We start from the raw sequence: 57671 nt of genomic DNA, 5'->3' as shown, positions 1-57671 counted from the left end.
TTGCAGCGTCGGTTTGTTCGGAATGAAGTTCATTTTCCCCGCCAGCGCTTCGAAATCGTTTTTGAAGGAAGTGGACAGCATCCAAACGAGCGGGAGAAGAAATGCGGCGGCGATGATGATCGCTGCCAGTACCCATAGAAACGTGTTGGCTTTTCTCATTATGCATCCTCCTTCCGGGCATAGGTGAGACGGTATTGAACGACCGAGACGATCATAATTAATATCGCCATTAGAATGGCCATGGCGGAAGCGGAGCCCATTTCCTTCCGAATGAACGCTTGATCGAGCACGTTGATCAGCAGCACTTTGGTCGAATCGCCGGGTCCGCCCCGCGTCAATAGAAACGGCTGCGCATAAATGTTGAACGAAGCGATCGTGGAAGTGACCATGACGAACAGCATGACGGGCCGGATGGAAGGCAGCGTAATCCGCGCGAATTTATGCCAGGCGTTCGCGCCGTCGATCGAAGCCGCTTCGTAATAATCGTCGGGAACCTGGTTCAAAGCGTTAATGAAAATGATCATATTGAATCCGATCGTCCACCACAGCGTTGTGGAGACGAGCGAAACCCAAGCCCAAGGCTGGTCGGTCAGCCACGGAACCGGGGGAATGTTCATTTTTCCGAGCAAGCTGTTGAGAAAGCCTGCGTTCGTATCGAATATCATGAGCCATATGACAGCCATGACCGAAGCGGAGATGGCATACGGCATAAAGTAGAACGTGCGGAACAAGCCGCGGATTTTGCCGGGAAGGCGGTTGACGAGCAGCGCCAGCCCCAGCCCGACGATAATGAGCAGCGGAACGGAATAGAGGACGAACTGCGCCGTCGCCCATAGGCCGTCGAAGAAAATGCTGTTCAAATACGTGCCTGGGGTGAAAATTTTCAGGTAATGCTCGAACCCGACAAACTGATGCGTTACGGATAACAATTCGAAATGATGCAAACTAATATAGAAGCCGTACAAGATCGGGAAGAGCAGGAAAGCCGCGAAACAAAGCAAATACGGCAGAACGAATAAAGTAGAAGTCAAGCGAGATTGCAGCGTGCTTTTCAATGAGAATCCCTCCTTATGAAGGTAGAGAGAAAGACGGGAGCGTCTCATCGGATTCCCGTCTTCCACCGTGCCCTGCATTTGCGCTGCTTTAATTTTTCATCGCTTGTCTCGATTTCGCCGCGGCGTCGTCCATCGCTTGCTGCGCGTCTTTCTTGCCGAGCAGCGCATTGTTCAGCTCGCCCCAGATCGGCTCGGAAATCGTCCCCCAATTCAGCACGTTCGGCGCGAATTGGACGTAGGAGAAGCTGGATGCGATATTGTTTTGCACTTCAAGCTGCTTGAACTCTTCGCTTTCGAGCATCGGTTTGGCGGCGAGCGCCTGGCCGGATGCCGCCCAATCCATCGAATTGGTTGCGACATATTTCAGAAAATCGCCGATGCCGGCAATTTTGTTCTCATCGGCAAGATCTTTCGGAATGACGAAACCGTGCGAACCGGCGAATACGGCCTGCTTCGCTTTGCCGATTTGCGGCACCGGCGCAACCCCGTAGTTCAGGCCGGCTTCGTCGAATTGCGATTTCATCCAAGGGCCGTTGAACTGAATCGCGTTTTTGCCTTGCAGGAACAACGTATTCTCTCCGTCCTGCTGTACATTGCCCGGCGAGTATCCTTTATCGACCAGGCTGCGCATCCATTGCACCATTTCAACCGCTTCCGGGGAATTGTAAGCGACGTCGCTGCCGTTCCACAGCTCGCCGCCGTTCTGCCAGACGAGGGTCGGGAAGATAAACTGCTGCGGCCATAAGGTCGGCAGCACATATCCGTATACGCCCTTGTCTTTATCGGTCAGTTTCTCCACGGCGGATTCGAATTCCTCCCGGTTTGTCGGCGGGTTTTGGATTCCCGCTTGCTCGAACAGATCCTTATTGTAATACATGACGAGCGGATGAATATCGAGCGGGATTTCGTACCATTTGCCGTCGATGGTGGCGTATTCGACCGGCGCCTCGACATAATCTTCCTTATTGATGCCCGCCGACGCCGCAATGTCGTCCAGAGGCTGCAATTGCCCCTTGTTGACGTAAGTCGGCACCGTATCGACATGCATAATCATCAAATCCGGGCGCTCTTTGGACGAACTGAGAGCGACATCCAACTGCTTGTAATATTCGCCGTTCGGCTGAATGACGAAATTGACCTTATACTGATCCTGCGAAGCGTTGTATTGATCTACGATTTTTTTCATGAACGGGCCGTCGGAGCCGGAGAACGGGCTCCAGAACAAAATTTGCGTCGTTCCGCCTCCGCCTCCGCTACCGGCGTTTGTATCCGGCGCCGAGCCGTTCCCGCTGCCCGCATCTTTGCCGCCGCATCCCGCGGCGACAAGCGCGACGACTGCGAGCATGAGCAGCATGCTCGACAAACTCTTGTACACTTTCTTCATCATCTCGTTACCCCCTATTTCGATGTTGAAAGATTCAACTTCGATCTTTCATGACTTCATCATATAAGGATCCGCCGCTCTCCAAAATGTCGCTTTTTTGGAATCGATGGACATATTTTTGGGTTGAAGCGCAAGGGATATAACTCGAACATTTCGCTAATGATAACAATAACCAATGATGGAATAGGAGTGAAACGGTGAGAAAACGGAAACTGGCATGGATTGCGTTCGCCGCCATATGCGGGTTGCTCATATCGCTGCAAGGGACGGCTGCCGCCCGGGCGGACGGAGCTTACCACTTCGGTTTTAAAAGAGGCGGCAACGGCAGCCCGGCTTCGATCAACGAGGAAGGATTCAAGGATATATTGCAAAAGCATCAAGCGATTTTTCTCGGGGATACGTCGCAGAAAGAATTGTATCTCACGTTCGATAACGGTTATGAAAACGGGTATACGGCCAACATTTTGGATGTGCTGAAAGCGAAGAAGGCACCGGCGATTTTTTTCGTAACCGGGCATTACGTGAAGGATCAGCCCGATCTATTGAAGCGGATGACCGCGGAAGGCCATTTGATCGGCAATCATTCCTGGAGCCATCCGGACATGACGCAGGTGTCGGACGAGCGAATCGCCGAGGAACTGGCCCGCGTCAAACAAGCGGTTGCGAGCGTCACCGGCCAGCAAGAGATGCCTTTCCTGCGCCCGCCCAGAGGAATTTTTAGCGAAAGGACGCTCAAGGTGAGCCGGGAACAAGGTTATACTAACGTGTTCTGGTCGATCGCCTACAAAGATTGGGATACCCAGGATCAAAGAGGCTGGCGTTATGCGTATGACCGTGTCATGGCGCAGCTTCATCCGGGCGCGGTCATTCTGCTCCATTCCGTCTCCAAGGATAATGCCGAGGCTTTGGGCCAAATGATTGACGACGCGCGGAAACAGGGATATGAATTTAAAAGTTTGAGCCAGCTTCAAACGAAGCATTATTGAATGCTGTGCCGTATAACAACGCTCTTGGCCATGAAGCCGGGGGCGTTGTTCTTATTTTCAGCAAATTTCCTGCTTGCATTAAGTGTATTAAGTGATATAATACACTTAAATCACCGATGTCGACGATGCGGTGAGACAGGAGGAACGGCCATGGAAGAACAACGGGTTGGCTCGCTTCGATTCCGAATCGACTTCAGTCAACCGTTATACGAACAAATATTGGATCAAGTGAGAAGCTCGATCGCAAAAGGGGAGATCGAATTGGGAGAGAAGATGCCTTCGGTACGGGAATTGGCGCAGCAACTGCGGATGAATCCGAACACCGTTATGCGTGCCTATCAGGAATTGGAGCGGGACGGCTTAACGGAGAAGCGGCGGGGACAGGGGACGTATGTTACCTCATCGCTCGAGCGCGTCCAATCGTTCCGGCAAGATCTTGCCGCAAGGTATATCGATACGTTTCTGGATCAGATGAAGAGTCTGGGGCTGTCCTGGGCCGACATTCAAAAATATATTGAGCAAAACTATGATTCGGATAAGGGAGGAACACCATCATGACGCAGCCCATCATTGTTTCCGAACAGGTGACAAAGCGTTACGGCAACAAAAAGGCGCTCGACGGATTGGATATCGTCATTCCGACCGGGAGAATCGCCGGCATCCTCGGCCCGAACGGCTGCGGGAAATCGACATTTTTCCGTACGCTTACCGGGCTCGTCAAGCCGGACCAAGGGAAACTCGCAGTGCTGGGGCAACCCGCAGGCTGGCAAACGAACCGCGGCATCGCTTATTTGCCGGACCGGGCCCGGTGGTACCCCAACCATACCGTTCTGCAGGCATTCGAATGGGGGCAATCGTTCCTGCCCGGCTTCCGCATGGATCAGGCGCAGAAATTAGCGGGATTCATGGATATCGAAATCGAGATGAGAGTCGGAGGGATGAGCCGCGGACAGGAAGCCAGGGTGATGCTTATTCTTTGTTTGGCGCGCGAAGTGCCGCTCGTCATTCTGGACGAACCGTTTGCGGGAATCGACGTTATTTCCCGGGAAGCCATCGTTTCCGGTTTGATCGATTATTTGGAAGAACGCGATCAGACGGTATTGATCAGCACGCATGATATTCGGGAAGTCGAAGGGCTGTTTGACTATACGGTCATGATGAATCAAGGTCGAGCCATTTGGTCGGGGGAGACGGAAGATTTGCGGGCGGAATACGGATCGTTGCATGACGTCTTTCGGACTTTGTATAAGAAGGAGTGGAAACATTGAATTCGACCGGAACGTTTTGGGCGCTTGTACGCCATGAATTCAAATGGAAGGGAAGCCGGAGGAAGCAGCAGCGGCCGTCGGTCGCGAAGTGGTGGTGGATCGTTTATTTATTGCTGTTGGTCGCTATCGGCATCGGGGCAACCGTTTATTATGCCCTCCAGGACGAACTGCGGCTGGGAGGGCTTTGGTTTGTTACGACAGGTTTCCCGTATATGATGTTTTTTTTCGGTTTCGGAACGGCGAAGAGGGAATGGGAGAACGAGACGCACGGATGGTGGCTGACTTTGCCGTACTCGCGCCTTAGCCTCGCGGGAGCCAAATGGTTCGGCGCATGGCTGCGGACGATCGCGATCCTTGTTGCCGCCTATGCGATCCTATCGGTATATGCCTTGTTTATCGCGGTGACGCTCGGACATCATACGCTTGCCGAAGTAGGCGGTTTCATGGTGGCGGGAATCAATTGGCTCATTCTTCCTGCCGGATTTAGCCCGCTTATTATCGCGCTTGGAATGGTAACATGCCTTTCGCAGTATAGCTCCCTTCGTCCGCTGACTCCGCTTCTTTGGGTCGTCATTATGAGCGGAATGAGCTTTATCTACTGGGCACCCGGCTTCGGATGGTCCGATGCGGACAACTTATTATTGTCGGAGGGGAAGGCGATTTGGTTCCCGTTCTCATGGATCGTACCGGCTTGCATGGCGCTCAGTTGGTTGGCCGCATACTTGCTCGTTCGGTTGTGCGCCTATATTCTGGACCGTAAATTATCTTAAGGGTCCGGTTTTGCGGGCGGGAAGGATCACCGATTTGATCATCCGGAAGGAGGCGGGTACCTTGAGAAACAGGTCGATCTATTATTATGGTCTCGTATTTTCCATTCTCTGCATCGTGTTTCTCGCGACAACGGTCAAAGCTTTGGCCGACCGCCAGCCTTTATTTTATTTCTTTATGCTGATTTTCGTCATCGGATTGCTTGTCGGTTATTTTCGCTATTATGTCAGGGTCAAAAGAAAGGAAATGGCGGATCGGAACAAATGGCAAAAATACGGGCTTTTACTGCTCTTTATTGCGATCTATGCGGTGATTCGATACGGCGTAAGAGAGCTGATTAGCAACGAGGTATCCGGTCAAGATTACGGAATTGTGCTAGCTTTCTTTATACTTGGCCTATTTATATCTTATTTCGGTTGTTATTCGTTTTATTTGTGGAAAAGAAATGGAGTATGAAGGGGGAAAGATCATGACACAGGCAACGATTCAATCGGCCGCGGAAACGATTTTGGAAGTTTCGAACTTGCGCAAATCGTATGCCAAGAAACAAGCGCTTCAAGACGTAACCTTCTCGCTCAAGGCGGGAACTTCCTTCGGTTTTCTCGGACCGAACGGGGCCGGGAAATCGACTACAATGAAAATATTGACGGGAATCGTGAAAGCGGACGGCGGGTCTGCCCGATTGTTCGGACGCGAAATGACGGAGAACCCCGATGCGGTCTCCCGTTACATCGGTTATGTGCCGCAAGAGATTACGCTGTACGAGAAGCTGAGTGCTTACGACAATCTCGAATTTTTTGGGCAAACATACGGCATTCGCGGCAATGAATTGAAACGGCGCATTTACGATGTGCTGGAGAGAACAGGGTTGTCGGAACGGGCCAAGCAGGAGGTGCAGACTTTCTCCGGCGGGATGAAAAGGCGCATCAACATCGCCGCGGCATTGCTGCACCGGCCGAAGCTGCTCATTCTCGACGAGCCGACCGTGGGCATCGATCCGCAGTCGCGCAATCATATTTTCGATTTGATCCGGGAGTTGAACCGGGAAGGCGTGACGATCATTTACTCGACGCACTATATGGAAGAAGTGGAAGCGCTGTGCGACGAAGTGGCGATTATGGACCAAGGTTCGGTGAAAGCGATCGGTCCGCTGGGCGAATTGCTCGAACGCTACGGCCGCAAGGCGATTTATTTGGAAGCGGCCGGCTTGAGCGAGCCGCCGCACGATCCGGATGTGTTCCATGCGCACAAGGAAGGCTCGGGATGGGTTCTGGAAACCGAGCGGGTCGGTACGGTTATGCAGCGGCTATTGGGGCAAGCGTCGCAGCAACGATGGGATGTCAAGCAATTGGAAGTGGTTAGGCCGTCGCTGGAAAGCGTCTTTCTGCGCGTCACTGGAACCGCATTGAGAGACTAGGGGAAGGAGAATAGAGATGAAGGCGATTATTGTCAAAGAATTAAAGCTCATACGGAAAGATAAGCGCAGCTTCTTCTTCCTGCTGCTGATGCCGATCTTGTTTATTGTTATGTTCGGAACGGTGTTCGGCGTCGGCTCCAATGATTCTTTTTCGATTGAGATTCAAGCCGTTGACCAAGACGGAACGGAGGCGTCGCGGGCGTTCCTCGGCCAAGTGGGACAGGCGATGACAGTGAGCCTGGAGGAAGCAGCCAGCTTGAACGACCAGATCGACCGTATCAAGCAAGGGCAGTTCTCGGCCGTTCTGGTCATTCCAAGCGGCTTTGAAACAGCCATGAAGAAGGGGGAAGTGGCGGGCATTCAACTGTACGAGGATCCTGCGGCCCAATCTTCTCTTGCGCCAATCCAAGCGATATTGAACGGCATCTCCAATGAATACCGTGAACAGAAACTGTCCCATGCGCTGATCGCCAAAGGAGAGACGAAAGCCCAAGCGGAGCAAACGCTGGCTTCTCCCATCCGTATCGATCATGTGCCAACATCGTCCGAGCGCGTGGATGTGATCGCTCAACTCGTCCCGGGCATGACGGTGATGTTCGTATTTTTCATTATGATTACGATGTCGCGGCGGTTTTTCGAAGAGAAGAAGAACGGGCTGCTGGCAAGAGTCCGCAGCACGGCCGTCAAGCCGCTTCAGTACTTGATCGGCATGTGGGTTCCGTTCGTGCTGACCGTGATCGCGCAATGCGTCGTCCTGTTCGCTTTCGGGCATTTCGTCTACCATTTGAATTTGGGAGACGTGGCGGCGCTCGCGATCATCGTCGCGGCGTTAAGCATTGCAGGAACCGGCATTGGGCTAGGCTTGTCGTTCATCGTCCCCGGCGAGGGTGCGGCCATGGTGACCACCCAGCTCATTGCGACGGGCGGCGCGATGATTGGCGGATTGTGGATGCCCTCTTACCTGATGCCGCCATTCGTTCAAACGATCGGCCATTTCACGCCGCAATATTGGGCGCAGCATTCCTTGCAGAATGTCATGGCGCACGGCGCCCATATCGGCGACGTCATGGGGCCGGTACTCGTGCTGCTGACATTCGGGCTGGCAGGGCTGGCCGTAGCCGTCGTCAGACTGCCCGGATATATGCGTTCCGCATCGAACTAGCGGAATAACGCTTAATGGATCAGCCCGCTCTCCTTCGCCTTGCGAACGAAGCGGGCGCTTGCTTTGTTGATCGGCGTTTTAAGCGCCAGGCCGATCACGAGCGCGATTCCCGCGTAGACCGCCATCATGATCAAGTCGCGCCACACAATATCCCACAGGATGCCGCCGACGGCTTCCCGCATCATGCTAATGGCGTAGGTAAACGGCAAATAGGGATAAATGGCTTGGAAAAAAGGCGGCGTCACCTGGATCGGGAACGTGCCGCCGGAGCCGGCCAACTGCAGCACGAGCAGCACGATCGCCATCGCTTTGCCGACATTGCCGAACACCGATACCAGCGTATATACGATCAACATGAATACGAGGCTAAGCAGCAATCCGAAGCCGATAAACCATATCTTGTTCAGCACGTATGCGCCCAACAAGTAAATATCGCCGAGCGTGACGAACAGCGCCTGCAATAAGGCGATCGTTGCGAAGGTGAAGTATCTTCCGAAATAGATTTGCACGTTGGTAAACGGCTTGCTTCCGTTATGGACGTCCACCGTCAGCAAGGAGACGAGGAGCAAAGCGCCTACCCATAACGAAAGCGTCGTAAAAAACGGCGACATCGCCGAACCGTAGTTCGGAATCGGGTATAGTTTCGTTTCTTTCAAAACGACGGGCTCGGCGAAAAACTCGCTCTCTTTTTCAAAATTATGCTTTAACAACGAAATGATCTCTTCAATTTCTCCTCGCGCTTGTAACGCCCTCATTTTGTCCGCGATATCTTTTATTTTCGCTTGGACGAAGGGCAGTTCTTTTTGAATGGCCGCAATCTCATCTTGTCCTATCGCTAGAATCCGGGAAGCGTCCTTCAAGATTTGGTCTGCGTCCGGCACCCGGGCAAGCGCCCCCGCAAGCAGGGATTGCGCCGAATCGACCGCATTCTTGGCGTTTCCCAGCCCCTCAAGCACTTTCGGCTTGATTTCGCGATCGTACCGGTCCAGCAAGTCGCCGGTCAGCGCCGCCGTTTCCTCGGCGAGCCGCTCGAACCGGTCGACGAGCTCGGCGGAGGCGGCTTCTCCGCGGCCGATGGCGTCCTTCAGTTCCGCTGCGATCGTTTGCTGCTGCTCCAGTCTCGTTCGGATCTGCTGCAGCTTATTCGTCACGGAGGTGAACGGAGCGCCCGGCGTGTAGCGGTTCAGCCTGTCGAACCAGCCGCTCAGCCCGTCTGCTAACGTTATAGCCGTGCCCAGCCGCCTTGCGGCTTGATCCAACACCTGAACGGCAAGCGACGGGTCCGTATTGGCGTCGCGGAGGATCGAGGCGACTTGCGCCATCGCGAGCGCGGTTTGCTGCAGCGACCCGAGATCCTGTTTGATATAAGGGGATATGGCCTCGACTCCTTCCCGGCTGTACCCGAGAAGCTGGCTTAGGCCGCGCGAGAAGTTCTCCGCCTTTTTGCCGATCTCGACGATCGCGGGGAGATTGGCCTGCGCTTCGCCGACGATTTGATTCGCTTTAGTGACGTCGTTCAACGCCGTACTCACCGTGCGATTGATTTCGGGAAAGGAAGCCTCCAGGCGAAAGACCAAATTTTTTACCTTTTCGATCGTCGGCAATTCGTTCTTCAATTCAACGCCCAGTTCGTTAAAAGCTCTGAAAATGGCCCCGTTGGCCGTTTTCACAAAATTGGAGCTAACTTGATCGATAATGTTCGAGGCACCTTTGGATGTGATTTTCGGAGCGACGGCGTTAATTTTTTCGTTGACATAATAGAAAATTTCCGCCTTGACCGGTTCGTTGGACAGCACCGTGGCGATTCGTCCGGAGAATTCCTCGGGAATGACGATGCTGGCGTAGTACGTCCCATGCTTGACGCCGGATAACGCTTCTTCCTCGTCCACGAACGTCCAGCCGATTTGCCGGTTCTCCCGCAACGAAGCGACGATTTCTTTCCCGATATTGATGGGCCTATCCAGTATGGTTGCTCCCCGGTCGTTGTTGGCCACCGCGATTGCGATGCCTCGGGTGTTGCCGTAAGGGTCCCATGACGCTTCGATATTAAACCAGGCGTAAAGAGAAGGCAGGATGGCGAGCCCGGACAGGATGACTGCCGCTGCCCAATTTCGTACGATATGTTTTAAGTCCGTTATGTAAAGAAACCAAATGTTTTTCATCGCGTCCCGGCGCCCCCAACGATTTCCTTTTCGTTATATTGTTGCATAAAGGACGGAGAACTATCCTTCCCAAGCGTATTGAAACGGCGTCGGTTTCATATCGTATTCAGTGTTATAGATTCCGGAAGGAAAGGAAGACGAACATGTACAATGAATCGCAAACCGAGCTCATGCGGGAGCTTGCCGTCGTCGAGAAGTGGGAGATAGAGCAGCGGGATTTGTGGTTCTGGGAGAAGCTTGGCCGATTGCCGTTCGTTCTGTTGGACCGGTTGACGCCGAAATTTTTGCAGGACAAAATCGGGCAAATCATCGACGAGATCGGCGCTTACGTACAGACCGGCGGCCGATACTTGGTCAATGAGAACGGCATATTGCGGCAGTTGGAGCGTCAGGCGAGGCAAACCTATGGGCAAGCGGATGCGGTAACGTTGGATAATGCGCATTCTTTACCGCTCGGCGCGATGGATAGGACGGCGGCGGAATTGCAGCATTCGCGCAAAAATATGGCCTTTTTCCAAGGGGCTACGACAGGCTTCGGCGGTTTGTTTACGCTCGCCATCGATATTCCCGCCTTGCTCGGGCTCTCGCTCAAAGTATTGCAGGAAACCGCCATCTGCTACGGCTTCGACCCGAACGATCAAGCCGAACGTGTCTTTATCGTCAAATGCTTGCAGTTCTCTTCTTCGGATATTGTCGGCAAGCAGGCGATTTTGGACGAGCTGGCGTCTTTCGACGGCGAGCTGCGCCATCAGCAGGTCGTCTCGCAGCTTCAAGGCTGGAGGGAAACGATTACGGCGTATGTCGACAACTTCGGTTGGAAAAAGCTGTTCCAGATGATTCCGGTCGCCGGCATGGTATTCGGCGCGTTTCTGAATAAATCGACGGTGGAGGATGTAGCCGAAACAGGGAAAATGCTGTACCGCAAGCGGAGAATTCTGATCAAGCTGGGGGCAGCCGACCAAGTGTAGCGGACGCCGGAGGAAAAGCGTCATTCATCACTAGCGATGCATGGAATGTTTTGTTGCGTTTCAGGCCGATGGCGCGGCGCCAAGGGATGAGCTCCGCAAACCGGATACATTCTCAGGCCGATCGCGCCGTGGCATCGGGTCAAAATACGGTCTTGTGCACCGTTCATTTCCCTAAACCGACGAATGGGGCCGCACATGTTGTACGGAATACAACATAATGAGGGATATAAAGGCATATAAAGAGCATTTATGCTGCACTTTGTACAACATTATCGCCGATAAAAGGGCACGATAGCCCGTTTTGCCACCAGCATGCTGTAAAAACTACAACATAGGCATCATGAATATATGGGGAGGATGTGAAATGTTGTATTTTATGCAGGATAGATCCCCGCTTTCGCAGGCAGGACGACATTATTCCTATCAAAGTGAGGAACCGACCATCGCAAAACCGCCCCTCGTCATGTCATGCAAGACATGGAGGGGCGGTTCAAGTTTCGATATAGACTACACAACGCCTTGTGCCAGCATAGCGTCGGCCACTTTCAAGAAGCCCGCGATGTTGGCGCCGACGACCAAGTTGCCGGCATAGCCGTACTCTTCGGACGCTTTCACGCTGTTATCGTAAATATTTTTCATGATTTGATGCAATTTCGCATCGACTTCCTCGAACGTCCAGGAATATCGCATGCTGTTCTGCGCCATTTCCAATGCGGATACGGCAACCCCGCCGGCATTCGCCGCTTTCGCAGGCCCGAACAGAACGTTATTGTTCAGGAACACTTCGATCGCTTCCAGCGTAGAAGGCATGTTCGCGCCCTCCGCAACCGCTTTGACTCCGTTATCGACCAGAATTTGCGCCGATCGCTCGTCAATTTCGTTTTGCGTTGCGCAAGGAAGCGCGATATCGCAAGGAATCGTCCAGATTCCTTCGCAGCCTTCCGTGTAAACGGCATGCGGATGCTCGTTCACATATTCTTTAATCCGCTTGCGCTCGACTTCTTTCAGTCTTTTGACCGTAGCCAGGTCGATGCCGTTCTCGTCGTAAATATATCCGTTCGAATCGCTGCATGCAACGACCTTCGCGCCCAGTTGCTGAGCCTTCTCGATCGCATAGATGGAGACGTTGCCCGATCCGGACACGACGACGGTGCTGCCGTCCAGGCTCAAGTCCTTCGATTTCAGCATCTCTTCGACGAAGTATACGCAACCGTAACCTGTCGCTTCCGTTCTCGTCAAGCTTCCGCCGTAGACGATGCCTTTCCCTGTCAGCACGCCCGCTTCGTTGCCGCCGCGAATGCGTTTATATTGTCCGAACATATATCCGATTTCTCTTGCGCCTACCCCGATGTCGCCGGCAGGAACGTCCGTATCCGGTCCGATATATTTATACAGTTCTGTCATAAAGCTTTGCGTAAACCGCATAATTTCATTATCCGATTTGCCCTTCGGATCGAAGTCCGAACCGCCTTTGCCGCCGCCGATCGGTTGTCCGGTCAAGGAATTTTTAAAAATTTGTTCGAATCCGAGGAACTTGATGATGCTGGCATTGACGGAAGGGTGGAAACGGATGCCGCCTTTGTAAGGTCCGATCGCACTGTTGAATTGAACGCGGAATCCGCGGTTGACCTGGACTTTGCCTTGATCGTCCAGCCAAGGAACCCGAAACGAAATGACTCTCTCCGGTTCTACGATCCGTTCCAAAATAGCATGGTTCATATATTTAGGTTGTTTCGCGAATACAGGGACGAGGGAATCCAATATTTCTTTGACGGCTTGGTGGAATTCGTTCTCGTTCGGATTGCGTTTCTTTACCGTCTCGAAAACTTCATTCACATATTGTTTGGCTGCCGTAAAATTTTCCGTTTGAGCTTGTTGAGTGATGGTCATGCGTGCTCCTCCTTAATAATACAAAGATTTCGCCCGGTCGGGTTCACGTTGTGAGAATTCCTTCTCACGTTGTAAGATTATCTTACATTATGCATAATGATAAATCCAATAGAACGTTAAGATAAAAGTAATAAAAAAAATTAATCAATGTGTCTTTGTATCGGGTACGGGTGAATAGCGAATAGGCCGAAGTCGGATAATATGGGAATTAGCGGTATTCATTGGAAGGCTTTGCTAATGACAAAGTGCATAATTATGCATATAATTTTTTAATATTTACTAATAGAAGGGGAAGAGACATGGAAAAACAGACTAAGCACGGAAAACATCCAAAAGCGATCGAACCGTTCACGCTATTGCTGACGGTCGCCACTGCGGTTCTGGGCGCGCTCATCGGGATGCAATTGATTGTCACGTTGGGGATTACGGCCAGCACCTCGATTATAGGGGCGCTCTTGGCTATGTTGATCGCACGGATTCCCGTTGCGATTTTTCGCAAGTACCGGTCCATTCACCGCCAAAATCTGATTCAGACAGCCATCTCTTCGGCTACGTACGGTGCGGCTAACAGCTTGCTTATCCCGATCGGGATTCCGTTCATTCTCGGCAAGACGGAATTGATTATGCCGATGTTGATCGGTGCGGCTCTGGCGATGTTCGTCGATTCGTTTATGTTGTACAGGCTGTTTAATACGGATATTTTTCCCGCAAGCGGCACTTGGCCTGACGGAAGAGCGACCGCGGAATCGATTTTCGCCGGCGATAAGGGCGGGAAGAGAGCCGGATTGCTGGGTCTCGGCATTGCCGGCGGCGTGGCCGGCTCCATATTCGGGATCCCGATGTCCGCTTTCGGCGTCGCGTTTATCGGGAATGTATGGGCGCTCGCCATGTTCGGCATCGGCCTGTTGATTAAAGGATATTCCATGCCGGTGTTGGGCGTGGATCTGACCGATTCGTACATTCCGCACGGATTTATGATCGGTGCCGGCCTGGTGGCTCTGATCCAGGTTACGATGATCATTATGAAGAAGAAAAAGAAAGACGATGGGGACGCAAGTGCAACCGCAGAGGGAAGCGCACAAGAGCACAGCATGGAAAGAAAGTCCAAAACGGAAACATCCTGTTCCCTGATCGTCGGATTCGTACTATATCTTATCGTTTCGCTGATCGTTGCGGTGATTGGCGGCCTCATTACCGAAATGTCCGTAGGCATGTTTATCGGATTTATTATTTTCGCCGCATTTATGGCGTATGTCCATGAATTGATCGTCGGAATCTCGGCGATGCATTCCGGTTGGTTCCCGGCTTTCGCCGTGGCGCTTATCACATTGATCATCGGTTTGCTCATCGGCTTCCCGCCGACGGCTTTGGCTCTGCTTGTCGGCTTTAGTGCGGCGACCGGACCGGCCTTTGCGGATATGGGCTTCGATTTGAAGGCAGGTTACATTCTCCGCGGCAACGGCAGCGATCCCGAATTCGAGAAGGACGGGCGGAGACAGCAGTTTACGAGTGCCATGATCGCGTTCGGCATTGCGCTGATTGTTGTGTTGTTCACGTATAATCACTATTTTGCGCAAGATTTGGTGCCGCCGGTGGACAAGGTATATGCGGCGACGATCGAAGCGGGAGTTTCGGGCGATATCGCGAAAGAATTGCTGATTTGGGCCATCCCGGGCGCTTTGCTGCAATGGCTTGGCGGGCAAAGACGCCAATTGGGAATTCTCTTCTCGACCGGTTTGCTGCTCACGTATCCGGAAGCGGGCTGGGCGGTGCTTGCCGGATTGCTGATCCGCACGATCATTACGAAGTGGAAGGGAGAAGCGGCGGAAGCGCCGATCAGCATTCTGGCCGCAGGCTTTATCGCCGGGGATGCGTTATACAACTTCTTCAGTTCCGTATTCTCCATGAAGAAAGGGTAAGGTGAGCCAAGTTGGCGATCATTGAAATCGATGAAAAAATGATGGAAGCGGCTGTGCTGGGCGGAGCCGTGCTCGGAGGCGGCGGAGGAGGCCCGATCGAGGAAGGGCTACAGCTTGGCAGGCTCGCATTGGAAGTAGGACATCCGCAGCTTTTCACCATCGACGAAATGAACGATGACGATTGGGTGGTAACGGTCTCTGCGGTAGGGGCGCCGGCCGCTGCCGATCAATATGTGAAGCCGGTCCATTATATAAGGGCTTTGGAGTTATTGACGGACAAGTTGGGCCATAACATATCGGCGATGATTACAAACGAAAACGGTGCGAGCACGACGGTGAACGGCTGGTTTCAATCCGCCGTAACGGGAATGCCGGTGCTGGACGCGCCGTGCAACGGCCGCGCGCATCCGACGGGAAGCATGGGTTCCATGAATCTGTCGGAACTGGAGTCCTACGTTTCCGTGCAAGGCGCAGCCGGCGGCAAGGGCAAACGTTATACCGAACTATGCGCTTCCGGTTCGGTAGAACATGTATCAACGCTTGTAAGACAAGCTTCCGTCGAAGCGGGCGGCATGATCGCGGTGGCGCGGAATCCGGTGCAAGTGTCGTATGTGAAGGAGAACGGATGTCCCGGCGCGATCAGCCAAGCGATTCGCATCGGACAAGCGATGCAATCGCATCAAGGGTTGCAGGCCGTGGAAGCGGTCGCCTCTCTGCTGGGCGGACGTTTGGTGGACGTCGGGCAAGTGACCGAATTCGAGCTGCGGACGACCGGAGGGTTCGATGTAGGATTCGTCAAGATCGGTTCGCTCGAGATGACGTTCTGGAACGAATACATGACGCTCGAGGCTCGCGGCGAACGGATCGCCACGTTTCCGGACTTGATCATGACCTTCGATGCCGAGAGCGGGTTGCCGCTGGAATCGGCCCGGATCGGTAGGGGCCGGAATGTTGCCGTTATCGCCGTACCGAGGCATAACTTGATTTTGGGGGCGACGATGCGCAATCGGAAGCTGCTGCAACCGATCGAGGAGATTGTCGGCAAGCCGATTTTATCGTATATATTGTAGAGGGAAGGTTTATGCCCCGATTCGCATTTTTCCGTATTTACTTATAAAAGGAGTTTGTAAGCCATGACATTGAAACAGACATTGACAGTATACGAAACCATCGATAGCGCATATGTGTCAGGGGACCGGGTCAAAGCGTTATTCGCGCCTTACCCGGAAGCGAACGTCACGGTAGAGACGGTGCAGGGCGATAAAGGGAAGACCGATTTCGTGAAGATCGAGATCCCCGGCACGGAAGGCAAATCGGGCGGAGGCTCGGCGCCTACGCTCGGCATCCTGGGGCAGCTTGGAGGGATCGGCGCCCGTCCGAGCCGTATCGGGATGGTCTCCGATGCCGACGGAGCCGTCGCCGCCTTGGCCGCCGCTTTAAAGCTTGCCGAAATGGCCGTGAACGGCGACCGGTTGAAGGGAGACGTTATCATCACGACTCATATATGCCCGGATGCGCCGACACAGCCGCATGTACCCGTCGACTTTATGGATTCGCCGGTGGACGACGAAACGATGAACCGCTTCCAGGTCACGGAAGAAATGGACGCGCTGTTGTCCATTGACACGTCCAAAGGCAACCGCTTGATTAACCATAAAGGAATTGCCATTTCCCCCACGGCGAAGGAAGGCTATATTTTGCGCGTAAGCGAAGATTTGCTGCGAATTATGGAAATGACCACCGCGAGTTTGCCGGTCACCTTCCCGATTACGATGCAGGATATTACGCCGTACGGAAACGGGTTGTTTCATTTCAACAGCATTATGCAGCCTGCCGTTGCCACGTCAGCGCCGGTGGTCGGCGTGGCGATCACCGCGCAATCGGCGGTGCCGGGCTGCGGAACGGGAGCGAGCCATGAGGTGGATATCGCCGCTGCGGCCCGCTTTGCGATTGAAGTCGCGAAAGAGTTTACGAACGGCATTTGCAAATTTTACGATGAAGAAGAATTTGCGCTGTTGGAGCGGCTGTACGGCTCGATGAAAATTTTGCAAACGAAAGGGAACGCGGAATCACGATGAAAAAATTAGGTGCGGTCACGATCGGCCAAGCCCCCCGTTCCGATGTCGGTCCGATTTTGGAGAAATATATCGGGGAGAAGGCCGAAATTGTTCAGGCCGGCGCATTGGACGGAATGACCGCTCAGGACATCGCTCGCCATTTCGCGCCCGAAGGCAATGACGAGTTTCTGACAACCAAATTGTTATCGGGCGAATCGGTCGTTTTGTCCGGCGCGAAAATCGAGCCTTTGCTGCAGGACAAGATCGATTTATTGGAGGAGACGGGCTGCGGCATCATCTTGGTGCTATGCACGGGCACCTTTGAAGAGTTGCATACGCGCAAGGCCGTTCTCGTCGAACCGGATCGCGTCATTCGGGCGGCGGTCTCCTCCATTGCCGCGAACCGAACGCTAGGCATTATTGTCCCGTTGCTGGAGCAGGAGGATTCGCTCGCGGACCATTGGCGCGCAAGCGGCATCGCTCCCGTTTACGCGGCGGCGTCTCCCTACGGTTCGGAGGAGAGCGGCTTCGAGGCTGCGGCGGACGAATTGGTGCGCCAGGGGGCTGAGATGATTCTCCTTGACTGTATGGGATATATCGAGGATTATAAGAAGATCGTCGAGCGCCGGTCGGGACTGCCGGTGATTCTGTCCAATTCGCTCGTCGCGAAAGTCGTATCCGAATTCGTATGACGGATGAAAACAAATGTAAGGAGATGACGGTCATGGATGCGCAATACGTGGAAGTCGGCATCAATTTATTGCGGCAATGTTTAGCTTTGCAGGAGAACGAGACGCTTTTGGTCGTCTGCGACCGGTTGAAAAAAGAAATCGCGGAAGCGTTATGCGAAGCGGGACGGAGAATAGGATCCGAGTCCATTCTTATGGTCATGGCGGAACGCCAACGAGACGGCGAGGAGCCGCCTGCCCCGATTGCGGAAGCGATGAAGCAGGCGAACGTCGTCGTGTGCGCGACGGAGTTCTCGCTTACGCATACGAAGGCCCGGAAGAACGCCGCCGCGGCCGGCGTCCGGGTAGCGACGATGCCGGGCATTACGGAAGATATGCTGGTGGAAGGCGCGATTTCGGCCGATTATGAGCAAGTGAAGGAAAGAACCGAGAAAGTGACGGAAATATTGACGAGAGGGCGCCAGGTTCGTATCGAGAAGGACGGGAAAATATTGCGTTTCTCGATCGACGGCGCAAGCGGCATTCCGAGTACGGGGATGTACTTGAACCCGGGCGAATCGGGCAATTTGCCTTCCGGCGAAGCTTACATCGCGCCGCTCCTTGGAACGGCTTCCGGCGAAATCGTCGTCGACGGTTCGGTTGCCGGCATCGGGAAAATCGATTCCCCGTTAACGATAACGGTAGAGGGCGGACGCTTGGTAGACGCGAAGGGATCGGTCGCGGATCGGCTCCTCGCCACATTGGGCGATGGTGACGGACGGATGCTGGGCGAGTTCGGCATCGGTACGAACGATAAGGCGCGAGTGACCGGCAACGTGCTGGAGGACGAGAAAGTGTACGGGACGATCCATGTGGCCTTCGGCAGCAATATTACATTCGGCGGCACAATCGACGCCGGCGTTCACATCGATTTGGTCGTTCACGAACCGGACGTCTATATCGACGATGTGCAAATCCTCTCCCGCGGGAAATTAACGATATAACTGTAAGGCCGAAGAAGCCATGACGCTCTTCGGCTTTTTCTTTTGGCGTTGCGGCTGCTGCATTGGACATCAAGCTCATAACGCTAGTGCTCTGTCTGTCCTGATCATCTGCTTCTGCCCAATGGCGTTGCATTGAGGAATTGCTATCCGGACCGAGCGGCCGTTATTTTGCGTCAAACTCGCTTTTTCGCTGTTTAGGCGGACAGTGGTTCCGTTATCTGTTCGTCGGAGGGCTTGTTTTTGCGCTTTTGCCGCGAATAAAGGATCGTATGTCCGCAAAAGGTCCGAAATCGGGCCGTTTGTCACAATTAGCGTCTCCTGTGTCCGCGACTTGGGGAGCAGGGCGGCAGAAGAAATGTGAAGGAATAGCACCGTAACCCACACAGCTGTCTCAATATTTGCTGAAAAAAGTTAATGCAACGCCAGTGGGCTTCTGCCGCCTTCTGTCGATATCCCTCTCGTTCAGTGGGGCGGAGGGACGAATCTTGCATTTGGCGTTAACCCAATCGAACAAAACACCGATATCACTGCAAAATATTAACTACCGGACGGTCGCCGACGCCAAGACCGACGGGTGCCAAGGACCGGTAATCGTGAAGGGCTTCAAGCAAACTGACGAGCATGGTCTGACCGAAAAATCCGCTTTCTGAATGAGGGGGATTCCGACAAAGGACTGAATGTACCCGCGACCATCTTCTCCTGAACGAAGGGGATTTCGACAGAAGGCGGACTAAATGTTGGCCCTATGAGTCAATTTCATAATAGCTTCGTGGCTGACGGCCCGTCGAGCGAGCTAACGAAACGTTAACACGCTAATGCCTGCTAAATCACCTGGTTGCTGGCGTAACGAAACGGAAACACGCTAATGAGGGGGAAAAGGCGGTAAGACAGCCGATTTCCGAGGAATAACGATACCTGCTTTCGTTAGGATTGGAACGTCGTCATTTTGAGCCCAATAAGGATTGTTAGTTTCGTTAGCGCCAAACAAGAAGCGTAGGTCCGCGCGAATTATGAAATTGACTCCTATGACACTATGACACGCCCTATTCGCATTTCCCGTTCATATTCAGTTCATATACATGTCGTATAGTATAAACATACAAGAACAAATACCTTGGAACATGCTTTAACAAAAGGGTCAGGAGATGGTGAAATGTGATTAGGTTGTTCCGGTTTTTGAAACCGTATTGGGTTCCAGTGGTTTTCGTACTGGTCCTTATTTTCTTGCAGACCTTATCGGATCTTTATTTGCCGACGTTGATGGCGGATATTGTAGACAAGGGGATTGTGGAGGGAGACGTGCCCCTCATTCTAAAAGTAGGCGGCTTTATGCTGCTCGTCGCGGCCGGAGGCGTAATTTGCTCCATTGCGGCGAGTTATTTATCGTCCAAAATTTCGGTCGGCTACGGTAAAATCCTTCGGGGCAAAGTGTTCTCGCATGTGGAAAATTTCTCATTGAACGAGTTCGACAAGATCGGGACCGCTTCGCTCATTACGAGGACGACAAACGATATTACCCAAGTGCAGCAAGTATTCATTATGATTCTGCGCATGATGGTTATGGCGCCGATGATGTGTATCGGCGGCATTATAATGGCCGTATCGAAGGATGCGAAGCTGTCGCTCATTCTTGTGGCGGTCATTCCGATTCTCGTCGGGGCCATTCTCCTCGTCGTCAGCAAAGGAATGCCGCTCTTCAAAGCGATGCAGGTGAAACTCGACAAGCTTAATCTCGTGCTGCGGGAGGGGCTGACCGGAATTCGCGTCATTCGCTCGTTCAATCGCGACGGTTACGAGCAGCGGCGCTTCGATCAAGCGAACCGCGATTTGACGGAAACGGCGATTAAAGTCAATAAAATTATGGCGTCGCTTATGCCGGTCATGATGCTTGTCATGAATTTCTCGAGCATTGCGATCATTTGGTTCGGCGGAATCCGGATCGACAGCGGGGATATGCAGGTCGGTTCGTTAATGGCTTTCCTTCAATATGCGATGCAAATTATGTTCTCGCTGCTGATGATGTCGATGATGTTCGTCATGATTCCTCGCGCTTCGGTCTCTGCGGTGCGGATTAACGAAGTGCTGGATATGGTTCCTGATATCAAGGATGCGCCGCAGGTGCAGCAAGCCGGCGGCAATGAAGGGTATGTCGAGTTTCAAGACGTTACCTTCAGCTATCCGGGCGCGGAAGAGCCGGCGCTTACGAATATTTCGTTCCGCACCGGTCCGGGGGAAATTACAGCCGTTATCGGCGGGACCGGATCGGGCAAGTCGACGTTGATCAGTCTCATCCCAAGATTTTACGATGTCGATGAAGGCGCCGTGTTCGTGGACGGGGTCGATGTGCGGAGCATGTCCCAGGAAGCGCTGCGCGCCAAAATCGGGTTCGTTCCGCAGAAGGCGGTCCTGTTCTCGGGAACGATCGCGGACAATATCCGTTACGGCAACGAGAAGGCGACGGAGGAAGAAGTGAAGCATGCGGCGGATATTGCGCAGGCGTCCGAATTTATTGCAGGCATGAAGGACGGCTTCGACTCGGTCATCGCGCAAGGCGGAACGAACGTCTCAGGCGGGCAGAAGCAGCGCTTGTCGATCGCGCGGGCGCTTGTTAGAAAGCCGGCGGTTTATATATTCGACGACAGCTTCTCGGCGCTCGACTTTAAAACCGACGCCAAGCTGCGCGCCGCGTTGAAGCAAGAAACGGCGGAGGCGGCTGTCATCATCGTCGCGCAACGCGTCAGCACGGTTATGGATGCGGATCGCATCATCGTCCTTGACGAAGGGCGTATTGCAGGGATCGGCAAGCATCAAGAGCTGATGGATACTTGCGGCGTATACCGCGAAATCGTATCCTCGCAGCTCTCGGAGGAGGAGATAGCATGAGTGCGCAAAGCAGACAAGGGCCGTCCCTCGGCGGACCGGGCAGGGGCCCCGGCGGCGGCCCGCCGGGGATGGGCATGCCTGTACAGAAGGCCAAAGATTTCAAAGGCACGCTCAAACGGCTGATACAATATTTAAAACCGCATCGGGTCAAGCTGATTGCCGTATTCGTCGCGGCCATTATCAGCACCGTATTCACGATTGTCAGCCCGAAAATATTGGGGAATGCGACGACGAAGCTGTTCGAAGGCATTATGATGAAAATAAACGGCGTGCCGGGTGCGGCGGTCGATTTCCAATACATTTGGCAGTTGATTATGATATTGGCCGGACTATATGTCATCAGCGCGCTGTTCGCCTATATCCAACAATATATTATGGCGGGCGTGTCGCAGAGAACTGTCTACGATTTGCGCAAACAAGTCAACGCCAAACTGGCGAAGCTGCCGCTGAAATTTTTCGACTCGCGCACGAACGGGGAAATTTTGAGCCGGGCCGTCAACGACGTCGACAATATTAGCAATACGTTGCAGCAAAGCTTGATGCAACTCATCACCTCGATCGTGACGCTTGTCGGCGTCATCGTGATGATGCTGACCATCAGCCCGATCATGACTTTGATCGTTATCTTGACGCTGCCGCTCAGCTTCTTTGTGACCAAATCGGTCGCGACCCGGTCGCAGAAACATTTCGCTAGCCAACAAAAGGCGCTGGGCGAATTAAACGGCCACGTGGAAGAAATGTTCACAGGCCACAAAGTGGTCAAAGCGTTCGGCAACGAGCAAAAATCGATTGCCAAGTTCGACGAAATAAACGAGGAGTTATACCAATCCGGCTGGAAGGCGCAGTTTATTTCCGGCATTATTATGCCGCTCATGATGTTTGTCGGCAATATCGGCTATGTGCTCGTCAGCGTCGTAGGGGGCCTGCTGGTGACGAAAAGAGCGATTGAAATCGGGGATATTCAAGCGTTTATTCAATACGCCAGACAGTTCACGCAGCCGATCTCGCAACTGGCCAATATCGCCAATGTCATTCAATCGACTATCGCTTCGGCCGAGCGGGTATTCGAACTGCTCGACGAGGAGGAGGAAGTGCCGGAGGCGGAGAATGCGAAGCGTATCGCGTCGCCGCGGGGCGATGTCCGTTTCGAGAACGTGAAGTTCGGTTATAAAGACGACTCTCCGCTAATGAAACAATTGAACATTGACGTGAAACAAGGACAGACGGTGGCGATCGTGGGGCCGACCGGGGCCGGCAAGACGACGCTGATCAATTTGCTGATGCGCTTCTATGAAGTGAACGACGGCAAAATTACGATCGACGGCGTCGGCATTACGGAGATGGAGCGCGGCAAATTGCGCGGCTTGTTCGGCATGGTGCTCCAGGACACATGGCTCTTCAACGGAACGATCCGCGACAATATCGGATACGGGCGCGAAGGAGCGGCCGAGCGGGAGATTATCCATGCGTCGAAAGCGGCGCATGCCGACCATTTCATCCGGACGCTGCCGGACGGGTATGATACGATTTTGAACGAGGAAGCGTCGAACATCTCCCAAGGGCAGAAGCAATTGCTGACGATTGCCCGTGCGATCCTGGCCGATCCGGCGATTCTGATCTTGGACGAAGCGACAAGCAGCGTGGATACGCGCACCGAAGTGTATATCCAGAAAGCGATGAACGAATTGATGAAAGGCCGCACCAGCTTCGTGATCGCGCATCGGCTTTCCACGATCCGCGACGCCGATATTATTCTCGTCATGAAGGACGGCGACGTGATCGAGAAGGGAACGCATGAAGAACTGCTTGCGCAAAACGGCTTTTACGCCGATCTATACAACAGCCAGTTTACGGGCGGCAGCTTGCAGCAGGAAGTGGGCTAAAACCCAATTGTCCGCCAGGGAAAAACACTCGCTATCGCAGCCGTGCGCAAGCTTTATGACCGGCTCGAGTGTCGACGAGAACGGCGGATTGACGCTGTAAGTTAATTCAACAACAAATAACCCCGGCATCGCATCTTATCGAGCCGGGGTTATTCTCTCTATTTTTAATCGCGATCGCGGTCAATCTTAAATCGATGTACCGTTTCCTGCAATTGCTCCGCCATTTCGGCCAGATTGTTCGAGGCGGCCGAGATTTCTTCCATAGAAGCGTTTTGTTCTTCCGCCGCTGCTGCCACTGTCTCCGCATTGGCCGCCGACTCTTCGGAGATCGCGGCAACATCGCGTATGTAACGAACCAACGATTGCGACGCTTCGTTCATTTGCCGGATCGCTTCGTTCATCTCACCCGCTTGCACGGTTACTTGCTCGATCGCTTGATAAATATCGTTGAACGAACCGCCCGCTTGACGCACCATATCGATTCCGCTCTGCACCGTTGACCTACCGTCTGTCATCGCATCGATCGCTTGGACGGCGCCCGATTGAATTTCCCCAATGAGTTCGCTAATTTGCTCGGCCGCCGCGCTCGATTGTTCGGCTAATTTACGCACTTCGCCTGCCACGACGGCAAATCCGCGCCCTTGTTCTCCCGCTCTGGCCGCTTCGATCGCCGCATTGAGCGCCAACAAATTCGTCTGCGCCGCAATTTCAGAGATCAACTCGATGATGCTGCCGATTTGCTGCGACTTGTCGCCGAAAGTATGAACAACTCCCGCCGCTGCCGAGACTTTCTCATGAATGGCGTTCATCGTGTCGACCGCTTGGCGGACGACTTGATTCCCTTCGCCGGCAATCGCCGAAGCTTGCCTTGATGACGCATGGACCGTCTGGAACGTTGCCGTCATCGTCTCGAGACCTTCCGACATCTCCGTTACGTTGCGTGTCGTTTCATTGATCCCCGCGACTTGCCGTTCGGCCCCGCTCGCCATCTCTTGGATCGAGCCGGCGATTTGCTCGGCCGCTTTGCTCGTCTGCTCCGAACCGGCCATCAATTGCTGCGAAGTGGCGGCTACCTGCATCGAATGGAGCGACACTTGCCCGATCAATTCCTTCAGATCGTGAACCATTTGGTTGAAGTTGCGGTTGAGATCGCCGACCTCGTCCCGGTTGCGAATGTTTTGCAGGTCGATCGTCAAGTCGCCTTCGGCGATCCGTTTGGCTTTGACCGCCAAGGTCGAGATCGGCTTGCTGAGGCTGCTCGCAAACCACACGATGATCGCCGTTCCGAGGAGGATCGAGACGATCAACGTAAGAATCAGCTTCGTTAAAATATCGTTGGCGCTGCTGTTAAAATCCATTAAATAGGTTCCGCCTACGACGACCCAGCCCCAATAGGGATCCAGCTTGGCGTAAGCCAACTTGGCGGCGATCACGTCCGGCTCGTTCGGCAAGGCGAATTCGTAAGTGGTGAAACCGCCGCCGTTCGTCGCTTTTTCAATCAGTTCCCTGGTGAAATAGCGCCCGTCTTTCGTTTGCGAATCCCATGAATTTTGCCCTTCCGTAATCGGCGAAGCAAGAGTCATCCCTTGCTTGTCAAGGACGAGCAAATAACCGTTCTCCCCTAAATCGATGCTCTTGTCGATCGGCCTTTTGCCGTTCGCGTCTTTCTCCCCGAGAATTTCGATCTTTACCGCTTCTTGCGCTTCTTCTAACGTCATGCTGCCGTTCTTCACTTGCCAATCCATCACTTCGATTAATTTTAGCGTAAAATTGACGGAATTTTGCAGCCCGGTTCCGCCAAGGTCCTCCAGATTGGTCTTGGCCGATTGATATCCGATCATTCCTACCGTAAGGCTAGGTACAGCCAACAAAAGGATTGAAACAATCATTAATTTCATACGTATGGTTAGTCTCATATTTTTGATCCGATGCATATACTCACCCTCCTAAGAAGTATAAGTATATATCGACAATTTTCGATATTATATTATAGTATTCGACAAAAATTTCTAATTCGTATCGCCCTCACCGCAAACGAAAAGCCCCCGGCGCATCTTGTACCGATGCGCCGGGGGCCGGCTCATGTGTCGTTATCAACTTTTTTGGGTAAAAACAGAAACGCAACATGATTTTCTTTCGACTTCCATATTTGCAAATTGCGATTTATTTGCTTATCTTACTTATCTTTTTTGTTCTTGTGGTCTTTCTTGTCGTGCTTCTCGTCGTGTTTTTGATTTTTGTCCGTTTCGATCTCGATTTCTTTGCCGTTCGCGAATTTGATTTCGATATCCAGCTTTTTCAGGTTCTTTTCATTCAAGTCCAAGAGGGCAGCGGCTTTGTCGATTACTTGCTGCTTGGTCATATCCGGCGTGAAATTCGCTTGTTTCAGGAAATTTTCCACAAATTTGACTGCCTCTTGACCTTCTATCTTTTCTTTTTTCTTGTTTTGCGCTTGTTTTTCGACTTCGGCTTTTACTTTCCCGTCTTTGTTCTCGTATTCCAACTCGATTTTCCCATTGCCCGGGTATTCGGCCTCCAACTCGAACTTGCGGATGTCGATATTCGGATTGGACGGAACGTCAGGCTCATTGTTGAACTTTTTATCTACCGTAATGCTTTTGCCGTTGGCAAACAGAATGTTCACTTTCAAGGCTTGAATCGAATTGTCCGACACATTCAATGCGGCGAGGACGCGTTTTTGCACTTCGTCTTTCGTCATTTCCGACGTTAGATTCATTTGCGTCAACAAGTTTTTCACTAGAGCGACCGCATTGCCGTCTTTGTACGTCTGGCCTTTATTCACGATTTCAGCGCTTAACGTGCCGTGTTCGTTGTGAAAACGAAGCGAATATTGCTCTTTGTTGGTAAAATCAATCTTTACTTGAAAATCGACGAACGCCGATGCGATATCGGATTGGTCGAGCAGATAAGCTTCAACGACGGTGTTGTTCCGGACAACGAGGCTGACCATATGGCTGACGGACAATTGATCCGCACGAATGGTGCTGTTGCCGAACTTTACGGTTAATTGCTTAGGAATATCGTAAGACAGCGTTCCTCCGGCAAAGCTAATGATTGTAATGCGGCCGGTCGTCTCGTCGTTGTTGAAACGGATTTCGCTAATTCTGCCGCTTACTCGTACCGAATCCGCCGTTTTTTGATCCACGATCGTTCTCTTTCCATTTGCGAAATAGACATTGACATAGATCGATTGCGTCGAACTTTCGGCAATATTCAATGCCGAGAGGACGCGGCTTTTTACTTCCTCTTTGCTCATATCGGAGTCGATGCTCATGGACGCAAGCAGCTTCTTGGCCTGCTCGACCGCCGCTTCGTCTTTCGTAACTTGGCCGCGGTTTGCAATTTCAGCGTTCGCCCGGCCGAATCGGTCGTTATATTGAAGCGAGTATTCCTGCCCGTCGGTAAAACTTATTCGAACCGTAACATCGACTACGGCAGAAACCGCGTCTTGCGAGCTCAATATTGCGGCTTCGAGAACTTTGTTGTCTTTCACGACAAAAGTGACTAAATCGTCTTTCACAAGCTGGTCGGCGCGAATGTAGCGATCGCCGTATTTCACCGGCAGCTGCGAAGAAATCGAATAGGTGAAAGTACCGCCTGCGAAACTGTTCACTGTAACGCTGCCTGTCGTTTCCGCGGAACCGTTCGCCGATTCGAAACGGATATCTGCAATTTTGCCGCTGACGCGTACCGCGCCGATCGTATCGTTGATTCCGTCGTTGGTCCGGTCAAGCAGCGCGGCCAACTCCGCTCGGGTTACGCCTTTGTTCGGCAGGAACGTTCCGTTCGGATAACCGCTGATCAAATTGCGTTCGACCGCAACGTTGACATAGCCGACCGCTCCGGCCGGGATGGCTTTCGCATCTTTGAAATCCGGCTTTACGGACATTTGGTTCAACGCATCCTGTTGCAATCCGAGCGATTTCACCAACAAGGCCGACACCCATACGCGGCTTGCCGGTTTTTCCGGCATAATTTTGTCTTCCGACGTATCGAACAGGCCGTGTTCCAAGGCGACAGCTATGTACCCTTTGGCCCATTTATATTTATGATCGATTTGGTTCGCATCCTTAAAGTGCAGCTTCGTGTCTTCCGGCTTCGCCTTCGCTTCGTCTTCCAGACCCATCAGGCGAACCGCAGCCACGATCGCTTCCACCCGCGTAACCGGTTGGTTCGGACGGAACGTGCCGTCTTCAAATCCTTGGAATACGTGCTTGAGCTGCATTTTGCCGATATATTCCCGCGCCCATGCGGCTTCGGATATATCTTTGAAGTCTATGCTAATTTCCTCCCGGTCTTTCTTTTTCTCCCCTTGGCCTTTTCCGCCTTTGTCCGCAAAAATGTTGCTGGCCAGCCCGAAGACCAATAAAAACGCCAGCATGAATACGGACGCTTTTCTAAACTGCTTCATCGTATCCTTCCTCTCCATTGTAATCGAATTGATCGATTAGTTATTACGTCCGGCAGTTTCGGTTTATGGGGGTAAGCGGGGAAAAAGCTGCCGCGCAACAAAAAATGACGACCGGTTTGGTCGTCATCGTCTGGAACAGGGGCTGTCGGCATGAAACCGACACTTCGCTCGCAGCCTTTCTAGATAACTGGGGAATGGGAGAAACCTGAGGGCCGATCACGCACTGGCGTTGCATTAACTTCTACCGCCCTGCTCCCCAAGTTCGGGGACACAGGAGACGCTAATTGTGACAAACGACCCGATTTCGGCCAGTTTGCGGACAGACGATCCTTTATTCGCGGCAAAAGCGTAAAAATAAGCCCTGCGACGAACGGATAACGGAACCAATGTCCGCCGAAACCGCGAATAAACGGTTTTGACGCAAATTAACGGTCGTACGGTCCGGATAGCCATTTCTCAATGCAACGCCGTTGCCGATAACGGGAAAAACCGGCGTTACATTGCCTATTTTCGAGTGATGGCCTCATTTAGATGGATTTTCTACCGTTAATCATGCCCAAAAGGCCTTAGTGCCCGGCAACGGTCTGAATTAGAGGTAGAAAATGGAGCTAAAATGGGCTGAGGGCTTATAACCAAGGGAATAGCGGCAGTTTTTACCGTTAATTCCTGCCGGCTGTTGCGGCTGCGTGCGAGTATAAGCGTGCAACGCCGCGTTCCGCTCCGTTCATACCCGTCTCCGCCGCCGCGAAATCGCCGGATCCTTCCGCTTCTTCGTCAGCCCGTTCCTTGCCATGACGATTTGCTGACGATGCGGCCGTCACGGTCTTCATCTCCGCGCCGGATCCTTCCGGCCTTACTCATCCCGTGCTTCGCCGTTTCGATTGCCGCCGTCACGGTCGTCACGGTCGTCTCCGTGGTCGCGGCCGTCGCGGTCGTGCCAATGATGATCACGCTTATTGCCTTTCTCGCGTTCCTGTTTGGCGCCGCCGCCTGCTTTGTCACCGTCCGCTCTGTCTCCGTCCTTATATTTGTCCTTGTCGCAATCTTTTCCTTTATCCTTATCTCTATCTTTCTTTTTGCTTTCGTTTATCCTGTCTTTCTTCTTGTTGTTATCACTCTCTTTATCTTCTTTGCCACGATCCCTGTCTTTATCTTTATCCTCAATGTCCCGCTTTTCCTTCTCTTTTTGCTGCTTTTCCTTTTCTTTCTCTTGCTTCTCTTTTGCCTTCTGCTCCTTCTCTCGTTCCTTTTCGGCTAGATTGCGTTGTTTCTCCTGCTCTTTCCGCTCCTCTTTTCTCGCTTTTTCCAGCTCTTTTTGCCGTTCCCGCTCGAGCTTTGCCTTTTCTTGCTGCTGCTTGGCTATTTGCTTCTCCCGGTTCTCTTGCTCTTTTTTCTTCTCTTTCTCCTCTTGCTCTCTGGCCTTCTCCTCTTCTTTCTTTTGCCGTTCTTGCTCGCTCTGCTTCCAATGTTCGTCCTGCTTCCGCTCTTCCGGCACTTCTTGCTTTCCTCGCTCTTCCGGATGCTCCTCCTTGGCCGCCGCCGTGCCCACCGGTTTCTCAAAGAACGTTTGCGGATTCATCCCCGCTTCGGATAGCGCCGTGACGAAGGAGCGGCTATGAAGCTCCTCGACGTCCAGATCGACGCCCATCTGCTTCGCTTGCTCGTATATGATATATTTGTTGACGGTTAAGCCGGTTTCCTGCGCCTTCTCCTTCTCCGTTAAACTGACGTTGTACACTTGGACTTTCACATCCTGATCGGAAGCGATCAGCTTCTGTTCGTCCACCGTAAATGCGGATTTGCCTAAATCGACGACCGAGACGAGAACGTATTTATGCTCGGTTAGCGGATCGAGGTAACCTTGTTCCCTCGCTTTGGCGATAATCGCTTGCGTCGCTTCGTAGACGCTTAATCCGATCAGCTCCTTCTTCCGAAGCAGCCATTCGGCGTCGTCGTTCACGAGCGATACTTGTTTCACCGTTCCCGCGTCATTCACCCATAGCTCGACGCTCGGGTTGATATCGATCGCAATCATCGCCGCGGCGGCATGATCCGGCGTGAAAACGCCAAGCGCCCGCAGCAGAAACGTCGCGCCGATCAGCAGAAGCAACGATGCCGCGATCGTGGCAATTCGCCTGCCGAGCAAGTTGCGGGCCGCCGCCGGCCGTTTGGGCTGCTGGAGATACCGTTCGGGAATGTCGATCGTTTCTCCCAATTCAGGCATCGGATTCCGGTGAGCGATGTTGCGGAATTTTCCGTCATCACACAGCACGACAATTTGATTTTCTGTCATTTTCATTACGACGCCGCGCATGTCCTTCTTCACTCCCCTATGTCCGCAAAAGATACGTTGCTGCGAATTTTGCCGAATTCGTCACATGTATAGATAAGTATGAGCGCGATCAAATACTTGCGGTTCCTTTCAATCGTTTTCCGGCTGACTTGAACCGTTTTGAGCATTTCTTTCACTGGCAATTGCTTCTTCTCATACAAATGGGCGAGCCATTCCGGCCGCTGCCCGCACTGCTTGGCAATTTGAATAAGACGAATGCGCGCATCCCTGTGATCGGGGGAGCAATCCTCCAACTCTTCCAGCTTGATGCCGTATTGCTGCAGCGTCTCGTCGTATCTTAGCAGCTCTTGGGCCAATTCGGCCTGCGCTTCCCGCTGCTCGTAAGCGGTCAAAGACGCTGCGATTTCGCCGGACACCGCTTCATATTCGTCATTCGCGTCCAGCACCAAGCTTTCCTTCTGCGACAGCTTTCCCTTTTTGCGAAATTCGTCCGTTAACCGGTTATGTATGATCATATAGGCGAAATTTTGAAACGACTTGCCGTGATTCGGCTCGAAACGGTCGATGGCTTCATTGAGAGCAATCAAGCCGATGCTGGATTCGTCGTCGTTCCATCCGATTTGCCTCTTACATATATGACTGACGGTTCGTATTACAAACGGGCGAAACTGCAGGATGAGCTGTTCGCGCGCCATGCTGTCGCCAGCTTGAATTTGCAGCAAGACATCCTCAACCGACTTCTCCATTTTCGAATCACTTCCTAGTACGATACTGCTACCTCATTTATGGGGGTTCTCCCCTCAAAAGAAATGTTACAAAAATTTAACCGAAGTGTAAACCTAGATTCGCTTGAAAAAACTGACATGCCGATCTGAAAAATAGCTACCAAATCAGAAATATGAATCCTTTTGCGCAATAAAAAAATCAATTACAATTGGAGTACGACGAAAGCGCTTTCGTGACTTTTTTTCCTGATTTGGAGGTACGGCTAGCATGAACATCCGTCCAAGCTTCGACATTCCGTCGTCCCAATCCGCCGGCAGAGGAGCCAAGTTCAAGAAACTATGCTTGAAAATCGCTGCGCAAAAATATTTGCAGATCATGGCGCTTCTCGGCGTCATATGGATGATCGTCTTTAACTATTTTCCGATGTACGGATTGATCATCGCCTTTAAAGATTATAATATTGCCCGGCCGATCGCGGAAGCCCCTTGGGCTGGACTGGAACATTTCAAAGCGTTCATGGAAGACGACAACTTGACGAACGTCATTCGGAATACGCTTGGCATAAGTTTGATCAAGCTGATCATCGGCTTTCCGCTGCCGATCGTATTCGCGCTTTTCCTGAACGAATTGAGGTCGCTGCGGTTCAAGAGAGCGGTGCAGACGATATCCTACTTGCCTCATTTTCTGTCATGGGTCGTCTTGGGGGGCATTCTCGCCACATGGCTGGCGGACGTCGGGATCGTGAACCGGATTTTGCTGGCGCTGCATCTCATCCAGGAACCGATCAGTTATTTGGCGGAGCCGAACTACTTCTGGACGATCGTCATTACGTCGGATATATGGAAGGAGCTTGGCTGGTCGGCCATCATTTATTTGGCGGCGATTGCGGGGGTGTCTCCCGAATTGTACGAGGCGGCGACGATCGACGGGGCGGGACGATTTCAGAAAATGTGGTACGTGACGCTTCCTTGCATCAAAACGACGATCAGCATTTTATTTATTCTCGCGGTCAGCGGAGTGTTGACCTCCAATTTCGATCAAATTCTAGTGCTCCGCAATTCGTTGAACCAGAGCGCGAGCAATGTCGTCGACATCTATGTCTATCAGATAGGGATCGCTTCCGCAAGATATTCCTACGCTACGGCGGTCGGCCTGCTTAAATCGGTTATTGCCTTCATCCTGTTAATCATAGCAAATTCCGTCTCCAAACGATTGAACAATACATCCTTATTTTAAAGGCGGTTACGAATATGTCATCCCTTTTGCTCAAAAAACGAAAAAGTACCGCGTTTGATTACTTGAACGTTTTTCTGATGCTGATCATATGTTTCGCCACGCTCTACCCGATCTGGTACGTACTCGTCAATTCGCTGAACGAGGGGAAAGACGCCCTGAGAGGGGGCATTTATTGGTGGCCGAGAGTGTTCAGCCTGGAGAGTTATCAGGCCGTATTCGCCAATCCCGGCATTATGACGGCGATGGGCGTGACCGTAGCCAAGACGGTCGCGGGCACGATCGCGCATGTGCTGTTCACCGCCATGGTCGCTTACGCGTTCTCCAGGCAAGAACTCGTCGGCCGCAAATGGTATATGCTGCTCGGGACGGTGACGTTGTTTTTTAGCGGCGGTTTAATTCCTTACTTTTTATTAATCAAGGATTTGGGGATGCTCGACAACTTTCTGGTCTATATCATTCCCGCGCTGTTCAGCTTTTTTGATTTGATCATTTTCATGACGTTTTTCCGGGAAATCCCGGCAGGGCTGGAGGAGGCGGCGAGAATCGACGGAGCGAACGATTTTACGATCTTCTTCCGGGTGATCATTCCGGTATCGCTCCCGGTCGTGGCCACCATTGCGCTGTTTCACGGCGTCTATCAATGGAACGATTATTTTACAGGAATGATTTATATTAACAAATCCGAGCTGCAGCCGATTCAAACCTATTTATTCCGGGTCGTCGCGCAGGCCAGTTCGAATCAAATGATGGCGGCGATGCCGGGGGGCATTTCGAAAGGCGTCACTTCGCAGTCCATCAAACTGGCAACCATGGTCGTAACCACATTGCCGATCGTCGTCGTTTATCCGTTTTTGCAAAAATATTTCGTAAAAGGTTTCATGATCGGATCGATCAAAGGTTGAAACGAGTCGTAGCACAGCAAATCAGACTCAATTAAAAGGGGGAAGGGAAGAGATGAAGATGCATGGGGTAAAAATGAGATCGGTTCTTGCCATATTTGTTGCAGCGATACTATTGTTTGCTTTGGCGGCCTGCTCCGGATCCGGGACGAACAATAATTCGACCGCAGGGAAGGAGGAGCAGCCCGCCGAACAGAAGGAAACCGCGGCCCAGAACGAGACGGTTCAGCAGCCGTCGCCTGACGAACCGGGCTGGAAACAGGATACGTCGCCCATTACGTTCGATTGGTACTTGAACTTCTCCTGGTTTCCGAATAAATGGGGCGCCGATCCGACATCGCAATATGTGACGAAGAAAACCGGCGTCAACATTAATTTTATCGTTCCCGCGGGCAATGAGAACGAGAAGCTGAACACGATGATCGCATCGGGCACACTGCCGGATTTCATTACGTTAGGCTGGTGGGAGGACGGCGTCAGATCGATGATCGAAGGGGATATGGTGCTGCCGCTCAATCAATTGGCGGAAGAGTACGACCCGTATTTCTTCAAGGTTGCCGATCCGGCCAAGCTTTCCTGGTACACGAAGGAAGACGGCAACGTATACGTATATCCGAACGCGTCGTCGTCGCCGAAAGATTTCGAGAAGTACGGCGTCAATTACGTCTCCAACCAAACGTTTGTCGTCAGGAAGGACATGTATGAGGCGCTCGGCAAACCGGATATGAGAACGCCGGAAGGATTTCTGGACGCGCTCAAGGCGGCCAAGGAGAAATTCCCCGAAGTCGGGGGGCAGCCTCTGATCCCGTTCGGCATGCATGAATTTACGGATACCGGAAACGATTCCCTGGAAGACTATTTGGCAAATTTCCTGGCGATCCCGCGGGAGAAGGACGGCAAATTATACGATCGATTGAGCGATCCCGAATCGGTTCGTTGGCTCAAGACATTCCGCAAGGCGAACGAGATGGGCTTGCTTGCGAAAGATATTTTCATCGACAAGCGGCCGCAAATGGAAGAGAAGATCGCGCAGGGAAGATACTTCGCAATGCTCTATCAGCGCAGCGATTTTACCGCGCAGCAAAACGTATTGTACGCCCAAGACCCGAACTCGGTCTATATCGCGGTTGACGGCCCGGCCAACGCCAAGCTCGATCCGCCGACACTGAACGGTCCCGGCATTTCCGGCTGGACGGTGACGCTCATATCCAAGAACGTGAAAGACAAGGAGAGAGCGATCCGTTTCCTCAGCTATCTGCTGAGCGAAGAGGGACAGAAGGATCTATATCTCGGCGAGAAGGGATTTACCTACGACACGATCGACGGCAAAGACCAGTTCAAGCCGGAAGCGCTGGAACTGCTGAACACGGACCGTTCGGCGTTCGACAAGCAGTATGGCGCATCGTATACGTTCTGGATGCTGATGGATACGAATATGAATCTGCAATGGGCTCCGCCTAGCGTCGAGCCGTTCAAACAGATGGAGGATTGGACCAAAGGCAAGACGATCAGCGTCTCGCAATTCGATCAGTTGGACCCTCCCGCCAATTCCGAGGAAGGCATTTCCAAGACGAAAATCGATCAGTTGAAATCCGCGACGCTGCCCAAATTGTTGATGGCGAAATCGGACGAGGAATTCGATCATATCTTCGCGGAGTTTCTGGAGAAGAGGGAGCAAGCGGGCAATGCCAAGCTGGTTGCATACAAGCAAGTCAAATATGAGGAAAACGTGAAAAAGCTGCAGGAGTTTCTGAAATAACTCCGGCCGCGCCTGTTAAAAAACCCAGTTATGCTGGGTTTTTCGGCATGATCGGGGAGGTTGCCGTCAAGATCGCGATGGAGGGGGTATTATGATAAAACGCATTCATGCATGGCTTCATAGGTCGGGGATGCAACTGGAAGGACTTTCTTTGCAAACCCGATTGATCATCTCTTACGTGGTCATCATATTGCTCCCGATGACGCTGATTTCGACTTTGCTTTTTAACGAATTTAATCAAAATTATATTCGGGATATTTGGAAGAAGAGCGAATACATGCTGGAGATTGAAAAAGTCAATACCGACAACAATATCGAAACGATGGAGCGAATCGCCCAACTGACGATCTCGGACAAGGAGGTGCTCCATTATATCCAAAGGAACAGCGAGCCGGATCCGGACGAGCTCATGGAATTCAACGCTTACGCATTGTCCAATATCGTCAGAAACCAATACGCGAATCCGAATATCGAGCATATTCGAATCTATTCGAATAACGATTATATCAGCGAGCTTTGGCCGATTTTTTTCCATGAAAAAAGAATAGCGCAGAAATACTGGTACCCAAAGGTATTGGCGGCGGGAGGGCTCGAGCATTGGGAATTCGAGCAAACCGATACCGATATTATCCGCAGATATACGACCGAAAGGGAGAAAGGCGCGAAAATATCCATTTTCCGCAATATCGAATATCCGCAAGGCCGCCATGCGGGCATTTTGCAAATCGATATGCTCTTGAATCATTTTTTTCCGAAAACGTTCAGTACCGTTCAGGAACATCAGTCGCAAATGTTCGTCGCCGACCGCGCGCTGCGTATGTATTATAAACCGGACAGCCCGTTCCTGGAAGGTACGGGGCTGGATCCTCGCTATCTTCTGGCGCAGCTTGCGAAACGGGAGCAGGCGAAGGACGGACATTTCGAATTCAAGTATCAAGGCTCTTCCTTTCTCTGTACCTATATTTATCTCGACCGGTTGGACGCCTATATGTTGAATGTCGTTTCCTTGAACGAATTTTTTACGAACCTGTCCAACATCAAAAATTGGCTGATTCTCGCCAATATCGTACTGATTATCATCCTGTCGGTATCCACATACTTTCTCAATTCGTTGATTCTCAAGAAGCTTCGCATTCTGATCGATTCGATGAAAAAAGCGCGCAAAGGCGATTTCAACTTCGATATCGACATTCGGGCGGGCGGGGAAATAGGCGAATTAGTGTTGCATTTTCGGAAAATGCTGAGCAAATTGAACGGCCTGATCGCCGATGCGGTCCGCAAAAACGCGATCACGAAAGAAGCGGAATTGAAGACGCTCAAAAACCAGATCGACGCTCATTTCCTGTACAATTCATTGGAAAATATTAAAATGCTTGCGGAAATTGAAAATCAAATCGTCATCGCGGACGCGCTGACCTCGCTGGGCGGCATGATGAGATACAATATGAAATGGACAAGCGAATACGTCAGGCTGCAGGACGAAATCAATCATATCAAAAATTATATCTCGATCATGAATATCCGTTTTGACGACTGCATTTCGCTTCGGATCGATATCGATCCGGCCGATTTGGAACAGGAAGTGCTGAAAATGTCGTTGCAGCCGATCGTGGAAAATTCGGTCAAGCATGGCATGAAGTCGCTGGCGAAAGCCGGGCGGGAATTGACGATCGTTATTAGCGCCGTCGCCCGGGACGGCGAGATGGTCATCCGCATTTCGGATAACGGCTGTGGGATGCCGGCCGAGCGGGCGGAGTTTATCAACCGGACAATCTCGTTATCGGAGGAAGCGTTCGAACGTCAACAAGGGGGCGGCGCCGCCGGTCCGTTCGCGGGTGGCAGCGGCATCGGGCTGCGCAATGTCAATTGGAGGATTCGGTTGTATTACGGAGAGCAATACGGTATTCGGCTCGACAGCAAGGATGGCCTTTATACGGATGTATATATGAGAATTCCATACATGATGATGAGCGGAGGGTTGACGAAACATGCGTAGGCTCTTAATCGTAGACGACGAGAAAAATATTAGGCTCGGCTTGAAGGCGATGATCGAACGCGAATACCCCGGCATGTATGCGATTAAGACGGCTAGCGATGGGGCGGAAGCGTGGGAGCGTTGCTTGCGGATGCATGCCGAAATCGTCATTACCGATATTCGAATGCCCGAGATGGACGGCATTGCCTTGATCCAGTCGCTCGCCGAACTGGACGCCGGCCCGCATATCGTCATATTGAGCGGGTACGACGATTTTCAATATGCGAAGGAAGCGATCAAATACGGAGTGAAGGACTATTTGTTGAAACCGATCGTGCGCGAGGAATTAAGGCGGGCGTTGGAGCGGATCGACCGGGAAATGGCGCAGAACGAGCGGATATTGGAAAAATTGGAGGCGGCGGAGAAACAGGCGGAGGAAATACGCGGAAGCCTGCTCAATTATATCGTGATCAATCCCGATCTTCCGCAGCGGGAATTGGAGGACATCTGCGAACAGGTCCGCCTTCGGGATTTTGCCGGCCAATATTATGTCGGATTGATCAAGCTTTGGAGCGACAAGTTCGGGGAAGGCGAAGGAACGATGCAATGGGTTCTCCCGGCGATGTACGATGTGCAAACGGAGCTTGGCTGCCGAATCGTCCATTTTTGCGATAATGAAGGACAGCCGGTCGTCATCGCGGACGATGCCGAATTCGTCACCGGTTTGGCCGAACGTATGGCGAAGCCGGGCCATATCCGCTGCATGATCGGGCTAAGCGGCAAGGGCGAGGATGTGACGTTGCTAAGGCAATATTATTTGCAGGCGCAGAAGGCGTTGAAATACGGCTTGCTTCGGCCCGAGCCGGGATTGATTCCATATGAACGAATTCGAGACCGCTCCCGCGATTTTCAATTGCCGATGGAGCAAATTCGGAAACTGGCCAATATGCTGGGCACCGATCGGGAGGAAGATATGAACGGGTTGCTGCGGGACATTTTTGACATGGAAAAAATAGGACGTTACGATATTTTCTACGTTGAGGAGATTGGCGCAATGTTGAACGAGCATGTATTCGACCGGGTCTTGCACATGTACGGGGAAGAGTCGGCCCAAATTGCCGGCGCCTATCGGAAAGTGAAAAATATATACCATTTCGCGGGGTTTCACGATTATTACCGCAGCGTGCAGAACCTTCTATTTCAATTGAATGATTATGTGAGGCATGTCGTCTCGGCTCATGCGGAACATAAAGAGATGAAGAAGGCGGTTCAATATATTCAGGATCATTACGACAAAGATTTGAACATGGCGACGGTGTCGAATTACGTCTCCTTGAATTATACGTATTTCAGCCAGGCGTTCAAAGAATATACCGGAAGCAACTTCGTTCATTACCTGAAGCGCGTACGCGTAAGCAAGGCGAAGGAATTGTTGGCGAGGACGAATTTGCGAATCGGCGAAGTCGGCAGAATGGTCGGGTTCGAGCATGCCAAACATTTCAACCGGGTCTTTCGCGAAATCGAGGGCATTTCCGCTACGGAGTATCGGGATAAAGCGACCATCCATATTAGCGGCGAGACCGGGGAAATCCGGATGCCCTGCGAATCAGTTGATAGATGACTTCCGAGAAAATAAGGCCGACGGCGATCGCTCCCGAGATCAGCAGCGCCTTGACAGCAAGCTGCAGGGCGATATCATACCGGCTCTCGACGACATTCCTCATGGAATCGTAGGCTAATCCGCCCGGTACGAGCGGGATAATGCCGGCGACGTTAAATACGATAATCGGCGTCTTGTATATTTTCGCAAACAGTTGGCTCACGACCGCCACGACGAACGAGGCGAGCAATGTAGCCGGAACGGCCTCCAAATCCATACGCAAAGACAATATATAAACGATCCAGCCGAACATTCCGACGAACCCGCATTGCAGGAGCGTTTGTCTCGGAACGTTAAAGATGATGGCGAATGCGGCGGAAGCGATGAAACTAACGACAAGCTCGATCAGCATGGGATCCCCCTGTGAACACATTGAAAAATATCGCGGTTCGTTGCAACCGGCATAATAGAGCACTTAGCGCGCGTTGTTGCGCTTAGTAAAACCATAGTACGACAGCAATACCCGATCCAATGGCAAATGCGGTTAGAAAAGCTTCGGCCCCTTTGGACAGTCCGGAAACGAGATGGCCCGCCATCAAATCCCTGACCGCGTTCGTAATGAGCAGCCCGGGAACGAGCGGCATGACGGAGCCGATAATAATTTTGTCCAGATCTTGTCCGAGACCGTACTTCACGCATAATCCCGATACCGTGCCAATGACGATGGAAGCCAGCAATTCGGCGACAAACTTAATGCGGACCAAGCGGTGCAAAAATACCATGAACGCAAAGCCCGATCCGCCTGCCAATACCGAAGGAAGAAAGTCCTGCCAGCCGCCCCGAAACATAATGGCGAAACAGCCGCTCGCGACAGCGGCGGCAATCATTTGAAACCAGGTCGGGTAAGCCAAGTTGGAGCGTTCGATCTTAAGCAGCATCCGGTGCGCTTCGGCTGTCGATAGTTCTCCATTGCTTATTTGCCTGGAGATGTGATTGACCATCGTTACTTTCTGCAAGTCGGTGGAACGTTCGGAAATGCGAAACAGTCTCGTCGTCGGCGCCGAGCCGTCGATCGCGAAGATGATGCCGGTCGGAGTGACGAAGTTATGGGAATTCGCATACCCGTAGGAAGTCGCGATGCGAAACATCGTATCTTCGACGCGATGCGTTTCTCCGCCGTTTTGCAGTATGATTTTGCCTGCCAATAAACAGATTTGCGTCACTTCGTCATGATCGTGGGCCATGTTTGTATCCATTCCTTACCCTACTGTGAAAATTTGTTATTCTACCTATACATTACACGGGCGGCGAGTCCTTTTCAATAGGGAGGCGGGCGAGGCATTTCGCCTAATGTTCGATAATCGGTGCAGCGCTTGTTGGAGTATGTTTGTGGGCCTGGGGCGCTCCCGGTATATCTATTTTTTTCGCCTTCTGTCGATATCCCCTTCGTTCAGAAATGAGGTTTGATCGCTTGTTTGCCATGAAGCGAAGAAAAATTGAGGTTTGATCGCTTGTTTGGCATGAAGCGAAGAAAAAACGAACCCAGATAGTGCTGCAGCTTATGTATTATGTAAAGCGCAAGGCAGAACTGGAGTAGAGATAGAGGTGCAAATGATGTAATCTGCTACGAAATCGAAAGTGAAATAATGCGGCATCGCATGAAAATACCGAAATAAGGACAATCGATTAGGATGCGATTTTATAAGGAACTTTACCGGAATCGGAAGTACGGCCGACAAGCTCAGGATAAGTAATCGTTCGTGAAGTAACGCAGCTGTCGAATAGCGATTTCAGCGGGGATGGTTGACTATGGTTAAACATGTAACAATAATGATTCAAATAAGCTTGCAGATGCTTGCTTCCAATGCCCCCGAACCGGCAAGCAAGCCACGTTTCCACTTCCCATCCAAGCCGTATTAACGTTAGGTTCCTGTCGCGTCCGATGCGGCGCGTCACAATCGCACCGGCAGCCGCCTTCGGATCCACATAACGATCGATAAAATGATCGACCGGAAAAGGCTTAAAGCAAGTTTTGATCGGTTCTTTGCGTTGTTTTTCGATTTTTATTTTCACGATCACCCCGTTCTCGTCCTCCGAAGCGCCGATGAGCAGAGGTTGTGCTTGTTTATGCCAATTCGAGCCGGGCGTGATCCTCAAGGCATAGATCGCTTCCGAAATGCGAACCAGTCCGGACAACAGCTCCGTCGATTCCGTCTGGGACATGGCATACCGCAGCTTGTGGCAGATGAGCCAAGCGGTTTTGTAAGTTACCTCGATGATTCGGGATAATTGTATCGCGTTGACGCCCTCTGGCCTTGCATGGAGATAGATCGCCTGAAACCATTTGCGCAGCGAGGTGCGGCTGCCTTCCATGACCGTACCGGCAATGAGCGAAGTTTGCGCCCTGCAGGATTGGCACTCATATAGAGGGAGTTTGCGGGTCGTAATGACGTAAGCGGCATGATGCTGACACCGGGGGCATCGGAACCCGTCCGGCCATCTCATCTCGTACCATGCTTTCGCGCATGTCTCTTCCTTCTCATAATAGGCAGAAAACGCCTCAAATGATAACAACTCGGTCATGACAATCCCTCCTGGCACAATAATTAGAACCTACGTTCCCCTTTATTTTACCAAACAAATGTTCCTATTTCAATATTATTTATTTAATTTTTGGAAGAAAAATTAAATACTTTCTCGAGCAATTAAAAATTCCCTTTAGAAAGCGAATGAATGGCTTGGCCGCTGAAAAAAGCTGGTTTTTCCAACTTTCTGAACGAAGGGGATTTCGACAAAGGGGATGAGAATGGGATAGAAGGAGGAAGTCAGATCTGGACGACTGAACGGAGCTCATATTACGGAGCTTTCTGAACGAGGGGGATTTCGGCAAAAGGGGCGAAAGAAGCACTAACGCGCGAAGGAAGAAACCTCTATAACGAAGGGCTGTCCCAGCCATCATGGATGACTTGGAGACAGACCCGTTTCGCTAACACATTAATGCAAGGTAATTTCGTACTTCGAAACTGCGTCGCCCGCGAACAACGGTACCGTTTTGCGGCAATACGATTTCGTTCGCGCCGCTAATAACGGTATTGTTCGCGCAAGTACCGCACCGAGTACCACTTGGCATGTTTAAGAGTCGATATAATCGGGCAGATGCGCCGTGTCGATCCATATGATTCCGTCATATTGATTGCGCGGAACGAACGTTTCCTCAAGCATGCCCCAATACAATGATTTCCGCGGCGTAAACATCCAAGCGTTGCCTACGTTAGGCCGTTGATGCTTCATATCGACGAAGACGGCATCGCGGCCGGCGAGCTTCATGATCGCTTCCAAGCTGCCCGGATCGTGCGGAGATTGAACCTTCACGGCTTCTCTCGTATTTGACGCGGTTTCCCCTTGGTACATATACAGCCCGACGGAATAGACTTGGTCCTTCAAGCGATCGGGGAGCAATTCGCCCAAAGTCGGCATGGGCAGACCCATATACAACAGATCGTCCTGCACCGACGTATTTTGTTTGCGCAGGTGATAGTTATGGCCCCAGACGATGATCTTTTTGTCCGGATACATTTCTTCCGCCAGCCAAGTCAAATGTTCGGCCATCGCCAAATCTCGAATATAGTTGAAATTGTCGTTTACGCTAGTGGGAATTTCGAAGGTTTTCTCATCTTGGGAGTATAACCACGTTCTCGCTTCGGCGAAATCGTTCAGTACGCGAATTCTTTCGTCTATCGCCCGTTCCAGAATGCTTGCCAGTTCAGGCCGGTCCGGGCGCGCGGCAGACAATTCCACGCGACGAAGACGGACGAACTTTTTCAGTTCCTCGTATCCTTGGATCCATTCGGGCCGCTTCTTCTTAAGCTCATCCCATGTTAATTCCGGGGAGTATACGGCATCGCTGTAATTGTCCTCCAGCTTGTTCCACTTCTCGGCTTGCTTCTTATCAACTTCAGCGAGCCATTTCTTGATATAATCTGTGAATGCGTTCATCGGCTGCATGTCGACCCCGGCCAACTCAAGCGGATGATCGGTTTCGGCTTGCTTTCGTATATATTCGAACAACGATTGCACTTCTTTCGTATGCCATACGGGAAAAATGCTCTTTTTCATCATCTCGAGCCCCGATAGAGAAGTGGCTTGCGCATTCACGGCATATGCGTCGGCCCAGCCGGATTCGAAGGCGACGACATCGAAGCCGAGCTCCTGATGCAGAAATCGAACCAATCGGGCTTTGACCGAGTTGAATTCCTTCACCCCATGCGAGCTTTCGCCCAGCATGACGATTCGCTGATTTTGCAGCAGCGGCTTCAAAAATTGCAAATCCGCGAACTCGTCCTTGTCCCGCGTCGGCACGCTTGCGATCGGGTTCGCATTTTCCCGCATCCAAGCTTTCCATTCGCTTCGGTTGTTCGCATGATTCCGAATCATTTCCATATAGGGGTTGGCCGGCTCCTCGGCCGACGCGCGGATGGCGTTCGCCGGGAATAGCGTCATGCAAGCGGCGATCGCCAGCATGAGCGGCTTTGACCACGATGTCCATCGCTTGCGGTTCGTTCCCGTTTTCTTCTCTCCGTTACGTATCATTTTAAGTACTCTCCTTTATCTCTTCATCGATGCGGCATTCCCGCGGATTCTCCATCTCCGCCGATGCGCCGCCGCCTATTGATGGAAGTCCGCCCTGCTGTAATACAGCAAATTGGCGTACAAACCTGCGGCAAGGACGAGAAAGGCGGTCATAAACGCGTAAAACGGGTCGTAGGGTACCATGTTCAAGGGCAGCAACGGACAGAAAAAAGGATAATATTGCATAGGAAACGGCGCATTCAGGACGAAAATATTACCGAAAGCTCCGATGACCGCGAAAACGATCGGTACGGTCGCATTTTTAAATACGGATATAAGGAACGTGTACATCGGCAGCAGAGCGACTTGAAACAGGTAGGAGCTTCCGTCTGCCTTCAGTTGTGTGAGAACGCGGCCCATCGTCAACGTCTCATCGACCAACCATACCCCAACCGCCAAGGTCGTCGCGGTCTTGAACACATACACGAGAGCCGCAACGATGCATACGAACAGAAACTTTCCGATATAGACTTGCCGGCGGGACGCCGGATAGGTTAGCAGCGTATTCATCGTCTTATCCGTAAACTCTTTCGCATATAGTGAAGCGGCAATAATCGAGAAGATCAATACCCCGGAGAAGGTGAACATTTGAAAGTCGATCGTCTTCAGGAGCGCATCCCAGCTGTCGTGGCGAACGCCGTCTCTGATCCAATTCAAAGCATTCATCAGCGGAAAAGCGACGGCGCCTGCAAAGACATACAATAACAGCGGCGTTCTCTTGAATTTCAGCCACTCGCAGCGGATCAGTTCGATCATCATGTCGCTCCCCCCGTCAATCGCACGAAATAATCTTCCAGGGTTTGCCCTGCAACCGATATATCGTGTACCTTAATTCCGTGCGTCACCAACATTTCGTTGATCGTTGCCGCATCGTCCAACCGTTCGTAAAGACGGAGCGCATTTTGTTCCCACACGGTATAATCGGTTATGCCTAACTTCTGCTCCAGCAGCATGGCCGCTTTTGTATCGTTATCCACCTGAATTTGAATATAGCTGCGGTTTTTCTTCAAGAGATCCCGGTAATCGATCTGTTCAAGCAATACGCCTTGATGAATAATTCCGATCCGGGTGGCCAACTGTTGAATTTCGCTTAAGATGTGGCTCGAGATCAATACGGTAAGCTCCCGCTGGCGGCAAAGGTTTAAAATAATTTCCCTCGTTTCCTTCATGCTGAGCGGATCCAATCCGTTGGTGGGCTCGTCCAAAATAAGCAGTTCCGGATAGTGGAGCAGCGCTCTTGCAATGCCGAGCCGTTGCTTCATGCCGAGCGAGAATGTCTTCACCTTCTTGTCCGCCGCGTCCTGCAAGCCGACTAACTTCAGATGCTTGCGAATCGTATCCGGATCTTGAACGCCCATGAGACGGCGGTGAATCTCCAAATTTTGCTCCGCCGTTAAATGGAGATAGAAACCCGGCACTTCGACGATCGATCCGATCCGCCCGTGAAGATTGTGCCGGCCTTGACGCACGTTCCGGCCAAACAACTCCACCTCGCCGGATGTCGGCTGGACCAATCCCATGATCATACGCAATGTGGTTGTCTTGCCGGCTCCGTTTTGTCCCAGAAATCCGTAGACCTCCCCCTTCCTGACCGTCATGTCGACTTCGCTGACGATCCGTTTGCGTTTATACGTTTTCGTCAGCTTGCGCGTTTGCAATACAATATCCATTCTGCCGTTCATCCTCCTAGTTCCGATGCCGACGCCGACAATGTATCGGCTTCCCGGCGTCCTTGCTGCTGCTTCTTTATCGTAAAGGAGAGATCTTACACTGTTTTTACACGGTTCTTACAAAAGTCTTAACTCTTCGCCGCCGCGATCTTTCGGCAGACGGAAGACGAATGATGTCCGCTCGTACGGGACGCTGCCGGCATCAATGCCCCCTCCCATCCGCTCCACCAATTGCTTAACGATATGAAGTCCCAGCCCGCTGCCGTGCAAAGCTTTATTCCTGGACGGCCCCAGCGTATACATCCGGCTCCAGATGCGATCCAGTTCCGGCGCGGGAATCCCCTTCCCGTTGTCCCATACTTCAACCGCTACATTATCCGCTTCGTCCCGCACCCGTACGCCGAAACGGTCCCCGCCTGCGCCGTGCCGCAAACTGTTGGCGATCAGGTTCGTCAAGATCCGCGTCAGCGCCCTTCGATCGGCCACAGCGAATGCGTCGGCGTCCGGCAAATCCAACGAAGGCTCCAAGTGGCGGGCTTTAAAATCTTCATAGTATGAAAATAAAATTTGCCGGACCGTCTCGGACACATTGATGCGTTCGCGGTGCAAAGGCTCCTCGCCCGCCTCCAGACGGGAAAGCTCGAAAAATTGCTCCGCGAGCTCATAGAGCGTACGGGCTTTATGATGAACGATCCGGATATATTCCGCTTGCTCTTCTTTTTGCAAATTTTCGTCCGTATCAAGCATTTCGACATAGCCGAGCAATGAAGTGAGCGGGGTTCGCAAGTCGTGGGAGATGTTGGAGACGAGCTGTTTTCGGGCCGTTTCGCTCTTGTTTTTTTCCTCGGTAATCCGCTCGATTTGCCGCAATACTTCGTTGATGTGCCGTATCAACTGCCGATTGGCCGCGAAGACGGACGGCTCGCGGACGAAGGGATGCTGCTGCCTGTCAAGCATCTGTTTCAACTGACGGTTCATCCGCGTAATTTCCCTATGAAACTTGAACAGCAATACGAAAAGAAGTACCGCGGCCGCGGTCGCCGCAATCGCCCAGGCCATCATTCCGTGTCCCCCAACTTGTAGCCCATTCCCCATACCGTCACGATATATCGGGGTTCGTCGGGCCGATCTTCGATTTTCGCCCGCAAGCGGCGGATATGAACCATTACGGTATTGTCGTCTCCCATGTACTCTTGGCCCCATACTTGGTAGAACAATTGCTGCTTCGTAAATACTTGCTTGGGATGGGTCATGAAACATTTGAGCAGATGGAATTCTTTCGCCGTCAAGTTCAGCGGCTCTCCGTTTTTGGCGACCGTACAGCGTTTCGGATCCAGCTCCAAATCGCCGTGCGACAAAGGGCGGTCCGCTTCCGCATCGCTGCGGTTGAAAAAGACATGCCGTCTTACATGCGCCTGCACGCGGGCGATCACTTCGTGAATCGAAAAGGGCTTGACGATATAATCGTCAGCCCCCGCTCCCAAACCGATGACCTTATCCGTCTCCTCGCCTTTGGCGGTCAGCAGAACGATCGGCACGGTGCTATGCTCGCGAATCCGGCGCATCACTTCGAGCCCGTTCACGTAAGGCAGCATAAGGTCCAGCAGAACAAGGCTGTACGTTCGATTGGCTGCTTTTTCCAACGCCTGTTTGCCGTCAAAGGCCTGTTCCACGGCATATCCTTCTTTGCGCAAGTTAATGGTCAACAGTCGGTTAATATCGATGTCGTCTTCCACGACAAGCATATGAATGGGGTCCATTCCATACCTCGCGTCCTTCCTTTACCAAATCTAGTACTGCTTCGAGTGCGTTGATTGGATGTTACGACGCCCCGATCATGCGGCGCAGCCGCCCCGGATAATCGGTAATGATGCCGGATACGGACGTTCGCAGCAAAGCCCGCATCGACGCCTCGCCGTTGACGGTGTAAGGGTATACTTCCAGCCCGCTTTCCACGGCGAGGCGGATATCTTCCGGCGCGATCAGTTCATAGTACGGATGCAGCGAATAGACTTCCGCCCCGAACGTGGAGGCGAGCAATCGATGGTCGACGAGATTGCTTGTGTACAACAAGCCGACTCTCGTTTCCGGCGCTTGTTGTTTCATATAGTGCAAGCATTTATGATCGTATGACGATATGACCGCTTGCTCCATGCGCCGTCCGCCGCGCAGCAGCGCGATTAGCCGGTCTTCCAGCGCGCCGCCGGTTGCGGCTTTAATCTCGATATTGACCATGGCGCGATCGGGAACGATCTCGAACACTTCCGCCAAGGTCGGTATTCGTTCTCCGCGAAACCGTTCATCAAACTTAACCCCCGCGTCCACCCGTTTCAATTGTTCCAACGTCAGTTCGGCAACGGCTCCTTGGCCTGTCGTCGTGCGGTCGATCGTGTGATCGTGAATGACGACCAGCTCCCCGTCCGCAGAGAGATGAACATCCAGTTCGATAGCGTCGGCTCCTTGCTCGAACGCAAGGCGGAACGACGACAGCGTATTCTCCGGCGCTTCCCCGGCAGCCCCCCGATGCCCGATGACGAGCGGCGATCGTTTCTTTTCCATGGCAAACAACTCCTTCATCATATCGTTATCGTTTCCTTATTCAAGTATATCGCATTGTCGTTTCCTTATTGTAAAATTTCGCGGTCGACTCTGTAAACACGTCCCGTATTTTGCAAATTGCGGATATAAGTTAATACGAGTTTAACGCTGCGATGATTCGCAGCTAACAGACCGGGTATATGATGGAACGGAAATGGGAAGAGGGGGACTGGATATGGAAGAGATCAACATGATGAAACCGCTGGATCGTCCGGCGCGCCCGCGCGCGCTTCCGTCCGCGAAGGCCCGCCGGAAACGCAAGGCGCGAGCCGCAGAGGCCGCCGCAGGAGCGAAGCGGAAGGATTGGCGCGAGATCGGTTTGGGCTACGCGTTATTGGCGCCTTCGCTTGCATTATTCTCTATTTTTTTATTCTATCCGATGGTCAAATCGGTCTATCTTAGCCTTCATTTGACCGATCCGCGCGGCAATGTCGCCCTGTTCGTCGGTTTGGACAATTATCAAGCGATGTTCGCTTCGCCGGCATTTTACGAGAGCTTGAAGGTGACGATGATGTTTATGCTCATGACCGTACCTCCCGCCATGATCGTCGCTCTCGCCTTGGCGGCGTTAACCTGCCATAAAGGTGCGGGGATGCGGCTGTTTCAGTGGATATTCTCCATGCCGGTCATCATTTCCGTCGGAACGGGCTCGATTATTTGGATGATGTTGTTTCATCCGAGCGTCGGCATGTTGAATTATTGGCTCGGCTTAGCGGGCATTGATCCGATTTTTTGGCTGGCCGATCCGAACTGGGCGCTTCTATCGGTGTGCATCGTAACCGTTTGGATGAATTTGGGCTTCGTCTATATCGTCATGCTTGGCGCATTGAAAGGGATCCCGCCGGAAATATACGAGAGCGCGAAAATCGACGGAGCCGGCGCTTGGCGAACCTTCTTCCGCATCTCGATTCCGCTCGTCTCGCCGTCGTTGTTTTTTGTCGGTATCGTCTCGGTCGTCGGAGCGTTTCAAGCGTTCGGACAAATTAACATTTTAACGAAGGGCGGACCGGCCCAAGCGACGGATGTCATCGTATATTCCATTTACCAGGACGCATTCGTCAATTTCCAATTCGGCACGGGAAGCGCCAAAGCGCTCGTGCTATTCGTCATTATTCTTATTTTGACCGTGATTCAGTTCCGTCTGGTGGAAAGGAAGGTGCATTATCAATGATCGCCGCCGCGCGCAGATCGGTTCATTATGTCGTATTGGCGATATTGGCCGTCCTGATCTTATACCCGGTGCTGTTCACCGTTTTGTCCTCGTTCATGACGCCGGAGGAGGCGAGCGTATATCCTCCGCCGTTGTTGCCGCAAGGGCTCTACTTCGGCAATTTCGCCACCGTGCTGGATACGGTGCCGATCGTCAGATTTATATGGAATTCGTTTGCGGTCGCCGGCCTGATCACCCTCGGCCAGTTGCTGCTCGCCTCGACTTCCGCTTACGCCTTCGCTTTCTTGCGGTTTCCCGGGAAGCCGCTTTGGTTCGCTGTGTTTTTGTCTACGATGATGATTCCTTGGGAAGTCTCCGTCATTCCGAATTATATCACGATGAAATCGTGGAATTGGCTCGATACGTATCAAGGGCTCATCCTGCCGTTTATTGCCACGGCGTTCGGCACGTTTCTGTTGCGCCAATTTTTCCTGCAACTGCCGCGCGAATTGTTCGACGCCGCCAAGATCGACGGGTGCGGGCATATGCGCGCGTTCGTCCGCCTTGTGCTGCCGCTCTCAGTCCCGGCGCTCGGCATGCTTGGCATTTACGGGTTTCTTAATGCCTGGAATATGTACCTTTGGCCCTTGCTCATGACGAACTCCGATACGATGCGCACCGTGCAAATCGGCATCTCGATGCTGCAATTCGAGGAGTTCACGTCGTGGAATTTGGTCCTGGCGGGCGTTGCGCTTGTGCTGCTGCCCTCGTTTCTGCTGCTGGCCTTCGGTTTAAAACAGCTGGTGCAAGGCATTCTGGCGGGCGCGCTTAAAGGATGACAAGCCGGTTTGCCGGTATCCGGACAAACCTTGATATAGATGAAGAAAACGTTCATGGGAGAGAGGTCATAGAGATGAAACCGTTCAAAGGTAAGAGTTGGTTCGTATTGGTTGCGGTCCTGCTGCTGTTCATAACGACCGCTTGCAATCAAGCGGGCAAGGAGAACGCTGCCGGCGCGTCCGCGGAACAGAATAAGGGGAATCAAGCCGCCTCAGAAACGAAGCCGGAGGGGCAAACGCCTGTCAAGGTGACATGGTGGCATTCGATGGGCGGAGAGCTCGGCAAAGCCGTCGATCAACTGGTGAGCGACTTCAACGCTTCGCGCGGCGACATTCAAGTCGAAGCCGTATACCAAGGCACATATGACGAGAGCTTGAACAAGATGAAGGCGTCGTTCGATTCCAAGAGCGGCCCGACGATGATTCAAGTGTATGAGATCGGATCGCGCTACATGATCGATTCGAAGGCGATTACGCCGATGCAGACGTTCATCGACAAGGAACGGTTCGATCTAAGCCAACTGGAGGAAAATATTTTAAGTTATTACACGTTTGACGGTCAATTGTACGCGATGCCTTTCAACACGTCGAATCCCATTATGTACTATAACAAAGATTTGTTCCGGGCTGCCGGACTCGATCCGGAGAATCCGCCCGCGACCTACGAAGAAGTAACCGCCGCGGCCAAGAAGCTTAGCAAAGACGGCGTGACGGGCGCTTCCTTCGCCTTGTACGGCTGGTTCATGGAGCAGTTCTTCGCCAATCAAGGGGCGGAGTATGTCAATAACGGCAACGGCAGAGATTCGATCGCGAACGAATCGCTGGCCAATACGGAAGCGGGCGTGCAGACGATGGCCTGGCTGAAGGACATGCTCGACCAGAAAGCGGCGATCAATCTGGGACGGAAAACCGACGATACGAAAAAAGCGTTCACGGCAGGACAAATTGCCATGACGCTCGACTCGACCGCTTCCTTGCGCGGCATCGTCGACGCTGTCGGCGGCAAATTCGAAGTGGGAACGGCATTTCTGCCGAAACCGGCCGGCGCGCAAGAGGGAGGCGTCGTCGTAGGCGGAGCGAGCTTGTACATCTTGAACAACCGTCCTGCTCCGGAACAGCAAGCGGCATGGGAGTTTGTCAAGTTTCTGGCGGCTCCGGAGCAGCAAGCGTTCTGGCATACGAAGACGGGATATTTCCCCATTACGAAAAAAGCGTATGAGCAGCCGATCGTGAAGGAGAACTTGGCGAAATTCCCGCAATTCCAGACGGCGGTCGATCAACTGCATGCGACGAAAACGAGCAAAGCGACGCAGGGAGCCGTCATGGGCGTCTTCCCCGAAGCCCGACAAATCATGGAGCGGGCGATGGAAGAAGTCATGAACAATCAAAAGTCGCCGAAGGACGCGCTGGACGCCGCGGCAGGCGAAATTACGCAAAAGATCGAAGTATACAACAAAACAGTAGGGAAATAAGCGTTAAAGCGAAAAACGGCTTTCGACCGAAAAGGGTTAGAAGCCGTTTTTGATATATCTTTTGAACTCGTCCGGCGGGAGCGGTTTGCTGTACAAATATCCTTGTACGAAATCGCAGCCGTGATCCCGCAGCAGGCGCAGCTCGATCTTCTGCTCGACGCCTTCCGCTACGACGCGCAAATTGAGCGCATGGGCCAATTGGATAATGGCGGCAACGAATGCCGGTCCGTCGACTGCCAAATCGCGGACGAACGATTGATCGATTTTGAGCACGTCAATCGGGAATTGCTTCAAATAATTGAGCGAGGAATATCCCGTTCCGAAATCGTCTATCGCAATCGTGACGCCCATCGCTTTCAGTTGCACCAGCGTCTGCATCAGCTGCTGCGTATTTTGCATCATGCTGTTTTCCGTAATCTCCAGTTCGAGCAAATGAGGCGGTACGCCGGTATCGTTAAGCGTTTTCTGCAATTTTTGCACAAATGTCCCTTGCATCAGCTGATTGGCGGAAATATTGACCGCAACGCGCAGCGAAGGAAGCTGTTCGGATTGCCAAGCTTTAATTTGCCGGCATGCCGTCAGCAGCGTCCAGTCTCCTATGGCTGAGATGAGCCCGCGTTCTTCCGCGAGCGGGATGAATATGGAAGGGGGTACGTACCCCGACTCCGCATCGAACCAGCGTATCAACGCTTCCATCCCTATCGGCTTGCCGGTATGCAGATCGATCTTCGGCTGGTAATAGAGTTGGAGCTGATTTTTTTCGATCGCCCTCCGCAGCTTCGTCTCCAAAACGAGCAATTCCTCGGAATTGGCGTTCATGGCCGGATGGTATATCCGGAAGGAGCTTTCTACCGATTGCTTCGCTTCATACATGGCTGTGTCGGCGTTCTTGACAAGATCCTCCGCGGTTGTGCCGTGATACGGGTAGATGCTGATGCCGATGCTGATTGTGGCGTAGTATTCATGCCTTTCCACGCGGAAGCTCTCGCTGAACAAATGGATGGCCGCTTCGGCTAATTCCTTGATTTTGGCGTAGTCGTCCGCATGCTGCATCGTGATCATAAATTCGTCGCCGCCCACGCGGTAAATGGTGTTGCCGCCGGACAGACCGGTTAAGCGTTCCGCCACTTGGGTCAGGAACAGATCGCCGATCGAATGGCCCAAACTGTCGTTCAAATGCTTGAACCGGTTAATGTCGATAAAAAATAAAGCAAGCTTCGATTTCGCCCTGGCGGAAGATTCGACCGCTTCGGCCAGGGACGCATTGAACATTCTTCGATTCGGCAGGCCGGTCAGCTCGTCATGATATGCCAAATGGCGGATTTGCTCCATACTTTTCTGGGCGGTAATATCGGAGCGAATCGCGATATATTGGTACGGTTTGCCTTGCTCGTTCAAAAAGGGGACAATCGTCGTCTGGACCCAGTACCGGCTTCCGTCCTTGGCGCGGTTGCATATTTTGCCTTTCCACACTTTCCCTTTACCGATCGTTCTCCACATATCGCGGAAGAAGCTTTTCGGGTGATGCCCGGAATTGAGGATGCGATGGTCTTGCCCGATCAATTCTTCGCGCGTATACTTCGATATTTTGCAGAAATGATCGTTGACGAAAATCATTTTCCCTTGTTGATCCGTAATAGCGACAATCATCGATTGGTCAAGCGCATATTTGATATCTTTCAGTTCTTTTAACGAATATTCGACATCGGCATATTCCACTCGCATTTTGTTCGTCGTATCGTTTGCCATAGTACCTCCATCTCACAATATGCGCATAAAATGATTGGAAATTTTGCGAAATACGGGCATTGCTATCGTTATCATCTATTTCGGCATATTTAGGTGAAATGTTTATCCCGATCGTCGAATTTTCGGTTTTTTTGTATTATGTTTCCTCCGATACCTGTTTGATCGCTTCAAGCACGGCTTCGGGATGCGCTTGCGGAATCATATGCGCGGCATGCGGCAATACCGTCAGCTTGGAATTCGGAATCGTCTCATGAAAGAGGAAGGAATGGCGTTTCGAAATAAACGGGTCAAGCTCTCCTACGACAATAACGGTCGGAACGCCGATGTCGCCGTAACGGCCGCTAAGCTGATAGGCTGCCGGACTGAACGCTATAATATCCTCCCGATTGGCTTTGAATTGCGCCGGCCGGAGCCAGAGCGCTTGCGCCGCTTCCGTATATCCGGGCGGCACCGGATCGGGCGCGAACGTTTGCCGGACCATCGATTCCATCGCGAGGGCGCCGAGCGGTCGGAGCAAAGTGGCTGTGAACAGATCGCCTACGACCGGGGTTGCAACCAGCTTGGAGAGCGGGTCTCCGTCGCCGGCCGGATATAACTTCCCGCCGTATCCCGCCGCGCCGACAAGGACGATGCCGGCCGTATCCTCCGGGTAATGGAGGGCATAGGCGAGAACGGGCAGGCCGCTCCACGAATGTCCGACCAGAATCGGCTTGCGGACGCCGAGCTGCCGCAGCGCCTCATGCAGGAGCCGCGCCTGGTCGATCGGCGTAATACGCTCGCCGCGCGGGCGTTCGCTGTAACCGTAGCCGGGGCGGTCGAACGAGTAGGCTTCGTACTCGCCTTCGCCGGCGGCTAAATCCAATACCCTGTCGAAATCATGAGCCGATAAAATGCCTCCGTGCAGAAAGACGACCGGTTGTTTGCCATCCCCTTTCTTCAGGTAATGCAGCCTGATTCCTTCTACCGTAACGAATTGGCCTTTCGGCGGATACTGTTGTTCCGCTCTGCGAACCGCCAAGCGGGTATAAACGTACAAACCGGTTAATATGGCGATTGCCGTAGCAATGATGGTGATTGTTGCGATCATAACGATCAAACTCCTTTTCATTTTTATGGCGATGGGGTGGTGATGGTATTCTTACAGGTACGTTATTAACATACTGATAAGTATGTTAAAGGCATAGAAAAACCCGTGTGGCACCGGTTCGGGTCAGTTGAGAGCTTGGAAGTTGCGACGCATGATGTACAAATTGCAACATAGTGGGTGCGTTTTGTCTCGCTATACTGCTCATGTGGCACGATGTACGGGTTCGATCTGTTGCTGGGAATTGCGACGCATGTTGTACAAATTACAACATAGAAGGCCTGTTTCGCCTCGCATCCTTGCCTATGTTGTATGATGTACAACATGATGGGGGCAAAAAGGTCGATTAGAGCCTTTATCTCGCAAAAATGTTGTAAAAAGTGCAGCATAACGCGTCCTATCACCCTTCAACCCCACTTTATGTTGTATTTCGTACAACATACGCAATTAGCATGCGATTGGCATGGGACGCCCATATGGTACACGGGTTCGATCTGTTGCTGGTGTTGCGACGCATGTTGTACAAATTGCAACATAGAAGGCCTGTTTCGCCTCGCATCCTTGCCTATGTTGTATGTTGTACAACATGATGGGGGCAAAAAGGTCGATTGGCGCCTTTATCTTGCAAAAATGTTGTAAAAAGTGCAGCATAACGCGTCGTTTTGCCTTTCAACCCCACTTTATGTTGTATTTCGTACAGCATACGCAATTAGTATGCGATTGGCATGGAGCGCCCATATGGTACAGGGGTTCGGTCTGTTGAGACACTTGGAAGTTGCGATGTCAGCGCGGAACGTCAGCCGGCGCCAGTCCATCCCACAATATGCGCGACAAATTCGGTGCGAATTGATCCAACCGCACGCTGTCGGGATCGATCAGCCAGGACATGACGAGGCCGTTGACCATTGCGTTGAAAAGGACGGCCAGCGCCGTCGGATCGACATCCTTGGCCAGCAGCCCGCGCTCCTGAATTTCGCGGATGGCGTCGCCGGTCTGTTCGTATATGCCGGCAAACGTCCTGCGCAGTTGATCCCGTATGGCGGGATCGCGGCTTGAAGCGATGAATTCGAAGAATAGCATCGGTTTATCCCGATCCGTAGCGCACGCCGCCAATTGCGCCGACAGCCATGCCGCCAAAGCTTCTTGCGGATCGGAGCCGCCGAGCATGCTTTCGGCTTCCTTCGGAAATCCTTGCAGCTGCTGGGCCATGCTCTTCTCGCATAAAGCCAAATATAAGTCGCTCTTGCCGGCAAAATGCCAATAAACGGCCCCCTTCGTCATTCCGGCATCCGCCGCGACATCGTCGAGCGTCGTGCCCGCGTAGCCTTGCTCGGCAAATACCCGGGCGGCCGCTTCCAATATACGCGTCTTCGTGTCCGCGTTCGCGGCCCCCGGCTGCTTTTCCGCCAGCAGCGCTCTCATCTCCTGCTTGCTCCCCAAATGTCTGCGCACCGTGGTCCAATGGACGCCCGCAGCCTCGGCGACGTCGGCGTAACCGATTTTATCGGCCGGCCGGTCGGCGGCCAGACGTAAGGCGGCTTCGACGATCTTGTCGCGCACGCTCATAAAATTCACCCCCGCTTTCACAAAATGCGATATACATACTTATGAGTATGTAAAAATCATAATATGCAAATGGCGGATTGTCAATCAAAAGAACGCAGCGGCCTTATCGGAGCCCGGTTGGGCTGCAGGCGACAGGACTTGTTCGAGCGTTAGGCGTATCCTTGCGGACTGCCAATCCCTATGAAAATCGCATCGCATGTCATATCCAAAGTCCGCTTATTTTTTATAAATAAACAAATCGTCCACCTTGGCACCAAGTACTTCGGCAAGCTTGAATGCGAGTTCCAGCGTCGGATCGTACTTATTGTTTTCAATCGCATTGACGGTCTGCCGGGAAACGCCGCAGCGAATCGCCAGTTCCTCTTGAGATAGTCCTAATTGCTTTCGTAAATGTTTAATTATATTTTCCATGTAACTTCACTCACGATTTTTTCCAATAATGATAAGCGAAAAGAATAACGTACACAGCAATCGATGTCCCAAGTAAAGCCGGTATACTAATGCTCCCCGCATTGCCGAGAAAAGAGAAATCGATATTGACAATTTGCAGCAAAGTCTTAACGCCGGCCCAAATCACAATGAAACTCCAAGTTCCAAATCCGGCAGAATGAGCGATCCGCTTCATCCGTTCGTCGCCCTTTTCTTGCCGGAGCTTGACATAGAGCCAATTCAGCAGCAATATACCGATGATAAGGAAAAAGATCTTAATGGCTGTAATCATAAAACACTCCCCCTTAAATGTAAAAAGTATTTGACATCTGGATTATAAAAAAATTTGTACGGAATGTCAAATTGTTTTGACATTGGGGTTGTATATGCAGCCACGATGATCGATTTAACCGAACGATTCGGGGTATTGCGCCAACAAGCGGATCACTTCATCTGAAAAATCCCAATGGAAGACGGAAGTCAATTTTTCGTCTCTAAAAAAAGAATGTACGACGTGATGATTAAATTGTGTCGTATAGGCCACGAACTGTTCCCGCGCGTTTGCGCCTTGAAGCTTTTGCAGGTCGGCTGCTAAGGATGGCGATGTTTTAGCCAAATCGAACTCGGCTATCCGAATCCTCTTTCTTTCACGGTTCCGGTTAGTCATCGCATGGATCTCCATGTTTGCCAGATCATAGACAATACTAAACACCGTATCTTCCCGTTTTGCCTCCTCCAGGGTTGTAAATCCAAAGTCGACCATCTCCGCTTGAAATGTTTTGTTCTTTACCCGCTCCCATACCGTATGTACACGTTCCATGGAGTTTTGCTCGTATTCTCCAAGGTCGTCCCAATTTGCAATACCGGACATCATTTCGTCTATTGCCTGCTGATAAGGCGAGTTTGCCATAACCGGAGCGGACAGAGTATTGTTATAAACGTGCATGTTTCCGTTCAAAAAATCGATAATCGCCCAGTCACCGCTTCGGTCCGCTATCAGGTAGTGCAACTTGGATGTGCTCTGGTCAATGCGAATCGTTGTTGCTGCTTGCAGCACTTCCTGAACCGTACCGCAAGTATCGAGCATATATTGAATCCATTGCAATTCATTTACCGTGTGCCTGTCGTCCGCAGGGGGATGTTCCGTTGCCCACAGCGTCGTCTGTTCCACGACGAGGCCCAACTCATTCATTCCGCCGTTGGGGTTTTCCTTCCCGTTCTGGGAAATCGTCAGACTGCCGTAGCGGGACACCCACGTTGCAGGAACGGCCGGCGGCAGCATAAGCGCTGTTTTGCGAATTCCTCGATGATTGGTAAATAAAAACACACCGTCGTAAATAACATCTTGATTTTTACATACAAGAATTTTACCATCCCAATGAAGTTGGAACACTGTGCTCATCGCTCGGACTCCTTCAAATTTAACATCGTTTTCATAGCGGTTAAATCTTCTCCGCCTTCGATATGACTCAAAAAAGCGCGGCATAAGCGAAGGGTCTGAGCATCCGCTTGCTCCACAATCGCGGCAAATCTTCCGATAATTGTCTGATGTTCTCTTTCTTTCTCGAGTTGAATCAATTTCTCGCGATATGCTTCTATATCCGCTCCTTCTTCCGCATTTTCTATTAGACGGTTCAGGAAAAGAGTTTGAATCTGAATCTTCATTTCGATCGACAGGTCTTTCAAATAATAGTGATCGTCGACGAGTATTTTGGCATCCATATTGAAATATTTTCCCAAGGCGCGAAGCCGCTCTTTGGGCACAGGCCGTCTCTTTTTGATCCAATCGGAAAATTGTTGGGGGGTTATTTCTACATCTTTACAAACATTGGTGTACGAAACTTGATGAATCAGCGCAAGATATTGCAAAGTCGTCATGGTTGGATCGGTTCTCATGTTTCATGGCACACTCCTCATGACATAAAATATGTCAAGTATATCTACTATTATATTCGAGACATAATTTATCCTAAATTTCGAAAGCCCGTAATATCAAACACTGAATATAGTGGATCTGCCTCGCGGACTGTAAAAAAGTGGAGGTTTCCCAGTTCGTTCGGTTCAAGTCAACATTATGTGGATACACTTTCC

General features: G+C 51.9%; 50 protein-coding genes (1 of these 50 running past the window's edge). 24 read left to right on the top strand and 26 right to left on the bottom strand.

Annotated elements, in window-relative coordinates:
- The 3 genes from LQ229_RS14830 to LQ229_RS14820 all read right to left on the bottom strand — a co-directional run.
- Nucleotides 1-159: the 5' end (the start) of a carbohydrate ABC transporter permease gene (locus LQ229_RS14830; protein ID WP_216536911.1), read on the bottom strand. It extends 675 nt beyond the left edge of the window; only the first 159 of its 834 coding nucleotides appear in the window; its start codon is at nucleotides 157-159; its stop codon lies off the left edge, out of view.
- On the bottom strand, nucleotides 159-1055 hold the full coding sequence (locus tag LQ229_RS14825) for a sugar ABC transporter permease (RefSeq protein ID WP_230192146.1): 897 nt from the start codon (nucleotides 1053-1055) through the stop codon (nucleotides 159-161). The genes LQ229_RS14830 and LQ229_RS14825 overlap by 1 nt, the downstream gene beginning before the upstream one ends.
- A gap of 88 nt (nucleotides 1056-1143) precedes the next feature.
- Nucleotides 1144-2442 (bottom strand): ABC transporter substrate-binding protein, encoded by a 1299-nt coding sequence (locus LQ229_RS14820; protein WP_230192145.1) that lies wholly within the window; start codon nucleotides 2440-2442, stop codon nucleotides 1144-1146.
- A 233-nt stretch (nucleotides 2443-2675) separates the two neighbouring features.
- Between LQ229_RS14820 and pdaA the strand changes: the two genes are divergently transcribed.
- The 7 genes from pdaA (at nucleotide 2676) to LQ229_RS14785 (ending at nucleotide 8040) form a co-directional block, all read left to right on the top strand.
- Nucleotides 2676-3425, top strand: a complete 750-nt coding sequence (gene pdaA / locus LQ229_RS14815; protein WP_230192168.1) for a delta-lactam-biosynthetic de-N-acetylase — start codon at nucleotides 2676-2678, stop codon at nucleotides 3423-3425.
- A gap of 150 nt (nucleotides 3426-3575) precedes the next feature.
- Nucleotides 3576-3983 carry a GntR family transcriptional regulator gene (locus LQ229_RS14810; RefSeq protein WP_216536914.1) on the top strand — a complete coding sequence of 136 codons (408 nt, stop codon included), beginning with the start codon at nucleotides 3576-3578 and terminating at the stop codon, nucleotides 3981-3983.
- Nucleotides 3980-4693 (top strand): ABC transporter ATP-binding protein, encoded by a 714-nt coding sequence (locus LQ229_RS14805; protein WP_216536915.1) that lies wholly within the window; start codon nucleotides 3980-3982, stop codon nucleotides 4691-4693. Before LQ229_RS14810 ends, LQ229_RS14805 begins: the two co-directional genes overlap by 4 nt.
- Nucleotides 4690-5463 (top strand): ABC transporter permease, encoded by a 774-nt coding sequence (locus LQ229_RS14800; RefSeq protein WP_216536916.1) that lies wholly within the window; start codon nucleotides 4690-4692, stop codon nucleotides 5461-5463. The genes LQ229_RS14805 and LQ229_RS14800 overlap by 4 nt, the downstream gene beginning before the upstream one ends.
- Before the next feature lie 61 nt (nucleotides 5464-5524).
- Nucleotides 5525-5917, top strand: a complete 393-nt coding sequence (locus LQ229_RS14795) for a hypothetical protein (RefSeq protein WP_216536917.1) — start codon at nucleotides 5525-5527, stop codon at nucleotides 5915-5917.
- A 13-nt stretch (nucleotides 5918-5930) separates the two neighbouring features.
- Nucleotides 5931-6878, top strand: a complete 948-nt coding sequence (locus LQ229_RS14790; RefSeq protein WP_216536918.1) for an ABC transporter ATP-binding protein — start codon at nucleotides 5931-5933, stop codon at nucleotides 6876-6878.
- Nucleotides 6879-6894: 16 nt separating this feature from the next.
- A complete protein-coding gene (locus LQ229_RS14785; RefSeq protein ID WP_216536919.1) occupies nucleotides 6895-8040 on the top strand; it encodes an ABC transporter permease in 1146 nt (381 codons plus the stop codon).
- 11 nt (nucleotides 8041-8051) lie between these two features.
- Here the strand turns inward: LQ229_RS14785 and LQ229_RS14780 are convergent, their stop codons facing one another.
- Nucleotides 8052-10202, bottom strand: a complete 2151-nt coding sequence (locus LQ229_RS14780; RefSeq protein ID WP_216536920.1) for a YhgE/Pip domain-containing protein — start codon at nucleotides 10200-10202, stop codon at nucleotides 8052-8054.
- A gap of 143 nt (nucleotides 10203-10345) precedes the next feature.
- Here LQ229_RS14780 and LQ229_RS14775 point away from each other — a divergent pair, with 143 nt between their 5' ends.
- Nucleotides 10346-11170 carry an EcsC family protein gene (locus LQ229_RS14775; RefSeq protein WP_216536921.1) on the top strand — a complete coding sequence of 275 codons (825 nt, stop codon included), beginning with the start codon at nucleotides 10346-10348 and terminating at the stop codon, nucleotides 11168-11170.
- Between the two features lie 507 nt (nucleotides 11171-11677).
- Here LQ229_RS14775 and gdhA read toward each other — a convergent pair.
- Entirely contained in the window at nucleotides 11678-13060 is a 1383-nt protein-coding gene (gdhA, locus tag LQ229_RS14770) for an NADP-specific glutamate dehydrogenase (protein ID WP_216536922.1), read from the bottom strand.
- A 299-nt stretch (nucleotides 13061-13359) separates the two neighbouring features.
- On the opposite strand from gdhA, the gene LQ229_RS14765 reads away from it, so the two are divergent.
- The 7 genes from LQ229_RS14765 to LQ229_RS14735 all read left to right on the top strand — a co-directional run bounded on the left by LQ229_RS14765 (nucleotide 13360) and on the right by LQ229_RS14735 (nucleotide 23474).
- Complete coding sequence (locus LQ229_RS14765) at nucleotides 13360-14979, top strand: OPT/YSL family transporter (RefSeq protein ID WP_230192144.1); 1620 nt, start codon at nucleotides 13360-13362, stop codon at nucleotides 14977-14979.
- Between the two features lie 11 nt (nucleotides 14980-14990).
- The gene (locus tag LQ229_RS14760; RefSeq protein ID WP_216536924.1) at nucleotides 14991-16049 is read left to right on the top strand and encodes a DUF917 family protein; all 1059 of its coding nucleotides are present in this window, start codon (nucleotides 14991-14993) and stop codon (nucleotides 16047-16049) included.
- Nucleotides 16050-16112: 63 nt separating this feature from the next.
- On the top strand, nucleotides 16113-17057 hold the full coding sequence (locus LQ229_RS14755; protein ID WP_216536925.1) for a DUF1177 domain-containing protein: 945 nt from the start codon (nucleotides 16113-16115) through the stop codon (nucleotides 17055-17057).
- The gene (locus tag LQ229_RS14750; protein WP_230192143.1) at nucleotides 17054-17728 is read left to right on the top strand and encodes an AroM family protein; all 675 of its coding nucleotides are present in this window, start codon (nucleotides 17054-17056) and stop codon (nucleotides 17726-17728) included. Before LQ229_RS14755 ends, LQ229_RS14750 begins: the two co-directional genes overlap by 4 nt.
- 32 nt (nucleotides 17729-17760) lie before the next feature.
- Nucleotides 17761-18708, top strand: coding sequence for an aminopeptidase (locus LQ229_RS14745; protein ID WP_216536927.1), 948 nt, complete (start codon nucleotides 17761-17763; stop codon nucleotides 18706-18708).
- Nucleotides 18709-19863: 1155 nt separating this feature from the next.
- Nucleotides 19864-21591 carry an ABC transporter ATP-binding protein gene (locus tag LQ229_RS14740; protein WP_230192142.1) on the top strand — a complete coding sequence of 576 codons (1728 nt, stop codon included), beginning with the start codon at nucleotides 19864-19866 and terminating at the stop codon, nucleotides 21589-21591.
- Nucleotides 21588-23474: an ABC transporter ATP-binding protein gene (locus LQ229_RS14735; RefSeq protein ID WP_230192141.1), complete on the top strand. Its 1887-nt coding sequence runs from the start codon at nucleotides 21588-21590 to the stop codon at nucleotides 23472-23474. The genes LQ229_RS14740 and LQ229_RS14735 overlap by 4 nt, the downstream gene beginning before the upstream one ends.
- A gap of 164 nt (nucleotides 23475-23638) precedes the next feature.
- Here the strand turns inward: LQ229_RS14735 and LQ229_RS14730 are convergent, their stop codons facing one another.
- Together LQ229_RS14730 and LQ229_RS14725 are read right to left on the bottom strand one after the other, a co-directional pair.
- A complete protein-coding gene (locus tag LQ229_RS14730; protein WP_216537780.1) occupies nucleotides 23639-25408 on the bottom strand; it encodes a methyl-accepting chemotaxis protein in 1770 nt (589 codons plus the stop codon).
- Nucleotides 25409-25650: 242 nt separating this feature from the next.
- Nucleotides 25651-27906: a YusW family protein gene (locus tag LQ229_RS14725; RefSeq protein ID WP_216537779.1), complete on the bottom strand. Its 2256-nt coding sequence runs from the start codon at nucleotides 27904-27906 to the stop codon at nucleotides 25651-25653.
- A 65-nt stretch (nucleotides 27907-27971) separates the two neighbouring features.
- Here LQ229_RS14725 and LQ229_RS14720 point away from each other — a divergent pair, with 65 nt between their 5' ends.
- Nucleotides 27972-28115 (top strand): hypothetical protein, encoded by a 144-nt coding sequence (locus LQ229_RS14720; RefSeq protein WP_216537778.1) that lies wholly within the window; start codon nucleotides 27972-27974, stop codon nucleotides 28113-28115.
- A 450-nt stretch (nucleotides 28116-28565) separates the two neighbouring features.
- Here LQ229_RS14720 and LQ229_RS14715 read toward each other — a convergent pair whose 3' ends face one another.
- From LQ229_RS14715 to sigI, 3 genes are read right to left on the bottom strand one after another with little or no spacing between them, the layout of a single operon-like run.
- Nucleotides 28566-28736: a hypothetical protein gene (locus LQ229_RS14715; RefSeq protein ID WP_216537777.1), complete on the bottom strand. Its 171-nt coding sequence runs from the start codon at nucleotides 28734-28736 to the stop codon at nucleotides 28566-28568.
- Nucleotides 28737-28759: 23 nt separating this feature from the next.
- Nucleotides 28760-30199, bottom strand: coding sequence for an anti-sigma factor domain-containing protein (locus LQ229_RS14710; protein ID WP_230192140.1), 1440 nt, complete (start codon nucleotides 30197-30199; stop codon nucleotides 28760-28762).
- 29 nt (nucleotides 30200-30228) lie between these two features.
- Nucleotides 30229-30945, bottom strand: coding sequence for an RNA polymerase sigma-I factor (gene sigI, locus LQ229_RS14705; protein ID WP_216537775.1), 717 nt, complete (start codon nucleotides 30943-30945; stop codon nucleotides 30229-30231).
- A 247-nt stretch (nucleotides 30946-31192) separates the two neighbouring features.
- Between sigI and LQ229_RS14700 the strand changes: the two genes are divergently transcribed.
- The 5 genes from LQ229_RS14700 (at nucleotide 31193) to LQ229_RS14680 (ending at nucleotide 38415) form a co-directional block, all read left to right on the top strand.
- A complete protein-coding gene (locus tag LQ229_RS14700) occupies nucleotides 31193-32161 on the top strand; it encodes an ABC transporter permease subunit (RefSeq protein WP_216537774.1) in 969 nt (322 codons plus the stop codon).
- Nucleotides 32162-32238: 77 nt separating this feature from the next.
- Entirely contained in the window at nucleotides 32239-33063 is an 825-nt protein-coding gene (locus tag LQ229_RS14695) for a carbohydrate ABC transporter permease (protein ID WP_230192167.1), read from the top strand.
- A 52-nt stretch (nucleotides 33064-33115) separates the two neighbouring features.
- Nucleotides 33116-34819, top strand: a complete 1704-nt coding sequence (locus LQ229_RS14690; protein ID WP_216537772.1) for an extracellular solute-binding protein — start codon at nucleotides 33116-33118, stop codon at nucleotides 34817-34819.
- A gap of 91 nt (nucleotides 34820-34910) precedes the next feature.
- Nucleotides 34911-36815 (top strand): sensor histidine kinase, encoded by a 1905-nt coding sequence (locus LQ229_RS14685; protein WP_216537771.1) that lies wholly within the window; start codon nucleotides 34911-34913, stop codon nucleotides 36813-36815.
- Entirely contained in the window at nucleotides 36808-38415 is a 1608-nt protein-coding gene (locus tag LQ229_RS14680) for a response regulator (protein WP_216537770.1), read from the top strand. Before LQ229_RS14685 ends, LQ229_RS14680 begins: the two co-directional genes overlap by 8 nt.
- Here the strand turns inward: LQ229_RS14680 and LQ229_RS14675 are convergent.
- The 9 genes from LQ229_RS14675 to LQ229_RS14635 form a co-directional block, all read right to left on the bottom strand.
- Nucleotides 38363-38806, bottom strand: coding sequence for a threonine/serine exporter family protein (locus LQ229_RS14675; RefSeq protein WP_216537769.1), 444 nt, complete (start codon nucleotides 38804-38806; stop codon nucleotides 38363-38365). The genes LQ229_RS14680 and LQ229_RS14675 overlap by 53 nt on opposite strands.
- Before the next feature lie 82 nt (nucleotides 38807-38888).
- Nucleotides 38889-39650 (bottom strand): threonine/serine exporter family protein, encoded by a 762-nt coding sequence (locus LQ229_RS14670; RefSeq protein ID WP_230192139.1) that lies wholly within the window; start codon nucleotides 39648-39650, stop codon nucleotides 38889-38891.
- Nucleotides 39651-40080: 430 nt separating this feature from the next.
- Nucleotides 40081-40977, bottom strand: a complete 897-nt coding sequence (locus tag LQ229_RS14665) for a transposase (RefSeq protein ID WP_230192138.1) — start codon at nucleotides 40975-40977, stop codon at nucleotides 40081-40083.
- A gap of 549 nt (nucleotides 40978-41526) precedes the next feature.
- Nucleotides 41527-42984 (bottom strand): erythromycin esterase family protein, encoded by a 1458-nt coding sequence (locus LQ229_RS14660; RefSeq protein ID WP_230192137.1) that lies wholly within the window; start codon nucleotides 42982-42984, stop codon nucleotides 41527-41529.
- A 75-nt stretch (nucleotides 42985-43059) separates the two neighbouring features.
- Nucleotides 43060-43782, bottom strand: coding sequence for an ABC transporter permease (locus tag LQ229_RS14655; protein WP_230192136.1), 723 nt, complete (start codon nucleotides 43780-43782; stop codon nucleotides 43060-43062).
- On the bottom strand, nucleotides 43779-44693 hold the full coding sequence (locus tag LQ229_RS14650; protein ID WP_230192135.1) for an ABC transporter ATP-binding protein: 915 nt from the start codon (nucleotides 44691-44693) through the stop codon (nucleotides 43779-43781). Before LQ229_RS14650 ends, LQ229_RS14655 begins: the two co-directional genes overlap by 4 nt.
- A gap of 117 nt (nucleotides 44694-44810) precedes the next feature.
- Nucleotides 44811-45755 carry a HAMP domain-containing sensor histidine kinase gene (locus tag LQ229_RS14645; RefSeq protein ID WP_216537763.1) on the bottom strand — a complete coding sequence of 315 codons (945 nt, stop codon included), beginning with the start codon at nucleotides 45753-45755 and terminating at the stop codon, nucleotides 44811-44813.
- Nucleotides 45752-46453: a response regulator transcription factor gene (locus LQ229_RS14640; protein ID WP_216537762.1), complete on the bottom strand. Its 702-nt coding sequence runs from the start codon at nucleotides 46451-46453 to the stop codon at nucleotides 45752-45754. Before LQ229_RS14640 ends, LQ229_RS14645 begins: the two co-directional genes overlap by 4 nt.
- Before the next feature lie 61 nt (nucleotides 46454-46514).
- Nucleotides 46515-47252 carry a glycerophosphodiester phosphodiesterase gene (locus LQ229_RS14635; protein ID WP_216537761.1) on the bottom strand — a complete coding sequence of 246 codons (738 nt, stop codon included), beginning with the start codon at nucleotides 47250-47252 and terminating at the stop codon, nucleotides 46515-46517.
- Nucleotides 47253-47466: 214 nt separating this feature from the next.
- Here LQ229_RS14635 and LQ229_RS14630 point away from each other — a divergent pair, with 214 nt between their 5' ends.
- The 3 genes from LQ229_RS14630 (at nucleotide 47467) to LQ229_RS14620 (ending at nucleotide 50752) form a co-directional block, all read left to right on the top strand.
- Entirely contained in the window at nucleotides 47467-48462 is a 996-nt protein-coding gene (locus LQ229_RS14630) for a sugar ABC transporter permease (RefSeq protein WP_230192134.1), read from the top strand.
- Complete coding sequence (locus LQ229_RS14625) at nucleotides 48459-49280, top strand: carbohydrate ABC transporter permease (RefSeq protein ID WP_216537760.1); 822 nt, start codon at nucleotides 48459-48461, stop codon at nucleotides 49278-49280. Before LQ229_RS14630 ends, LQ229_RS14625 begins: the two co-directional genes overlap by 4 nt.
- 74 nt (nucleotides 49281-49354) lie before the next feature.
- Entirely contained in the window at nucleotides 49355-50752 is a 1398-nt protein-coding gene (locus LQ229_RS14620) for an ABC transporter substrate-binding protein (protein WP_230192133.1), read from the top strand.
- Between the two features lie 36 nt (nucleotides 50753-50788).
- On the opposite strand, the gene LQ229_RS14615 is transcribed toward LQ229_RS14620, so the two are convergent.
- The 7 genes from LQ229_RS14615 to LQ229_RS14585 form a co-directional block, all read right to left on the bottom strand.
- Nucleotides 50789-52501: a GGDEF and EAL domain-containing protein gene (locus LQ229_RS14615; protein WP_230192132.1), complete on the bottom strand. Its 1713-nt coding sequence runs from the start codon at nucleotides 52499-52501 to the stop codon at nucleotides 50789-50791.
- 136 nt (nucleotides 52502-52637) lie between these two features.
- Nucleotides 52638-53588, bottom strand: a complete 951-nt coding sequence (locus LQ229_RS14610) for an alpha/beta hydrolase (RefSeq protein WP_216537758.1) — start codon at nucleotides 53586-53588, stop codon at nucleotides 52638-52640.
- Nucleotides 53589-54368: 780 nt separating this feature from the next.
- Nucleotides 54369-55151 carry a TetR family transcriptional regulator gene (locus LQ229_RS14605; RefSeq protein WP_216537757.1) on the bottom strand — a complete coding sequence of 261 codons (783 nt, stop codon included), beginning with the start codon at nucleotides 55149-55151 and terminating at the stop codon, nucleotides 54369-54371.
- Between the two features lie 216 nt (nucleotides 55152-55367).
- Nucleotides 55368-55562 carry a helix-turn-helix transcriptional regulator gene (locus tag LQ229_RS14600; RefSeq protein WP_216537756.1) on the bottom strand — a complete coding sequence of 65 codons (195 nt, stop codon included), beginning with the start codon at nucleotides 55560-55562 and terminating at the stop codon, nucleotides 55368-55370.
- 10 nt (nucleotides 55563-55572) lie between these two features.
- Nucleotides 55573-55872, bottom strand: coding sequence for a hypothetical protein (locus LQ229_RS14595; protein ID WP_216537755.1), 300 nt, complete (start codon nucleotides 55870-55872; stop codon nucleotides 55573-55575).
- 114 nt (nucleotides 55873-55986) lie between these two features.
- Nucleotides 55987-57066, bottom strand: a complete 1080-nt coding sequence (locus LQ229_RS14590; protein WP_230192131.1) for a linear amide C-N hydrolase — start codon at nucleotides 57064-57066, stop codon at nucleotides 55987-55989.
- Nucleotides 56979-57476 (bottom strand): XRE family transcriptional regulator, encoded by a 498-nt coding sequence (locus LQ229_RS14585; protein ID WP_216537753.1) that lies wholly within the window; start codon nucleotides 57474-57476, stop codon nucleotides 56979-56981. Before LQ229_RS14585 ends, LQ229_RS14590 begins: the two co-directional genes overlap by 88 nt.
- Nucleotides 57477-57671 lie beyond the last annotated feature (195 nt).

The organism is Paenibacillus sp. CECT 9249, from assembly GCF_918697855.1.
GTDB lineage: Bacteria > Bacillota > Bacilli > Paenibacillales > Paenibacillaceae > MSJ-34.
This window is presented reverse-complemented; position numbering and strand designations above follow the sequence as displayed.

Bases quoted from the DNA above. Each gene is read 5' to 3' on its own strand.
- LQ229_RS14675 (WP_216537769.1), bottom strand. From the start codon at position 38,806: ATGCTGATCGAGCTTGTCGTTAGTTTCATCGCTTCCGCCGCATTCGCC.
- LQ229_RS14765 (WP_230192144.1), top strand. From the start codon at position 13,360: ATGGAAAAACAGACTAAGCACGGAAAACATCCAAAAGCGATCGAACCG.
- LQ229_RS14755 (WP_216536925.1), top strand. From the start codon at position 16,113: ATGACATTGAAACAGACATTGACAGTATACGAAACCATCGATAGCGCA.
- LQ229_RS14655 (WP_230192136.1), bottom strand. From the start codon at position 43,782: ATGATGATCGAACTGATCCGCTGCGAGTGGCTGAAATTCAAGAGAACG.
- LQ229_RS14810 (WP_216536914.1), top strand. From the start codon at position 3,576: ATGGAAGAACAACGGGTTGGCTCGCTTCGATTCCGAATCGACTTCAGT.
- LQ229_RS14735 (WP_230192141.1), top strand. From the start codon at position 21,588: ATGAGTGCGCAAAGCAGACAAGGGCCGTCCCTCGGCGGACCGGGCAGG.
- LQ229_RS14775 (WP_216536921.1), top strand. From the start codon at position 10,346: ATGTACAATGAATCGCAAACCGAGCTCATGCGGGAGCTTGCCGTCGTC.
- LQ229_RS14720 (WP_216537778.1), top strand. From the start codon at position 27,972: ATGGGGGTAAGCGGGGAAAAAGCTGCCGCGCAACAAAAAATGACGACC.
- LQ229_RS14745 (WP_216536927.1), top strand. From the start codon at position 17,761: ATGGATGCGCAATACGTGGAAGTCGGCATCAATTTATTGCGGCAATGT.
- LQ229_RS14605 (WP_216537757.1), bottom strand. From the start codon at position 55,151: ATGAGCGTGCGCGACAAGATCGTCGAAGCCGCCTTACGTCTGGCCGCC.
- LQ229_RS14805 (WP_216536915.1), top strand. From the start codon at position 3,980: ATGACGCAGCCCATCATTGTTTCCGAACAGGTGACAAAGCGTTACGGC.
- LQ229_RS14625 (WP_216537760.1), top strand. From the start codon at position 48,459: ATGATCGCCGCCGCGCGCAGATCGGTTCATTATGTCGTATTGGCGATA.
- LQ229_RS14695 (WP_230192167.1), top strand. From the start codon at position 32,239: ATGCTGATCATATGTTTCGCCACGCTCTACCCGATCTGGTACGTACTC.
- LQ229_RS14730 (WP_216537780.1), bottom strand. From the start codon at position 25,408: ATGCATCGGATCAAAAATATGAGACTAACCATACGTATGAAATTAATG.
- LQ229_RS14630 (WP_230192134.1), top strand. From the start codon at position 47,467: ATGGAAGAGATCAACATGATGAAACCGCTGGATCGTCCGGCGCGCCCG.
- LQ229_RS14600 (WP_216537756.1), bottom strand. From the start codon at position 55,562: ATGGAAAATATAATTAAACATTTACGAAAGCAATTAGGACTATCTCAA.
- LQ229_RS14645 (WP_216537763.1), bottom strand. From the start codon at position 45,755: ATGATGGCCTGGGCGATTGCGGCGACCGCGGCCGCGGTACTTCTTTTC.
- LQ229_RS14665 (WP_230192138.1), bottom strand. From the start codon at position 40,977: ATGACCGAGTTGTTATCATTTGAGGCGTTTTCTGCCTATTATGAGAAG.
- LQ229_RS14640 (WP_216537762.1), bottom strand. From the start codon at position 46,453: ATGGACCCCATTCATATGCTTGTCGTGGAAGACGACATCGATATTAAC.
- LQ229_RS14780 (WP_216536920.1), bottom strand. From the start codon at position 10,202: ATGAAAAACATTTGGTTTCTTTACATAACGGACTTAAAACATATCGTA.
- LQ229_RS14690 (WP_216537772.1), top strand. From the start codon at position 33,116: ATGAAGATGCATGGGGTAAAAATGAGATCGGTTCTTGCCATATTTGTT.
- LQ229_RS14685 (WP_216537771.1), top strand. From the start codon at position 34,911: ATGATAAAACGCATTCATGCATGGCTTCATAGGTCGGGGATGCAACTG.
- gdhA (WP_216536922.1), bottom strand. From the start codon at position 13,060: ATGACCATCACTCAACAAGCTCAAACGGAAAATTTTACGGCAGCCAAA.
- LQ229_RS14590 (WP_230192131.1), bottom strand. From the start codon at position 57,066: ATGCCGCGCTTTTTTGAGTCATATCGAAGGCGGAGAAGATTTAACCGC.
- LQ229_RS14785 (WP_216536919.1), top strand. From the start codon at position 6,895: ATGAAGGCGATTATTGTCAAAGAATTAAAGCTCATACGGAAAGATAAG.
- LQ229_RS14595 (WP_216537755.1), bottom strand. From the start codon at position 55,872: ATGATTACAGCCATTAAGATCTTTTTCCTTATCATCGGTATATTGCTG.
- LQ229_RS14700 (WP_216537774.1), top strand. From the start codon at position 31,193: ATGAACATCCGTCCAAGCTTCGACATTCCGTCGTCCCAATCCGCCGGC.
- LQ229_RS14820 (WP_230192145.1), bottom strand. From the start codon at position 2,442: ATGATGAAGAAAGTGTACAAGAGTTTGTCGAGCATGCTGCTCATGCTC.
- sigI (WP_216537775.1), bottom strand. From the start codon at position 30,945: ATGGAGAAGTCGGTTGAGGATGTCTTGCTGCAAATTCAAGCTGGCGAC.
- LQ229_RS14710 (WP_230192140.1), bottom strand. From the start codon at position 30,199: ATGACAGAAAATCAAATTGTCGTGCTGTGTGATGACGGAAAATTCCGC.
- LQ229_RS14620 (WP_230192133.1), top strand. From the start codon at position 49,355: ATGAAACCGTTCAAAGGTAAGAGTTGGTTCGTATTGGTTGCGGTCCTG.
- LQ229_RS14585 (WP_216537753.1), bottom strand. From the start codon at position 57,476: ATGAGAACCGATCCAACCATGACGACTTTGCAATATCTTGCGCTGATT.
- LQ229_RS14610 (WP_216537758.1), bottom strand. From the start codon at position 53,588: ATGATCGCAACAATCACCATCATTGCTACGGCAATCGCCATATTAACC.
- LQ229_RS14750 (WP_230192143.1), top strand. From the start codon at position 17,054: ATGAAAAAATTAGGTGCGGTCACGATCGGCCAAGCCCCCCGTTCCGAT.
- LQ229_RS14680 (WP_216537770.1), top strand. From the start codon at position 36,808: ATGCGTAGGCTCTTAATCGTAGACGACGAGAAAAATATTAGGCTCGGC.
- LQ229_RS14715 (WP_216537777.1), bottom strand. From the start codon at position 28,736: ATGAAGACCGTGACGGCCGCATCGTCAGCAAATCGTCATGGCAAGGAA.
- LQ229_RS14635 (WP_216537761.1), bottom strand. From the start codon at position 47,252: ATGGAAAAGAAACGATCGCCGCTCGTCATCGGGCATCGGGGGGCTGCC.
- LQ229_RS14725 (WP_216537779.1), bottom strand. From the start codon at position 27,906: ATGAAGCAGTTTAGAAAAGCGTCCGTATTCATGCTGGCGTTTTTATTG.
- LQ229_RS14615 (WP_230192132.1), bottom strand. From the start codon at position 52,501: ATGGCAAACGATACGACGAACAAAATGCGAGTGGAATATGCCGATGTC.
- LQ229_RS14790 (WP_216536918.1), top strand. From the start codon at position 5,931: ATGACACAGGCAACGATTCAATCGGCCGCGGAAACGATTTTGGAAGTT.
- LQ229_RS14660 (WP_230192137.1), bottom strand. From the start codon at position 42,984: ATGATACGTAACGGAGAGAAGAAAACGGGAACGAACCGCAAGCGATGG.
- LQ229_RS14650 (WP_230192135.1), bottom strand. From the start codon at position 44,693: ATGGATATTGTATTGCAAACGCGCAAGCTGACGAAAACGTATAAACGC.
- LQ229_RS14670 (WP_230192139.1), bottom strand. From the start codon at position 39,650: ATGGATACAAACATGGCCCACGATCATGACGAAGTGACGCAAATCTGT.